This window comes from Bacillus sp. NSP9.1, from assembly GCF_000465465.2.
GTDB lineage: Bacteria > Bacillota > Bacilli > Bacillales > Bacillaceae > Bacillus > Bacillus sonorensis_A.
Window position 1 is genome coordinate 4,383,496 of record NZ_CP048273.1, and the last position, 57,671, is coordinate 4,441,166.

At 43.0% G+C, this 57,671-nt stretch carries 56 protein-coding genes, 3 pseudogenes and 1 riboswitch (2 of these 60 only partly in view); of the genes and pseudogenes, 22 read left to right on the forward strand and 37 right to left on the reverse strand.

Annotation, left to right across the window (positions count from 1 at the left end; translation table 11 throughout):
• From M654_RS22515 to M654_RS22530, 4 genes are all read left to right on the forward strand, one after another.
• Positions 1-2,151: the 3' portion of a glycoside hydrolase domain-containing protein gene (locus tag M654_RS22515; RefSeq protein WP_026585689.1), read on the forward strand. It extends 48 nt beyond the left edge of the window; only the last 2,151 of its 2,199 coding nucleotides appear in the window; the start codon falls outside the window, past its left edge; the stop codon is at positions 2,149-2,151.
• 98 nt (positions 2,152-2,249) lie between these two features.
• Positions 2,250-2,717: a hypothetical protein gene (locus tag M654_RS22520; protein ID WP_003178521.1), complete on the forward strand. Its 468-nt coding sequence runs from the start codon at positions 2,250-2,252 to the stop codon at positions 2,715-2,717.
• Between the two features lie 36 nt (positions 2,718-2,753).
• Positions 2,754-3,200: a hypothetical protein gene (locus tag M654_RS22525; protein WP_026585688.1), complete on the forward strand. Its 447-nt coding sequence runs from the start codon at positions 2,754-2,756 to the stop codon at positions 3,198-3,200.
• Positions 3,201-3,263: 63 nt separating this feature from the next.
• Positions 3,264-3,743, forward strand: a complete 480-nt coding sequence (locus tag M654_RS22530; protein ID WP_026585687.1) for a hypothetical protein — start codon at positions 3,264-3,266, stop codon at positions 3,741-3,743.
• Between the two features lie 17 nt (positions 3,744-3,760).
• On the opposite strand, the gene M654_RS22535 is transcribed toward M654_RS22530, so the two are convergent.
• Both M654_RS22535 and M654_RS22540 read right to left on the reverse strand, forming a co-directional pair.
• A complete protein-coding gene (locus M654_RS22535; protein WP_026585686.1) occupies positions 3,761-4,021 on the reverse strand; it encodes a YiaA/YiaB family inner membrane protein in 261 nt (86 codons plus the stop codon).
• Between the two features lie 149 nt (positions 4,022-4,170).
• Positions 4,171-5,805, reverse strand: coding sequence for a Na/Pi cotransporter family protein (locus tag M654_RS22540; protein WP_026585685.1), 1,635 nt, complete (start codon positions 5,803-5,805; stop codon positions 4,171-4,173).
• Between the two features lie 223 nt (positions 5,806-6,028).
• On the opposite strand from M654_RS22540, the gene M654_RS22545 reads away from it, so the two are divergent.
• On the forward strand, positions 6,029-6,535 hold the full coding sequence (locus tag M654_RS22545) for a DUF1648 domain-containing protein (RefSeq protein WP_026585684.1): 507 nt from the start codon (positions 6,029-6,031) through the stop codon (positions 6,533-6,535).
• Between the two features lie 62 nt (positions 6,536-6,597).
• Positions 6,598-6,708 (forward strand): annotated as a pseudogene (locus M654_RS24060) (DUF2798 domain-containing protein); the annotation flags it as partial.
• A gap of 85 nt (positions 6,709-6,793) precedes the next feature.
• Here the strand turns inward: M654_RS24060 and M654_RS22550 are convergent.
• The 4 genes from M654_RS22550 to M654_RS22565 all read right to left on the reverse strand — a co-directional run bounded on the left by M654_RS22550 (position 6,794) and on the right by M654_RS22565 (position 11,681).
• Positions 6,794-7,435 carry a DUF4396 domain-containing protein gene (locus M654_RS22550; protein ID WP_026585683.1) on the reverse strand — a complete coding sequence of 214 codons (642 nt, stop codon included), beginning with the start codon at positions 7,433-7,435 and terminating at the stop codon, positions 6,794-6,796.
• A gap of 102 nt (positions 7,436-7,537) precedes the next feature.
• A complete protein-coding gene (locus M654_RS22555; protein WP_026585682.1) occupies positions 7,538-10,198 on the reverse strand; it encodes an MMPL family transporter in 2,661 nt (886 codons plus the stop codon).
• Positions 10,195-10,650 carry a MarR family winged helix-turn-helix transcriptional regulator gene (locus tag M654_RS22560; protein ID WP_026585681.1) on the reverse strand — a complete coding sequence of 152 codons (456 nt, stop codon included), beginning with the start codon at positions 10,648-10,650 and terminating at the stop codon, positions 10,195-10,197. The genes M654_RS22555 and M654_RS22560 overlap by 4 nt, the downstream gene beginning before the upstream one ends.
• 155 nt (positions 10,651-10,805) lie before the next feature.
• The gene (locus tag M654_RS22565) at positions 10,806-11,681 is read right to left on the reverse strand and encodes an SDR family oxidoreductase (RefSeq protein WP_026585680.1); all 876 of its coding nucleotides are present in this window, start codon (positions 11,679-11,681) and stop codon (positions 10,806-10,808) included.
• 256 nt (positions 11,682-11,937) lie between these two features.
• Here M654_RS22565 and M654_RS22570 point away from each other — a divergent pair, with 256 nt between their 5' ends.
• On the forward strand, positions 11,938-12,675 hold the full coding sequence (locus M654_RS22570) for a sulfite exporter TauE/SafE family protein (protein ID WP_026585679.1): 738 nt from the start codon (positions 11,938-11,940) through the stop codon (positions 12,673-12,675).
• A gap of 112 nt (positions 12,676-12,787) precedes the next feature.
• A complete protein-coding gene (locus M654_RS22575; protein ID WP_026585678.1) occupies positions 12,788-13,444 on the forward strand; it encodes a GntR family transcriptional regulator in 657 nt (218 codons plus the stop codon).
• Between the two features lie 34 nt (positions 13,445-13,478).
• Here the strand turns inward: M654_RS22575 and M654_RS22580 are convergent, their stop codons facing one another.
• Positions 13,479-14,096 (reverse strand): nitroreductase family protein, encoded by a 618-nt coding sequence (locus tag M654_RS22580; protein ID WP_026585677.1) that lies wholly within the window; start codon positions 14,094-14,096, stop codon positions 13,479-13,481.
• Between the two features lie 437 nt (positions 14,097-14,533).
• On the opposite strand from M654_RS22580, the gene M654_RS22585 reads away from it, so the two are divergent.
• Complete coding sequence (locus M654_RS22585; protein ID WP_026585676.1) at positions 14,534-15,973, forward strand: pyridoxal phosphate-dependent decarboxylase family protein; 1,440 nt, start codon at positions 14,534-14,536, stop codon at positions 15,971-15,973.
• 33 nt (positions 15,974-16,006) lie between these two features.
• Positions 16,007-16,762, forward strand: a complete 756-nt coding sequence (locus M654_RS22590) for a class I SAM-dependent methyltransferase (RefSeq protein WP_026585675.1) — start codon at positions 16,007-16,009, stop codon at positions 16,760-16,762.
• Positions 16,763-16,784: 22 nt separating this feature from the next.
• On the opposite strand, the gene M654_RS24065 is transcribed toward M654_RS22590, so the two are convergent.
• From M654_RS24065 to M654_RS22625, 8 genes are all read right to left on the reverse strand, one after another.
• On the reverse strand, positions 16,785-16,940 hold the full coding sequence (locus tag M654_RS24065) for a hypothetical protein (protein WP_236251296.1): 156 nt from the start codon (positions 16,938-16,940) through the stop codon (positions 16,785-16,787).
• Between the two features lie 384 nt (positions 16,941-17,324).
• Entirely contained in the window at positions 17,325-17,972 is a 648-nt protein-coding gene (locus tag M654_RS22595) for an O-methyltransferase (protein WP_026585674.1), read from the reverse strand.
• Positions 17,959-18,258, reverse strand: a complete 300-nt coding sequence (locus tag M654_RS22600; protein WP_026585673.1) for a hypothetical protein — start codon at positions 18,256-18,258, stop codon at positions 17,959-17,961. Before M654_RS22600 ends, M654_RS22595 begins: the two co-directional genes overlap by 14 nt.
• Before the next feature lie 248 nt (positions 18,259-18,506).
• Positions 18,507-18,866, reverse strand: coding sequence for a hypothetical protein (locus tag M654_RS22605; RefSeq protein WP_026585672.1), 360 nt, complete (start codon positions 18,864-18,866; stop codon positions 18,507-18,509).
• A 71-nt stretch (positions 18,867-18,937) separates the two neighbouring features.
• Positions 18,938-19,222, reverse strand: coding sequence for an AbrB/MazE/SpoVT family DNA-binding domain-containing protein (locus tag M654_RS22610; protein WP_026585671.1), 285 nt, complete (start codon positions 19,220-19,222; stop codon positions 18,938-18,940).
• A gap of 64 nt (positions 19,223-19,286) precedes the next feature.
• Positions 19,287-19,541 (reverse strand): hypothetical protein, encoded by a 255-nt coding sequence (locus M654_RS22615; protein ID WP_026585670.1) that lies wholly within the window; start codon positions 19,539-19,541, stop codon positions 19,287-19,289.
• Positions 19,542-19,880: 339 nt separating this feature from the next.
• Positions 19,881-20,438, reverse strand: coding sequence for a class D sortase (locus M654_RS22620; RefSeq protein WP_026585669.1), 558 nt, complete (start codon positions 20,436-20,438; stop codon positions 19,881-19,883).
• A gap of 10 nt (positions 20,439-20,448) precedes the next feature.
• The gene (locus M654_RS22625) at positions 20,449-24,039 is read right to left on the reverse strand and encodes an isopeptide-forming domain-containing fimbrial protein (RefSeq protein ID WP_035427870.1); all 3,591 of its coding nucleotides are present in this window, start codon (positions 24,037-24,039) and stop codon (positions 20,449-20,451) included.
• Between the two features lie 857 nt (positions 24,040-24,896).
• Here M654_RS22625 and M654_RS22630 point away from each other — a divergent pair.
• The 3 genes from M654_RS22630 to sda all read left to right on the forward strand — a co-directional run bounded on the left by M654_RS22630 (position 24,897) and on the right by sda (position 27,777).
• Complete coding sequence (locus tag M654_RS22630) at positions 24,897-25,973, forward strand: N-acetylmuramoyl-L-alanine amidase family protein (protein ID WP_051290321.1); 1,077 nt, start codon at positions 24,897-24,899, stop codon at positions 25,971-25,973.
• Positions 25,974-26,279: 306 nt separating this feature from the next.
• Positions 26,280-27,518 carry a C40 family peptidase gene (locus M654_RS22635; RefSeq protein WP_026585667.1) on the forward strand — a complete coding sequence of 413 codons (1,239 nt, stop codon included), beginning with the start codon at positions 26,280-26,282 and terminating at the stop codon, positions 27,516-27,518.
• 28 nt (positions 27,519-27,546) lie between these two features.
• Positions 27,547-27,777, forward strand: coding sequence for a sporulation histidine kinase inhibitor Sda (sda, locus tag M654_RS22640; protein WP_026585666.1), 231 nt, complete (start codon positions 27,547-27,549; stop codon positions 27,775-27,777).
• Between the two features lie 99 nt (positions 27,778-27,876).
• Here the strand turns inward: sda and M654_RS22645 are convergent, their stop codons facing one another.
• Positions 27,877-28,749 carry an alpha/beta fold hydrolase gene (locus M654_RS22645; protein WP_026585665.1) on the reverse strand — a complete coding sequence of 291 codons (873 nt, stop codon included), beginning with the start codon at positions 28,747-28,749 and terminating at the stop codon, positions 27,877-27,879.
• 150 nt (positions 28,750-28,899) lie between these two features.
• Between M654_RS22645 and M654_RS22650 the strand changes: the two genes are divergently transcribed.
• Positions 28,900-29,619, forward strand: coding sequence for a MerR family transcriptional regulator (locus M654_RS22650; RefSeq protein ID WP_026585664.1), 720 nt, complete (start codon positions 28,900-28,902; stop codon positions 29,617-29,619).
• A gap of 39 nt (positions 29,620-29,658) precedes the next feature.
• Here M654_RS22650 and M654_RS22655 read toward each other — a convergent pair whose 3' ends face one another.
• A complete protein-coding gene (locus M654_RS22655) occupies positions 29,659-30,321 on the reverse strand; it encodes an MBL fold metallo-hydrolase (RefSeq protein WP_026585663.1) in 663 nt (220 codons plus the stop codon).
• A 97-nt stretch (positions 30,322-30,418) separates the two neighbouring features.
• Between M654_RS22655 and M654_RS22660 the strand changes: the two genes are divergently transcribed.
• Positions 30,419-30,772 carry a winged helix-turn-helix transcriptional regulator gene (locus M654_RS22660; RefSeq protein ID WP_026585662.1) on the forward strand — a complete coding sequence of 118 codons (354 nt, stop codon included), beginning with the start codon at positions 30,419-30,421 and terminating at the stop codon, positions 30,770-30,772.
• Positions 30,773-31,025: 253 nt separating this feature from the next.
• On the opposite strand, the gene M654_RS22665 is transcribed toward M654_RS22660, so the two are convergent.
• From M654_RS22665 to M654_RS22705, 9 genes and pseudogenes are all read right to left on the reverse strand, one after another.
• Complete coding sequence (locus M654_RS22665) at positions 31,026-31,568, reverse strand: cupin domain-containing protein (RefSeq protein ID WP_026585661.1); 543 nt, start codon at positions 31,566-31,568, stop codon at positions 31,026-31,028.
• A 219-nt stretch (positions 31,569-31,787) separates the two neighbouring features.
• A complete protein-coding gene (locus M654_RS22670) occupies positions 31,788-32,564 on the reverse strand; it encodes a sulfite exporter TauE/SafE family protein (protein WP_026585660.1) in 777 nt (258 codons plus the stop codon).
• Between the two features lie 61 nt (positions 32,565-32,625).
• Positions 32,626-32,853: a sulfurtransferase TusA family protein gene (locus M654_RS22675; protein WP_026585659.1), complete on the reverse strand. Its 228-nt coding sequence runs from the start codon at positions 32,851-32,853 to the stop codon at positions 32,626-32,628.
• A 25-nt stretch (positions 32,854-32,878) separates the two neighbouring features.
• Positions 32,879-34,046, reverse strand: a pseudogene (locus M654_RS22680) (MBL fold metallo-hydrolase).
• Positions 34,009-34,577: pseudogene (locus tag M654_RS22685) on the reverse strand (sulfurtransferase TusA family protein). The pseudogenes M654_RS22680 and M654_RS22685 overlap by 38 nt, the downstream one beginning before the upstream one ends.
• A gap of 68 nt (positions 34,578-34,645) precedes the next feature.
• The gene (locus M654_RS22690) at positions 34,646-35,014 is read right to left on the reverse strand and encodes a rhodanese-like domain-containing protein (RefSeq protein ID WP_026585657.1); all 369 of its coding nucleotides are present in this window, start codon (positions 35,012-35,014) and stop codon (positions 34,646-34,648) included.
• 24 nt (positions 35,015-35,038) lie between these two features.
• Entirely contained in the window at positions 35,039-35,521 is a 483-nt protein-coding gene (locus M654_RS22695; protein WP_026585656.1) for a DsrE/DsrF/DrsH-like family protein, read from the reverse strand.
• 125 nt (positions 35,522-35,646) lie between these two features.
• The gene (locus tag M654_RS22700; protein ID WP_026585655.1) at positions 35,647-35,907 is read right to left on the reverse strand and encodes a metal-sensitive transcriptional regulator; all 261 of its coding nucleotides are present in this window, start codon (positions 35,905-35,907) and stop codon (positions 35,647-35,649) included.
• Positions 35,897-36,244, reverse strand: coding sequence for a sulfurtransferase (locus tag M654_RS22705; RefSeq protein ID WP_077735869.1), 348 nt, complete (start codon positions 36,242-36,244; stop codon positions 35,897-35,899). Before M654_RS22705 ends, M654_RS22700 begins: the two co-directional genes overlap by 11 nt.
• A gap of 282 nt (positions 36,245-36,526) precedes the next feature.
• On the opposite strand from M654_RS22705, the gene M654_RS22710 reads away from it, so the two are divergent.
• Complete coding sequence (locus tag M654_RS22710; RefSeq protein WP_081692806.1) at positions 36,527-36,700, forward strand: DUF255 domain-containing protein; 174 nt, start codon at positions 36,527-36,529, stop codon at positions 36,698-36,700.
• A gap of 186 nt (positions 36,701-36,886) precedes the next feature.
• Positions 36,887-38,104: a GmrSD restriction endonuclease domain-containing protein gene (locus M654_RS22715; protein WP_026585653.1), complete on the forward strand. Its 1,218-nt coding sequence runs from the start codon at positions 36,887-36,889 to the stop codon at positions 38,102-38,104.
• Positions 38,105-38,330: 226 nt separating this feature from the next.
• Here M654_RS22715 and M654_RS22720 read toward each other — a convergent pair whose 3' ends face one another.
• A complete protein-coding gene (locus M654_RS22720) occupies positions 38,331-39,410 on the reverse strand; it encodes an AAA family ATPase (RefSeq protein ID WP_026585652.1) in 1,080 nt (359 codons plus the stop codon).
• Entirely contained in the window at positions 39,407-40,180 is a 774-nt protein-coding gene (locus M654_RS22725) for a DUF6414 family protein (protein ID WP_051290320.1), read from the reverse strand. Before M654_RS22725 ends, M654_RS22720 begins: the two co-directional genes overlap by 4 nt.
• Before the next feature lie 317 nt (positions 40,181-40,497).
• On the opposite strand from M654_RS22725, the gene M654_RS22730 reads away from it, so the two are divergent.
• Both M654_RS22730 and M654_RS22735 read left to right on the forward strand, forming a co-directional pair.
• The gene (locus M654_RS22730; protein WP_026585651.1) at positions 40,498-42,561 is read left to right on the forward strand and encodes a thioredoxin domain-containing protein; all 2,064 of its coding nucleotides are present in this window, start codon (positions 40,498-40,500) and stop codon (positions 42,559-42,561) included.
• 52 nt (positions 42,562-42,613) lie between these two features.
• The gene (locus tag M654_RS22735) at positions 42,614-42,889 is read left to right on the forward strand and encodes a hypothetical protein (RefSeq protein ID WP_026585650.1); all 276 of its coding nucleotides are present in this window, start codon (positions 42,614-42,616) and stop codon (positions 42,887-42,889) included.
• 248 nt (positions 42,890-43,137) lie between these two features.
• On the opposite strand, the gene M654_RS22745 is transcribed toward M654_RS22735, so the two are convergent.
• The 4 genes from M654_RS22745 to M654_RS22760 all read right to left on the reverse strand — a co-directional run bounded on the left by M654_RS22745 (position 43,138) and on the right by M654_RS22760 (position 46,004).
• Positions 43,138-43,329 (reverse strand): YbxH family protein, encoded by a 192-nt coding sequence (locus tag M654_RS22745; RefSeq protein ID WP_026585649.1) that lies wholly within the window; start codon positions 43,327-43,329, stop codon positions 43,138-43,140.
• 16 nt (positions 43,330-43,345) lie between these two features.
• Positions 43,346-43,594 (reverse strand): sigma-G-dependent sporulation-specific acid-soluble spore protein CsgA, encoded by a 249-nt coding sequence (locus M654_RS22750; RefSeq protein ID WP_026585648.1) that lies wholly within the window; start codon positions 43,592-43,594, stop codon positions 43,346-43,348.
• Between the two features lie 69 nt (positions 43,595-43,663).
• Complete coding sequence (locus M654_RS22755; RefSeq protein ID WP_026585647.1) at positions 43,664-44,887, reverse strand: MDR family MFS transporter; 1,224 nt, start codon at positions 44,885-44,887, stop codon at positions 43,664-43,666.
• Positions 44,871-46,004: an ATP-grasp domain-containing protein gene (locus tag M654_RS22760; RefSeq protein ID WP_236251298.1), complete on the reverse strand. Its 1,134-nt coding sequence runs from the start codon at positions 46,002-46,004 to the stop codon at positions 44,871-44,873. The genes M654_RS22755 and M654_RS22760 overlap by 17 nt, the downstream gene beginning before the upstream one ends.
• A 206-nt stretch (positions 46,005-46,210) precedes the next feature.
• Here M654_RS22760 and M654_RS22765 point away from each other — a divergent pair, with 206 nt between their 5' ends.
• Together M654_RS22765 and M654_RS22770 are read left to right on the forward strand one after the other, a co-directional pair.
• On the forward strand, positions 46,211-47,104 hold the full coding sequence (locus tag M654_RS22765; RefSeq protein ID WP_026585645.1) for a LysR family transcriptional regulator: 894 nt from the start codon (positions 46,211-46,213) through the stop codon (positions 47,102-47,104).
• A gap of 221 nt (positions 47,105-47,325) precedes the next feature.
• Positions 47,326-48,597 carry an MFS transporter gene (locus tag M654_RS22770; RefSeq protein WP_026585644.1) on the forward strand — a complete coding sequence of 424 codons (1,272 nt, stop codon included), beginning with the start codon at positions 47,326-47,328 and terminating at the stop codon, positions 48,595-48,597.
• Positions 48,598-48,713: 116 nt separating this feature from the next.
• Here M654_RS22770 and M654_RS22775 read toward each other — a convergent pair whose 3' ends face one another.
• The 3 genes from M654_RS22775 to M654_RS22785 form a co-directional block, all read right to left on the reverse strand.
• The gene (locus M654_RS22775; RefSeq protein ID WP_051290319.1) at positions 48,714-50,435 is read right to left on the reverse strand and encodes a PTS transporter subunit EIIC; all 1,722 of its coding nucleotides are present in this window, start codon (positions 50,433-50,435) and stop codon (positions 48,714-48,716) included.
• 4 nt (positions 50,436-50,439) lie between these two features.
• Positions 50,440-52,494 carry a BglG family transcription antiterminator gene (locus M654_RS22780; RefSeq protein ID WP_026585643.1) on the reverse strand — a complete coding sequence of 685 codons (2,055 nt, stop codon included), beginning with the start codon at positions 52,492-52,494 and terminating at the stop codon, positions 50,440-50,442.
• 175 nt (positions 52,495-52,669) lie between these two features.
• On the reverse strand, positions 52,670-53,665 hold the full coding sequence (locus M654_RS22785) for a zinc-dependent alcohol dehydrogenase family protein (protein ID WP_026585642.1): 996 nt from the start codon (positions 53,663-53,665) through the stop codon (positions 52,670-52,672).
• Between the two features lie 312 nt (positions 53,666-53,977).
• Positions 53,978-54,062, forward strand: a riboswitch (cyclic di-GMP riboswitch).
• 86 nt (positions 54,063-54,148) lie between these two features.
• Here M654_RS22785 and M654_RS22790 point away from each other — a divergent pair.
• Positions 54,149-55,363: a DUF5667 domain-containing protein gene (locus tag M654_RS22790; RefSeq protein WP_026585641.1), complete on the forward strand. Its 1,215-nt coding sequence runs from the start codon at positions 54,149-54,151 to the stop codon at positions 55,361-55,363.
• Positions 55,364-55,611: 248 nt separating this feature from the next.
• Here the strand turns inward: M654_RS22790 and M654_RS22800 are convergent, their stop codons facing one another.
• Positions 55,612-56,982 carry an amino acid permease gene (locus tag M654_RS22800; RefSeq protein WP_026585640.1) on the reverse strand — a complete coding sequence of 457 codons (1,371 nt, stop codon included), beginning with the start codon at positions 56,980-56,982 and terminating at the stop codon, positions 55,612-55,614.
• Positions 56,983-57,228: 246 nt separating this feature from the next.
• Positions 57,229-57,671, reverse strand: the 3' portion of a protein-coding gene (locus M654_RS22805) for a YjjG family noncanonical pyrimidine nucleotidase (protein ID WP_026585639.1). 265 nt of this gene lie beyond the right edge of the window; only the last 443 of its 708 coding nucleotides appear in the window; its start codon lies beyond the right edge, outside the window — the gene reads right to left on this strand; the stop codon is at positions 57,229-57,231.

Sequence of the window (57,671 nt, forward strand, 5' to 3'; positions counted from 1 at the left end):
AGCGGAAAACACGGTTACAACAAGGTTGAAGAGAACGGTAAACCAAGCTGGGAGACGATTTACGGTTTAACGAGAGCATTGCAGATTGAGTTAGGCATCGCAGAGCCCGCTGACAATTTCGGACCGGCGACAGAAAGTAAGTTTGTTCCGCTAAAAAAGCAGGAGAAAACTGAAAAACCGACAAACTTAAATTATATTCTGCAAGGTGCTTTTTGGGTGAAAGGAAAAGGATTTAATCCCGGCGGATTAACAGGCAACTTCTTTGAGGGTACAGAGGATGCCGTGAAAAGATTTCAGAAAGCCGCGGGCCTGGCTAAACAAGACGGTGTTGTCACAGCACAGCTCATGAAAGCACTGCTCAACATGAGCGCTTTTACATTGGTTCGAAACGGTGATACAAAAATTCGTCAAATTCAGCAAAACCTAAATCGGGATTACAATCATTATTTCGGACTCATGCCTTGTGATGGTGTTTATTCCCGAGAGACAAATAAGGCGCTGATTTATGCTTTGCAAAAAGAAGAAGGCATGAGTACAAGTGTGGCAAACGGCTTTTTTGGCCCAGGTACAACAAGCAAATGTCCGACACTCAAACCAGGTGATTCAAGAACCAAATTCGTGCTGATTCTTCAATACGCATTATATTGCAACGGCTATCCTTCGGGTGATTTTGACGGTGTTTATGATGCGGAAGTCGAATCTGCCGTCTCACGTTTTCAAAGCTTCATGTGCTTGCCTGTAACGGGAATTGCCAACATGGCGACGATCAAAGCATTATTGGCAAGCTCCGGCGATACTTCACGTGCTGCCGCGGCCTGTGACACTGCCGCGATCCTAACGGCCGCCACTGCAAAAACTTTACGAAGCAACGGATATAAAGTGGTCGGCAGATATTTGACAGGCAATGTGCGGACAAGCAGCGGGCTTCAATCAAAAGCGATGACACCTGCCGAGCTTTCAATCATCTTTAATGAAGGTTTGAGAGTGTTTCCGATTTATCAGGACGGCGGCTACGAATCCTCTTATTTCGTACCAAACCAAGGAACAACAGATGCGTATGCCGCTGTCAACGCAGCGCAAGGATTAGGCTTCCCATCCGGCACCACCATTTATTTTGCCGTTGATTTCGACGCTTATGATTATGAAGTCACAGACAAAATCATCCCGTATTTTAATGAAATCAGAGCAGTGTTTGACAAAATGCAAAGCATTCCGAATTCGCCAACATATAAGATCGGCGTGTACGGGCCTAGAAACATCTGTATCAGAACAGCCGACGCCGGATTGACGGAATACAGCTTCGTCGCCGACATGTCAACCGGCTTCAGCGGCAACCTCGGCTACACGATGCCGCAAAACTGGGCCTTTGACCAATTCTACGAATATTCAATCGGCACAGGCAGCGGCGCCATCGGTATTGATAAAGACGCTTATTCTGGCAGAGACAAGGGAACAGCTAATGTCACCCCGTCGTCAGATCCGGTCTATGACGCACGAGTAAGAATGTTGAGAAATGTTTTGGCAAATATCCCGGCACTGAGCAGTATTTCTGAACTATTTACAACAATGTTTATTTTTGATAAAACTGAGACAGTTTACGAGTCTCTATACTTAGATATTACGTTATCTACTTCACTGAGATTTAAAAAGCCAAGTGAAACATCACCGGGCACACTACAAGTTAAAAACGGAAAGGTCGGAGCATCCATTACCGAAGTATTAGGAAACTCAAAAACATCATTGAGTTCTTCACAAATTCATTCGTATGATGAGCTTTTAAAGAATATCGGCTTGTCGGTTCGTAACGGATATATCATGGTAGACGTTTCACCTTCTGTTGAATCTTTGGATCTTTCATTAACGATATTCAGCGATGAAATTCCGGTAGTCGATGGTACAAAAACTGAAATGTCGGCTACAATTACCTTTAAAATTAAGAAATTATATGTCTCACCTAACAAACCAGTTGCAGCTCCTGTAGAAGCGTTACCAATCGATTGGGGAGCAATTGGGGTTGCAGTCGGAGGATTTATGGTAGCTGCTGTGGGTGTAGCAGCTGTTGTCATAGCGGGAATTGCAGCACCTGAAATCGCTATTGGCACGGCAGTGTCCGCTGTGTTATTTGCAATATTTGGTGAAACGACTGATTAATTTGTTTATTTAATGAAAACTGCATAAATACATAATATAATGTATTTATGCAGTTTTTCCAAATCTTTAATATATAAAATATCGTGGAGGTATTCATATTGAACACAGACAAACAAGTATTCATTGAAACGCAGAAAACAGCCAAAACCCTTAAAACTTACCGCGATAAGAGCGACGAAGAGCTATTAGCCTTTCTCGCTAAACAAGATTCACTGACCTTAAATCAGCTGAAAGTCTATTACTCAGATCCTTCATTTGCGCTTCATTATTTCATCAGTGCAGCATTTTTCAGTATAATATTGGCTTCGTTCATAACTGCAATTCTTTCTGGTCAAGCAGATTCGATATTCCCTTTCATTTCCGGCATCTCCATTATAATATTAGCTGTCATATTTACGGGGTGTTTATTCTGGGTGCTTAAACAGCTTGTCATCCTGAAAAAAAAGCCGATTCAATTCATTACACACTTTTCCAAGAAAGCCGAGTTTGCACGTATCGTAAAAATGATTGATTATGTTTTACAACAAAAATACAAAAAGGCATTAAAAAATATACCGAACCAATAAAATCTCATGTTTTTTATGAATAGGAGTGACAATCCAATGAGAAACGAAAAACAATTATTTCAAAAAGCTGAACATACAGCCAAACTCCTTGAGTCTCACAAAAGTGACGAAGAGCTGCTTACATACCTTGCAAATCAAGAATCTGTTACATTAAATCAGCTAAAAATCTATTTTTCAAATCCAAGTTTTACATTAACGTATTTGATTAAAGGGATTTTTTTTAGCAGTATGACTGCTGTCATTATGGCGACCTTTTTATCTGGTCAGATCTCCTCCCTCAACCATGGTCTTTCAAGGCTATTTTCATTCTTCTTCATGTTCTATCTGATCTTCTCTTTTCTTTGGATCGTCAAGATGCTGATCTCCTCGCGAAAAGGACCGATGCAAACAATCCTGCACTTCCAAAAAAGAGCGGAATATTCCAGAATCACGGGTATGATTGATTTTATTTTAGATGAACGTTTTAAAAAAGATTTTGATTAAAAAGCAGAGAAACATTACCTCTGCTTTGGTTGGTCTATTAAACAAAAAAGAAGGACAAAAGACATGCAAACAGACAAACAATTATTCGAAGAAACAAAACAAACGGCTGAAGCTATATTGTCATCGAAAGCTGAAAACGATGAAGAGCTGATGGCATACCTCGAAAAACAAGATTTATCCACGTTAAACCGGCTGAAAGTTTATTTTTCAGGTCCAACGCTTAAAATCAGCCACGTGATCAAAGCTTCGCTTTATAGCTCCATTACCGCCGGCATTATGACTGCTATATTTTCTGGTCAAGTCGTCTCCATTTCATATGACATCGAGCATACTTTTTTTCCTTTGATATTAACCATATTACTTTTAGCCAGCTCCATCTGGGTGTTCGGCACGATCACTAAATCGCAAAGAAACAAAGACCAAAACTTTTTACACTTTAGAAAAAAATCAGACCATGCAAAAATCATCGGGATGATGAATGTCATTCTGGAAAATAAATATAAGGATATGTTAACCATAAAAAATAAAGAAGGCATCCTCTGATGCCTTCCCTCATCATATCACTCGCCACTAGACATATTCTGTCTTCTCTCCTGCTCGGCGATGATTTCATTATCTTCCGCATTGTCTCTCGTTACTTTCTGCGTCAAAATCGCACCGACCGCAACGAGAATCATCACAGCGATGTAATAGCCTTTTTCATTGAGCTGCAAGTTATCGGCGTTGTAAAGACCGATGCCGAACAAAAAGACCCCCGCAAAAAATGTGAAATATGACATGACTGTAAATGCCGTTGTGTTTCTTTTTCTGTATTTCTGCATCTTAATACCTCCTAAAGAATACAACTATTATACTTGATTTACATCTCCAGAAGAAGAATGATCTTCCTTTTCACACACAATTTAGTAAAATTGTCACACCGTGATCAAATAGGCCTATGCATATAAAAAACCGGGGATATCCCCGGTTTTTAATGCTTTTCGATTCCAAGAACAGCTTCTGCAATATTGACGGCATGGTCGCCGATTCTTTCCAGGTTGCTGGTGATATCGACGAAGATCACGCCGGCTTGTCCGCTGCATAATCCGTCGTTTAAGCGAAGAATATGCTTTTTGCGAAGCTTGCGTTCCATTTTATCAATTTGATTTTCTTTTTCGATGACACTTCTTGCAGCTTCTTCATTATTTTCGCCAAGTGCGGTGATGGACTCCTTAACGGTAGAAATCGTCAGATCAAGCATTTCCGTTAAATCGGCCATCGCTGCTTCGGAAATTTTCACCCGGTTGGATTGCTGGTACTCACCAAGCTCAACCAAGTTTTCGAAGTGGTCGCCGATTCTTTCAATGTCTCTGACGGTATCCATCAACTTATGATGTTCTTCAGATTCCTGTTCAGAAAGCGTAGTGGCTGACAGTTCGATCAAATAATCCGTAATCTTCCGGTCCAAATTGTTGATCGCATCTTCTATCTGAAATGCGTTTTGTGCATGCTTTGCCTGTTTTGTATTTAAAAATTCCTTTGTTTCCTCAAGCCCTTTTACCGCAAATTCACCCATCCGCAAGACTTCTTCTTTCGCCTGGCCGAGAGCGATAGACGGTGACTGCTGAATAAACAGCGGGTCAAGATGTGTTGCTTTATAATCGACGACCGAGTCCTTGCCTGGAATTAGCTTTGTGACAATAAAAGCCAAGACACCGACGAACGGCAGCTGAATCAGTGTGTTCGACGTGTTGAAGATCCCGTGGGCAAACGCGATCATCATCTTAGGGTCAAGCCCTAAAGAAGATTGAAGCATGAGGATCAACGCTGTGAAAGGCTTTAGCAAGATCAGGAAAATCGTTGTTCCAATCAGGTTGAACAAGACGTGAACGGCAGCCGCCCGTCTTGCAGCGACGGAAGCGCCAAGCGATGCCAATACAGCGGTAATCGTCGTTCCGATGTTGTCCCCGAACAGTACAGGCAGAGCGCCGTGAATATCAATTAATGAATCGGCAAACAACCCTTGGAGGATACCGATGGTTGCACTTGAACTTTGGACAAGAACCGTGAACAGAGTGCCGATAAGCACGCCAAGAACAGGGTTCGTACTCATGCTGACCGTTAAATCATGAAAAGCTTCAAACGTTCGAAGCGGCTTCATTCCGCTGCTCATCAATTCCAAGCCATAGAAAAGCGCACCAAATCCAAACAAAACTTGTCCGAGGTTTTGAAATTTTTTGTTCTTAAAGAAAAATAGCAAAAACGATCCAATGGCGATGATCGGCAGCGCATACGCACCGACATCAAAACCGATGATAAATGCCGTAACCGTCGTTCCGATGTTTGCCCCCATAATGACGCCGATCGCCTGGCGAAGGGTCATAAAGCCGGCGCTGACGAGACCGACAGTGATAACGGTCGTGCCGGAACTGCTTTGAATTAAAACCGTGACAATAATACCTGCCAAAACCCCCATCAGAGGGTTGCTTGTAAAACGATCTAAGATGTCTCTCAGCTTATCTCCTGCTGACTTTTGGAGCCCATCTCCCATAAACTTAATACCTAAAAGGAAAATACCGAGGCCGCCAATAAATTCAAAAAGCAATTTCTGCACATCTATTTCCAAAGTGTTACCCTCCTAATTCGACATAAATCAACAAACATGTATGATTATGATGGAGATTAAAGCTTATGTAAACGATTCATATTTAAAATTTACAATAACTTAACATTAGCCCTTTTGGATTTACATTCTCTTAACATTACCCACTTCCGAATAAAAATACGATGTGGATTGATCAGAACTTTTGGTTGAGTAAACCGTATATCAAAACAAAGGGGGACACGATATGCCACATTCAACCGACGGTTCAAACATCAAAATTCCGAAAACGAAAAGCGAACGGATTTGCGATGGAATTGGCTATCTCTTTTACATTGGATCGATTATTTTTTTGATCGCCGTTTGGGGAACGCTTCCCGAACAAGTGCCCGTACATTACAATGCTCTCGGTGACATCGATCGCTGGGGATCGAAGTGGGAGCTCCTTATTTTACCCGGAATCGGATTCTTTATCCTTCTGTTCATGCAATTGCTTGAAAAATTCCCTGAGATGCACAACTACCCCAAACGCCTGAACGAAAAAAACGCCGGACAGTTTTATTTGCTCAGCCGAAAGCTGGTCAATCGAATCAAAAACGCCTGTTTCATCATTTTTTCCCTCATCTTATTTGAATCGGCATCGATTGCTTTGCGCTGGGGAAGCGGATTTGGCGGATGGTTTCTTCCGGTGATCATACTCGGCATCGTCATACTTATCGCAATAAGCGTCATTCAGCAAAAAAAGATCAAATAATGTTCGCTACTATTCGTTCACAAACTTATGAGACACGATCGCGATTTGGTACAACAGCACCGGCCTATATGGCAATCGTTCTGAAAAACTTTGTCCTGGCTTATCCGCTGCAGCTATTCATTATGGGCCTCTTAGTCAGAAGTCTCTTCACTAGGTTTTTTCAAAGCAAGCTCAGGCGGCGCCTCATTAAAAAAAGACACGAGCGGCCCCGAAGGAACACCACCGCAAAAAGGCGGGCTTTCATGCCCGCTCCCTTTTTTACATCACATGCTTAATCCCTTTTTTCACAAGGTACCAATTGGCTGGATAGCTGGTGAAAAAACCGATGATCATGGCGATTTGCATCATCAGCCAAAAAACAGGGCTGTCCGGTTTCGGACTTTCCGCAAAGAATACAAAGTGCACAAGCGCCATCCAGCCAAACATCCCAATCTCAAACGCGATTAATGACCATGTATCCGCTTTAAGGGCGGCTGATAAACGGCTTTTCCCATGGGCGCCCATGCCGTAGTATTGAAAGACGATCCCAAGAATAAACGCCAGAATAAATTCGACTGCAAACTCTGCAAACAGCATGCTCCCCAAAACAGTCCAGCCAAGGAGATAAACAAGAGGAGCGCCGATCAAGTCTCCTAATGAACAGCCGCTCGTGCAATGCGTCGTTGATATGAAAACGCTTTGCCAAAACGGTTTATGATCATTTCCCGCTTGTTCAGTTTGTCTTCCCAATGAATCGTACGCCCAAAAACCGATAATCGGAAAATATAAACCAGTCACCGGCCAGACAACATTCATGATCGGCAAATGCTGCGGTCGCCTGATGACATCTATTGTGATCACGGCTGCCTGAACAAGGCCTATGGCGATTCCTATATAAGAAAACATCTCTAGAACGGCCATATATGATCCCCCCACACTTCAACCTTCTGAGAAAACCATACCCGGAAGGCTTCCATTTAAAACACAAAAAAAGTGATGGACATGATCCACCACTCTTTTTTCTTATTCAATTGTCTTTTTCCTGCCGAACGGCCACCAGTTCCCTTCTCCAAATGTCACAATCAGCGCCGGAATCAACAACGGAAGGATGATGAGTCCGTAAAGCAGAAGACCGACAATCACAACGGTAGCCACTTGCATGAGCGTATTGACCCCTGACGGCATCATCGCCGCGAATGTGCCGGCCAAGATGATCGCTGCTGTTATAATGACAGAGCCCATCTTGCCCATTGACTTGACGATGCCTTGATGGATGCCGAGGTGCACCTCTTCTTTGAACCGATCGAGAAGGAAGATCGAATAATCGATTCCTAAAGCAATCAGAATCACAAAGCTAAAGAACGGCACAGCCCAGCTGACTCCGTCATTTCCCAGAAGATCAACAAACATGAACTCCGTGATCGACATCGACGTATAATACGTGATAAATAGAGATGCAATCATATAGATCGGCATAATCATAGAGCGGAACAAAATGGTCAATACTAAAAACAGCCCAATGATCATAATGACCATCGTCCGGGACAGGTCCGTTGTGGAGATGTCTTTTAAATCCGCGTTCTGGCTCGATACCCCGCCGTATACAATATCCGCATCATCAAAAGGTGTGCCGTCAGCCGCTTCATTCACGACTTTTTTAATCTGATTGACGGTCGCAATCGCCTGTTCTGAATAAGGATTGATGTCTAGGACGACGCTTAATTGAACACCTTTGCCATCTGAAAACGAGTAGTTGTTAATCGATTTTTTAAAATCTTTGTTTTTCATCACTTGTTCGGGAAGGAATATGCCTGTGTCCTTCACCGCAGAGCTTTTGCTCATGTTCTCCAGCATGTCAGCGGATGCCGTCACACCATCGGTGATTTTCACAAGACCGTCGTTTGCGCTCTTCACACCGTCCGCCAGCTGGCCGAGACTACCTGTTAAAGCGCCGGCTTGCTTTTGCTGTGACGAGAGCTCGCGGTCGGCTTGCTCAAGCCCGTTTTGAATCTGTCCCAGCTGTCCGCTGATGGCCGTCAGCTGCGGCACCGCTTGTGAGACATCGCCTGTTTGGGCCATCTGCCCGCTGACGAGCTGAAGCTGGCTGTTGATTTTCCCCAATCCATCCGCCGTATCAGCAAGCGAGCCGCCGGATGATCCATTTGCTGATGAACCGCCCGTTTGCCCCGCGATTTTTCTCAGCCCATCTTCCACAGTTGTTAGACCGCTTTGAACATCAGCAAGTCCTTTTGTTGTTTGATCCAGGCCGTCTGATACGGCTTTCAGCTGGTGATCAATACTTAAATCTTCTATTTCTGTTCCAGTCGGCTGTGTGATGGTCATGACCGAATCAACATGGTCGACTTTCTCGATCGCTTTGCTGATGTTTCTGAGATAGGGGATCGTTTCCGCCGTCGTCAGCTTGTCATCCCCTTTGATGACGACATTGACAGGAAAAGCTCTCCCTTCGCCAAGACCTTCTTTAATCGCCTCCAAGCCTTTAACCGATCGATAGCTGCTGCTGATCTCTGAAGTCGAGTCAAAGGAGATTTGATCATCATGCGTCAGCATAAACGGCACGGTTATGATGGCTGTGATCACGAGAAACAGGAATGGCCGCGCCACCGAATGCCTTCCAAGAAAAGCCCACAATCGATTATCATGATGAGAAAGAACCTTTTTGGACGGCCAAAATAATTTATCGCCAAGTGTTGCCATAAACAATGGCAAGAGCGTATACAAGATGATCATCAAGACGCCGACTCCGACGGCGACGCCTACAGCGGATTGGAAGACGGCAAACTTGGCAAATCCCAAAACGGCAAATCCGATCAATACGGCAAAACCGCTGATAAACAATGTTTTCCCCGCCGTACGGTAAGCGATCAGCGTCGATTCGACCTTGTCATGTCCGTTGGCCAGCTCTTCGCGGAAACGCGTCAAAAGCAGGATGCAATAATCCGTCCCAATCCCGAACAAGATGGCGACGAGAAACGTTTGCGTAAAGGTCGAAATCGGAAAGCCAACATTGTCGACTAAAATCGCTAATAAGGATTGGCTGATCAAATAGGAAAAACCGACAACAATAATCGGAACGAAAGGCGTGACCACTGAACGGAAAACGACCAGAAGCAAGCCGATAATCAAAATGACCGTGATGACTTCCGTTTTCTTCAGCCCTTCTTCTGAACTGTGGGCAAAATCCTGATTGATAAGGGACGCTCCCGTAATATAGGCGGTCATATCATCGGGAACCATTTGATACATACGATCCGCCATTTTTTCCACCTGTTGATCAGACCCCGTCACCGTTACAGGAATGAGGACCGTTTTCCGATCCTTTGACATCAATTGATCGCGGATCTGCTTGTCGCCTGACAGAGGAGATGTGACACCTTCCACTCCATCAATCTTTTGAATTTGGTCTATGAATTCCTGCATATTCTCTTTTTCATTTTTCTTTAAGGCATGATCCAGCGCAAAGACAACACTGACCGTGTTGTTGTTTTCCCCGGCGCTTTTGAGAATATCCTTCGCCCTCTCGGAGATGGAATCAGCCGGAAGCTGAGCCTGCCCCTTTTCATTGGCGAGCTCGGTCAAGTTTGGCGAAAATATGCTCAATATGACCGTCAACGCTAAAACAACCGCCGCGATGATCCACTTACTTTTGACGATAAATCTCATGGCGTGTGGTCTCCTTTAAATTTATTCTTTAAAATTTTGAATATTTCAATAAAAGCGTCCAAATGTTCCTCATCTGTATCATCAATCAGTTTTCTTAATGATTGAAAAACGGCTGAATTTAATTCTTCCATCATTTTTTCGCCTTTTTCCGTTATGTTGATCAGCTTGGATCGTTTGTCACGATTGACTTGCGAATCATCCCATTCGACAAACCCTTTTTCCAGCATTTTCTTCAATCTGTTGGATATAGCGCTTTTATGTACGTTTTGGATGAGCGCCAAACTTCCAGGTGAACAAGGTCCTTTGATTTTCAGAATCGTCAGCAGGTCAGCCTGTTCCCTGGAGATGTGCTGAAAGACATCGTCATTGATTTCACGCTGTACAAACTCCGTGCCTTCAAACAATACCTCTGCAAACAGATCGATCGCTTGACACAACTTTTTTTCATCCAACATTTTCACCTCTGTATTGGTTTATACCTCTAAACTTTATTCATAATGAATATAGTTTATACCTGTAAACTATATGATGTCAACTGGATGTTTAGACATAAAAAAAGAGCCTGAAGTTTTACAGGCTCTCTTATTGTTGCGGAGGACAACGCCGCTTATAACTTTGTCTCAGACATTCCAGCAACGATTTGCGCAAGCGCTTCTTTTATCGGAGTCAACGGGCGGCCAAGGACGTTTTCGAAGTCATCGCTCTCGACTGCAAGTGTGCCTTCGCGAATCCCTTTTTGGATGTCGACAAGCATCGGAACAAGGAAATCGGGTAAACCGGCGTTTTTCATCACTTCGGCATACCCGGCGTCGTCAACGTGTTGAAGCGGCACTTCTTTGCCCAATACTTCGGACAGGACGGACACCAGTTCATCTTGCGTCAATAAGCGGCCGGAAAGCTCATAGACCGTGTTTTCGTGTCCGTCTCCCGCAAGCACTGCTGCCGCTGCGTCTGCATAATCCTGCTGCAGCGCCCAGCCCACTTTGCCATTGCCGGCCGATGTTACCCAAGGTGCACCTGCCAGAACGCCTTGGATGCTTGAGATTTCGTTTTCCAAATACCAGTTATTGCGCAGAAAGGAATAAGGGATTCCCGTTTTTAAAATGGCCTCTTCTGTCGCCTTATGCGTCGGCGCCAGGAAGTTTTCGCTTTCTCGCGCATTCGCGATGCCCGTATAAGCGATGAATTGAACCCCGGCGCGCTCTGCGGCAGCTACCGCATTGCCGTGCTGCCGAATTCTTGTTTCATTATCGCCATCCGCAGAAATCATCAGCAAACGGTCGACACCTTTAAACGCGGCATCCAATGTTTCCGGCTGATCAAAATCTCCATGGCGCACATCCACCCCGCGCGCTTTTAAGCTTTCCGCTTTTTCCGGATTGCGGACGCTGACCGCCAGCTGATCCACCGGTACAGTTTCCAGCAGTTTTTCCGCAATTTTTGATCCTAATTTTCCAGTTGCCCCCGTTACTAGCATTTTCATTTCAAATTCCTCCTGAATGTTTTAATCTCTATCTGTAACAAAATTTGTTACACTTTATGTAACTATCATAATTACAAATAGGCTGCTTTGTCAACAGGAATGTCCTTTAACTTGGAAGTAGACGACATATGCCCTCTCGGCCGTCTTGTCAATATGGAAATAATAGAGTAAGATGTTGTTATTGATTTTAGTCGACTGTATACCGTCGACCATTAGATTGCACGAAATCAGGTATTCATAAAGGAGAAGAAGGAACATGTTGATTGTGCTCGTTATGTTTTTATTAGGTCTTGTGCTTGGCTTTGTCGGAGCCGGCGGAGCCGGATTCGTTATCGCACTGTTAACGATGCTGTTTCACATTCCGATTCATACAGCATTGGGAACGTCTCTGGCCGGCATGGCTTTTACAAGTTTATCAGGCACGTACAGCCACTTTCGCGAAGGAAATATCAAGCTGAAAATCGGCTTAACCGTCGGCTGTTTTGCTGCAGCCGGATCCTTTGGAGGGGCTAAGCTGACTTCTCTTATACCTTCAAGTTCATTGCATTATATGACCGCAGGAATGTTATTTTTATCAGCCATCCTGATTTTAATCAGATTGTTCTTTTTGAAAGCAAAAGAAGCTACCCAGGAAACGAACCTTGCCTTTTGGATCAAGACCAGTTTATTGGGAATCATGGCCGGCATTCTGTCCGGAACGTTCGGAATCGGCTCTGCGCCTTTTATTCAAATCGGGTTGATGATGATGCTGAACCTGTCGATTCGCCATTCCGTAGGAACGACGATGCTCGTCATTATTCCGCTCTCGTTAGGCGGAGGGGCCGGCTATATTTCAGAGGGATTCGTCGATTATATTCTATTGCTCAAAATCTTGGCCGGTACGATGTGCGGTGCATATGTCGGGGCTAAATTCACCAATGTCCTGCCGAAAGCCGTCTTGAAATCAGGTTTATTTTTAACTCCTGCCGTTTCAGGGTTCATTCTCTTGTTTTAATTCAGTGCCCGGCTTGCAGCCGGGCATTTTGTTTATCCTGCACTTGCAGTGGTTATAGTGGGAGATAACGAAGGAACCTGTGGTAAAATACGAAATGAGAACGAATACGAGGATGAGAAGCGTGATTGAAAAACCAAAACCGTTTTATGAACAATCCTACCACGCGATTAAGCAAATGATTTTTGAAGGGAAATTAAAACCCGGTGAACGAATCGCCGAAGCGAAGTTAGCCAAAGAGCTCGGCGTCAGTAAAAGCCCTTTAAGAGAAGCGATCAGGGTTCTGGAAAAAGAGGGGCTCATCGTCATCGACTCAAGAGTGAAAGTCTATCAGCCGACAATAAAGGACGTTGAAGAAATCTATTTTTGCCGGATGGCGCTTGAATCATTCGCTGCGGGATTGACGACAAGAATTGCAACGGCAGAGGAACTGAAAACGATTGAAGATATTTTGCAAAAAACGGAAGAAGCCATCCTTCAATCCAAGGATCAAAACACAATTATCGAATTAAATGATACATTTCACGACTTAATTATCCAATATACACAAAACAATCTATTGCGGAAACAGCTCAACGATTTGGAAGGGTTAATTTATTATTTCCGCATTTTGAATTTTCAAGGAGAAAAACGGGCTGAAGCCATTTTGGAGCAGCATCGCGAAATTTTTCACCATATGAAACAAAGAGACGATGAGCAGGCATCAAAAGCGATGATCCGCCACCTTCAGCTTGATCTTGACCACTTAGTCGAAGTGCTGTCTCATCAATAAAAAGGGCGGCCTTTCTTACGGCCGCCCCCTATTTTTAATAGAAAGAAACAAATTCATTAACCGGCTTGCGATATCCTCTCAAGCGTCGGCTGCTTTCTTTTTCTTTGCCGATCGTTATCATGAGGACGATTTCATGTGTATCCGGGATCTCTAGCAACTCGCGGACCTGATCGCTGTCAAATCCGATCATCGGACACGTGTCCCATCCCCGGTTCTTGGCGGCGAGCATAAACATCATCGCAGAAAGAGAAGCATTGCGAATCGCCTCTTCCTTCATGAATTGCTCCCCTCGCGACTCGTAAAAATCGGTATTGTTTTCGATCATTTCCTGCAGCTCAAAGTCCTTAATAATTCCTAGATCCCTCATGCCTTCGTTGATTTTTTCCGTTTGCCGGTAGGCGTAGCGGTCTCCCGTCACTAAAATCACAGCAGAGGCTGAATGCACTTTATATTGGCCATTCGCAGCTTCCCTGACTTTTTCTTTTAAATCCTTATCCAATACCACTTTATACTCTGCATGCTGCAAATTGAACGCCGAAGGCGCTAGCTTGATATCCTCAAAGATAGGCTCCAAATCTTTCACCGTGATTTGAACATCTTCCAGAAAATTATTTGCAGAGTGGCGCGTTTCGATAAGCTCGTTAAATTCCATTCTCAAAAACTCCATTCATCTATCCTTTTGCATAAATTTCCTTACTTATATGATCGGCGATAAGCTCCCGATTGTTTAGAGACGCTCTCGAAAATGGAGGAATGAATCAAAGAGAACGCGTTACAATCGGAAACCGCCGGGTAGTGTCGGGCTTCTGTTGATAGACATGTACAAATGCCTTGTGACCGGCGCCATTGCAGCTTCTGTCATCACGCTTTCGTTCAGCATGAAGGTAAAACTGAGAGGGGTAACTTACCTTAACTATCACATTATGTAATATCATAATGCGCTTAAACGAACTCAGAAATAACTTTGTATGATAACTTGTTCATTTTATTTGTTCTTCGACCCTCGTATTACTCATCAATCAACCATGATACGCCAAAATCAAAATGCTATAATTGAGAAAAAATGTGAAAGAAAGCAGCGTGTGAACTATGCAGCCATCCTTTTTACCCAGTAGCGCTTTTATTGATCCAAATGGCCAGAATATTAAGGAAATCTCAATTCTTGTTGATCAAATCGTCAAATTCGTCATTGAGCACGCAAGAAGCGCTGGGAATCACCGCACTTTGCCTTCCCCGGAACCATCGCATTACGGCAATATACCCGAGACTGGGGTCGAATTAGAAGAGCTTTTAAAAAAGTTGCAGGCGATTGTAAAAAGCTCCATGAATCCTCTAAGCCCGAATTATATGGGTCATATGGATTCCATTCCGACTCTAATGTCTTGTCTGGGCGAATTCGTCAGCACTTCAGTGAACAACAATATGCTGAGCCTGGAAATGTCGCCTGTCTTTTCAAAAATGGAAGTACAGCTTATGGGCACCATCGCCCGTATGTTTGGATACGATGATAACTCAGGGGGCGTGATGACAAGCGGCGGGAGCCTCGCGAATCTTCAAGCGCTTGCAGCAGCGCGCAATCATCAATTAAAGGTAAAGGAATCGGGATTATTCGATCTTTCCGAACAGCCGGTCATCTTTGCTTCAGACGTCAGCCATACTTCCTTGCATAAAGCAGCGATGTTGTTGGGCCTCGGTACCTCCAGCATTATCCCAGTGAAAAGCAACAGCGATTCGAAAATGGATCTTGACGATTTAAAAAAGAAAATCAGTCAGGCAAAAAATGAAGGCAAGTTGCCATTTGCGATTGCAGCCACGGCCGGAACGACGGTCACAGGAAGCATCGACCCCATTCGATCGATCGCTGACATCGCAAAGGAAAACAGATTGTGGCTGCATGTAGACGCAGCGTACGGGGGAGCACTCATTTTTTCAGAAGCTTACCGCTACAAGCTAAACGGTATCGAAATGGCCGATTCCATCACATTCAATCCGCAAAAATGGATGTACATTGCAAAGACCTGTGCAATGGTTCTATTCAAGAATCGCGGCGTTTTGGAAACCGATTTTCGCATTTCCGCCCCATATATGAACGAAACCGACTTTACAAACCTGGGTGAAATAAGCGTTCAAGGCACCCGGCATGCGGATATCCTAAAATTATATTTATCGCTTCAACACATCGGATTAAAAGGATACAGGGAGCTGTTGCATGGAAGCCTTGCATTAAAAGATGAGTTTATCAATCAAGTGAAACAGCGCCATTATCTCGAACTGTCCGGCGAGCCGGATACAAACGTTGTCTGCTTTAGAGGCATCCCGCAGGGCCTTGATGAAGCTCAAAGGGATAACTGGAATCTCGAATTGCAGCAGTTTTTGTTGAATGAAGAAAACGTCTTTTTTTCATTGCCTGCATTTAGGGGAAACCGCTGGCTCCGGGCCGTTTTGTTAAATCCTTTTATCTCAAATACCCTTATTCAAAGGGTATTTGAAAAAATTGATGAGTTTTATGCTCAGGGGATATCGCGTTAAATGAATAAACAGACTTTGAAAAGGAGGAGAAATATGACAAGGAAAGTTGGCACAGAGGAAGCCATTCAAAGATGGAACCGATTTGCCGATGCGTATGCCGCCAATCATACCGAACAAGGAGACATTCACAAAGAAGTTTTTTTAAACCCGGCTTTATTTTCCTTAATGGGAAACGTCAAAAACAAAAACGTGCTTGATGCCGGCTGTGGTGAAGGGTATTTAAGCAGAATGCTGGCCAAAGCGGGGGCTCGCGTAACGGCAGTGGACTACTCGCCGAGAATGATAGAAATCGCCAAAGAAAGAACGCCGAACGGCCTGCCGATTCGTTATCAACAGGGAAACCTCGAGAATTTGTATGACTTGGAGGATCAAAGCTTTGATTTGATCGTGTCCAACATGGTGATTCAAGACCTCGCCGATTATGAAAAAGCCTTTCAAGAAATGCATCGCTTACTCGCAGACAGGGGCTGTTTTATTTTTTCGATTTTACATCCGTGTTTTATCACCCCGGAAAGCGGCTGGGAGAAAACAATCGACGGCCATAAGCTCCACTGGAATGTTGACCGATACTTTTATGAAGGTGCGTACGAACAAAGGCTGGGTGATCAAGAAAAAATACTATTCTTCCATCGAACCCTGACAAGCTATATCAATACTTTGATTCACACAGGTTTTCATGTAGAAAGCATCGTCGAACCAAAGCCGGCAAAAGAGATGCTCGAAAAATACCCTTCATTTGCAGAGGATTTGAGGTGCCCTGATTTTATTGTTTTTCAATTAACAAACTAAAAAGCAGGTGGCTTTGCCTGCTTCATTTTTCCTTTGCTAACTTTATAAACAAGAAAAATATTACGATCACGATGCCATAATTTAAAGGATTACTAAAAATACTCATATTTAAAGCGATTTGCAAAAGAATCCACAAAACAAAAATAACAGTTATAGAAGGTAATATTAATTTATTCAGATGACATCACCTTTACCAAATTAAAATAACGGGGAACCTACATCTTCCCCTCGTTAGCTGTTCTTTTTACAAGAAGCCGCAGCACCGGTCAAGCCTCCGCCGACACCACCAATCATAAATTAACATAAAAAATAAGTCGCATCCGTGGGATTTCCAAATAAAAATATAAAAATGAATCCATCTTATTATCAATTGGTTACAAACCATTTTATAAGGAACTTTATTGCGGCCTAAAAAACTAATAGGATAAGCTTAGCTTAACTAACCAGTGCAGCTTATGTTGTGTTGTTCTTTTCGGATTAGATGTAGAAACAGTTCGCACCTAAGCAAAAAATCTCTAAAAATAAAAAAGTACTAGTCACGAATCAGCAACTAGCAAGTGGATTAACATTTTGATTGCTTCACTCTTGAGATGGTTATCCCATCGCCGATCGGCATCAAGAGGGATTCCAATTGAGGATGATTGGCGACGGTTTTATTGAAGACCTTCATCACGTCCGTATGCCGTCTCGGTTCAGCATCCTGATCTGCCACACTTCCGCCGGCAAGCACATTGTCGGCAATGATTAAAGCACCCGGCTCCGCCAGTTTTATGCAATACGCCAGGTAATGTTCATAGTTGCCTTTGTCGGCATCGATAAAGAAAAAATCAAACCGCTTCTGATCGCCGGCCAGCTTTTCCAAGCTTTCTAGCGCAGGTCCTGTCATATAGGAAACCTGATCGCCAAAGCCGGCTTTTGAGAGGCTGTTGTAGGCTAATTTTGCATAATTCTCCTTTAATTCAAGGGAAGTTAATCTTCCTTTGGAGCCGAAGCCTCTTGCAAGACAAATCCCGCTATAGCCTCCGAGAGCCCCTATTTCCAAAACATTTTGCGCCCCTGAAATCGATACAAGCATCGTCAAGAGCTTACCGGAGGAAGGAGAGACCGATATCGGGGGCATTCCGTTTTCTCTGATCGATGAAATGACTTCCTCTAACAGGGCATCTTGCTTAGAAAACACTGAATCGATATAACGGTTAATTTGTTTCATTCTTCTCCTCCCTCTCTAAAGACTCTTTCCTTTCCGTTTCGCTTTCATCGATTTCAAACAACCGGGTAAATTCGTTAATGATCATATCAATGGCTTTTAATTCACCGACTAATATTTGCTGAATCGACTGAAATTCTGGTTCTTCCAGCTGCTGCTTAATGGTGGCGCGCTTCAGATGCAACGTCTCTAAAAAAGTAATCGCTCTCCCCCGGCGAAAAGTTTTTGGTCCGCCTTTATGACGCTCACCGCGGTGATATCCGTCTTTTTTAAAGTCTTTATGTCTCATCGTAAGGCTCCTTTCATTCGTTATGTTTTGAATTGTATACAAACGTATACATTATGTCAATACAAAAGAATCCTTTGCAAAAACATGATTGATGATAAGTGACTATGCTTGCTCCCCCACCTCGTGTGATTCGTCTGAAAAAGATTAGAGAGCTGTACAATAACAAAAAATCGCCCCTAAAATTGAATGGGCGATCTTCGCTTATCTCCATATTTACTCTTGTTTTTACTATTTGTTTGATCTATGTTTTATTGTTTTGAGACCTTTGAAAATTCCAATTTATCCACTTCTTTATGTTTTTTGAGAATATGTTCAATGGCGTCTGTAGCCGCCTGTAAAGCTTCTGTTTTGGATTCATACCACATTCGCCCGAATCCAATTTGTTCTAATTCAGCAGCGCCAGCGGACAATTGGTTTGAAAGATGGAAAGGAAGGCCAGGCCAAAACTGCTCATTTCTTTTAATTTGAAAAGAAAAAGACGCATTTTCCCCGGGGACATTCGCGATTTCAATTTCAGCAGCGGGAACTCCCCGAAAACGAAATCTGTATGTTTCCACCTTGCAAACAACACTGCCCACATGATCATGCTTGAGCGGGTAATCCGACATTACAAAGATACATCCCCCTTTTGCTTCACACGTTGATCTATTTTTGCAATTGCAGCTCTTAAACATCAGCTTTAGATTTCTTTTTGTAATCGGAGAGCCAACAGATCTTGTAGTAAAATTCTCGCTCCTTCAGGACTTAAGACAATTCCTCCTGATAGTGTTTTATTTAGATCTGTTACCTCACCGGTTACAAAGCAGGCTCTGCCTTCCAAATATTTACGAAATATAATTTTTTCACCTTCAATAAAAATCTCTATTGGATCCCTTTCGTTAATCTTCAATATCTTTCTTATTTTTTTCGGCAAGACCACTCTTCCTAAATCATCCATTTTTCTGATAAATGCTGCATTTTCCAAAAAACACCCTCCTTATCTTTCTGTTCATTTCTTGTTGTCAAACTGTCCTCAGGTAGAATGATTTTTAGTGAAATTCCGAAGGCAGTAGCACTTTGGCTGCATATAAATTCATTTTTCCACAGTTCGTACATACGATCGCAATTGAAGGAATGGCTTCAGCCCCAACGCTCAAAACAGAGGAATCATCTTGTAAATCCAACCTTGCAAAGGGCTCTATCATTACCATTTCATCATGCTTGCAATTTTCGCATGGTTTCAACAGCCCCCTTTTTTGAATAATGTCCATAATTTTATTTTTTAAGCCTTCAGAAAATTCCATATATTCACCTCATAAAAAGCTAATGAATGAAAGAACGACTTGAAAAATTTGTCATGGAAAGAGTTTTATATGATAGTTGGCATTTTTATAACCAAAATCCATTTCATTAGTAGCAATTTGTATATTTATAACTTTTAATTAATTTTTATTTATTAAACAACAATTGATGATAACTGTCAATAAAATGAGACATCCATTTTTACCATTTAAATCATATCCATGCTTGCAGATGACCCTATAGAAAAAGACAGCAAGTGGTATGTCCAATAGTAAGTCATAAAATCTCACAATGTTTGCTTTAGATTCAAATAAGTCGCAGGGATTCCCTGCGACTTATCATCATACTCTTTTTCCGTAAATAATGTATCGTTTCGGCGCATTGCCGATATACGAAAAGGGATAACAAGTCGTAAGAACGAGCTCCTCTTTATCATGTTGCAATGTAATGATGGAGGTATCATTTTTATCAACAATTTTTGTTTTTTCGATCTGATATATGAAACTTCCATATGACAACAAAACTTTTAATTGGTCGCCCTTTCTTAGTTCTCCTGTTCGGCGAAACACGGTATCCCGGTGCCCTGATAAAACGATTTGTCCGTTTTCATTTGGATAGTAGCTGCCTTTATAAAGTCCGACACCTTTTGCCAAATCATCTGCATCAGTTCCCTCCACAATCGGAAGCTCCGCATTTATTTTAGGAATCTCCAGAATACCGACTGCTTCTCCGAACTTAGGCTTGAACGACGCTTGTTCTGATTGAGGATGCCCAATCGCAAGCTTAGCTTCTTCCAAAGTGACTTCCGTCTTTTTGCTGGTATCTAAGACTTGCCAGATTGCATAACCTATAAGAACAAGTCCGGCTGCAATGAACAGTATTGGAATGTACTTTTTCACTGCAGGAATCTTAGACATTTTTCTTTCTGCGCATATACCAAAGGACCGCTCCTAATAACAACAAACCTAAACCAACCACAAGCAGATTATACATATTCGTTGCCGTATCCGGAAGCTCATGTCCTCCAGCTGAATCCTGAGGATCTGAAGGATTTGGCTTTTCAGGATGGTTTGGTTGATTAGGTTCGCTTGGCTTTCCAGGATCCTTCGGTTCAACCGTGATGTTCTTTTCTGGCTGATCAGGCTTGTCGACATTGCCGCCTTTTACGACAGCTACGTTTTTAATCGTTTTGCCGGAATAGCCGGAATTGATTTTCGCTTGGAATGTCACGGTATGCCATTCGGAATCCGTCACATCGCCAAACTGACCGGATACTTTTCCGTCAGTAACGTCGCCTTTGTCTTTATCTTTGGCTTCGCTCACCGACTTGCCGTCCACTTTCAGCGTGCCTGATACGTATTCCAGTCCTTCTGGCAGTTCATCGGAAATGACGAGGTTTTCGACTTGGCTGTCCGCTGTCGTGTTACGGGTTTTGATCGTGTAGACCACCGTATCTCCAGCTTCATACTGATCCTTGCCTGTCTTCATGTTCTTCGCTGTTTTCTCTGACTTTAAGCCAGGTTCTCTCGGATCGACGACGATTTCATTGTGCGGATCCGGCGGATTTGTGTTGTCCCCGGTAATCGTTCCGGTGTTTTTAATCGTCTTGCCCGCTTGACCTGACTTCACTTTCGCTTCAAATGTCACGGTGTGCCATTCGGTGTCTGTCACATCCCCAATTTGGCCGGATACTTTACCGTCAGTAAAGTCGCCTTTGTCTTCATCTTGAGCGTCGCTTACTGACTTGCCGTCCACTTTCAGCGTGCCTGATACGTATTCCAGTCCTTCTGGAAGCGCATCGGCAATCACAAGATTTTCAATCAAGCTGTCTTCCACTTTGTTTCGCGTCTGGATCGTATACAGAAGCGTGTCTCCTACTTGAGGATTGTCCTTATCTGTATTTCCTTCCGCTTTTTCCTGGATGCTTGATGTTTTCTTCGACTCTGTATCCGGGTCTTTCGGATCAACGACGATTTCATTGTGCGGATCCGGCGGATTTGTGTTGTCCCCGGTAATCGTTCCGGTGTTTTTAATCGTCTTGCCCGCTTGACCTGACTTCACTTTCGCTTCAAATGTCACGGTATGCCATTCAGTGTCGGTCACATCGCCAATTTGGCCGGATACTTTACCATCGGTAAAGTCGCCTTTATCTTCATCCTTGGCTTCGCTTACTGACTTGCCGTCCACTTTCAGCGTGCCTGGCACATATTCCAGTCCTTCAGGCAGCTCATCGGCAATCACGAGATTTTCAATCAAGCTGTCTTCCACTTTGTTTCGCGTCTGGATTGTATACAGAAGCGTGTCTCCTACTTGAGGATTGTCCTTATCTGTATTTCCATCCGCTTTTTCCTGGATGCTTGATGTTTTCTTCGACTCTGTATCCGGGTCTTTCGGATCAACGACGATTTCATTATGCGGATCCGGCGGATTTGTGTTGTCCCCGGTAATCGTTCCGGTGTTTTTAATCGTCTTGCCCGCTTGACCTGACTTCACTTTCGCTTCAAATGTCACGGTGTGCCATTCGGTGTCCGTCACATCCCCAATTTGGCCGGATACTTTACCATCGGTAAAGTCGCCTTTATCTTCATCCTTGGCGTCGCTTACTGACTTGCCGTCCACTTTCAGCGTGCCTGGGACGTATTCCAGTCCTTCTGGAAGCGCATCGGCAATCACAAGATTCGTCACCTTACTGTCTTCGATTGTGTTTCGCGCCTGAATCGTATACAGAAGCGTGTCTCCCACCTCTGGATGGTCCGCGTCTGTGTTGCCATCTGCTTTTTGTTGGATCGTTGACGTTTTTTTCGACTCTACAACCGGATTGCGCGGGTACACAACGATTTCATTGTTCGGATCTGGCGGATCCGTGTTATCCCCGGTAATCGTTCCGGTATTTTTAATGGTGTTCCCGGCCTGGCCTGGCTGTACTTTCACTTCAAATGTCACGGTGTGCCATTCAGTGTCCGTCACATCGCCAATTTGACCGGATACTTTCCCGTCGGTAAAGTCGCCCTTGTCATCGCCTTCCGCGTCGCTTACCGCCGTGCCGTCCACTTTCAGCGTGCCTGGCACGTATTCCAATCCTTCAGGTAGCGTGTCTGAAATTGCGAGATTCGTCACCTTACTGTCTTCGATTGTGTTTCGCGCCTGAATCGTATACAGAAGTGTGTCTCCCACTTCCGGATGGTCCGCGTCTGTGTTGCCATCCGCTTTTTGTTGGATCGTTGACGTTTTTTTCGACTCTACAACCGGATTGCGCGGGTACACAACGATTTCATTGTTCGGATCTGGCGGATCCGTGTTATCCCCGGTAATCGTTCCGGTATTTTTAATGGTGTTCCCGGCCTGGCCTGGCTGTACTTTCACTTCAAATGTCACGGTGTGCCATTCGGTGTCTGTCACATCGCCAATTTGACCGGTTACTTTGCCGTCGGTAAAGTCGCCCTTGTCATCGCCTTGAGCGTCGCTTACCGCCGTGCCGTCCACTTTCAGCGTGCCTGGCACGTATGCCAATCCTTCAGGAAGCGTGTCAGAGATTGCGAGATTGGCAATCAGACTGTCTGTGACAGTATTTCGTGTCTGGATCGTATACAGAAGCGTATCTCCCACTTCCGGATGATCTGCGTCTGTGTTGCCATCCGCTTTTTGTTGGATCGTTGACGCTTTCTTTGATTCAACCACAGGAGGATTTGGCTCGAATATGGGTGTGGATCGAGATGCTAAATCAAAAGCTTGTTTATCTCCAACTGTGCCGAGATAAGTAGTGCCGAGAGTCTCTGGATCAAGTATAAATAATGTAGTAGCCACACCCATACCAGAACTCAGTAACATCTGGCCGTTAGGCAAGAAGCTGAGTCCTCTTGCTCCACCTTCTAATGGTTTACCATCCGAATTTGTTATTGGAATAACACGTAAAACTTCTCCAGTCTCAGGATTCATTTGGGCAATAGTGGTGGCTGCGTTTGGAGCGAACCACATATACCCATTACTATCAACGAGAAGATCCCCTCCCAATGTATTAGCCGAATCAGCAGGATTATAACCACTTACTACTGTCTTGGTAAAACCCCCGGTAGTTAAATCATACGCGTTCAAGTAGTAGTTACTGCCCTCTAAGGTCGTATAGTAATATTTCCCATTCAAAATAATACCGTTTCCGCCAGCTGTCCCCTCCAGTTTTGTTACAAACTGAGCTGCTCCGGTAGGACTAATTTTATAAAGGTTTGAAAGATCATCATGTGCATAAAGAGCATTCTCACTATCAGATACAGCTAACCCATTTAGCAAATTTACTGAAATACCAGTAATAGGAACACTTGCTTTGATAGTAGTTGGTTTAGTTCCATCTAGTTGATACAGTTCCAGAGTTTGTCCCCAAGTGGTGACACCACCAATAGCATACGAATCTGTATCATTAATCGTTACTGTCCCTGCTGCTTGAACAGAATTAGGCAAAACAGTCAGCAAGTTCCCCATCATCAATAAAGCAATCATAAACAGCATGAAACTTTTTCTAATCTGCTTCTTGTTGCGTCTGCTCAATAAGTACCTGTTCACAACGTTCTCCTCCTTTCAACAAAGATAGCTAGGATGAATTGCTAGATATTGCGGCAAAATTCTGTGTTAAATCCTGTAACCCGATCTAGAAAAATCCTCCTTTCTTTGTGAAAAAATATTACCAATAACCCATAAAGATGCTCAATGTGATTAAATACTCATTTTTCAAAAACCGCGGAGACAAAAAATCAGCGAAAAGAAGCGGGCAAAATATAGGTTTTTACCAGTCTTGCAATGTCCGCTCCTTTTATGTTTTCTTGATTTATCGTGTCCGCCGAGTTGCTGAAGTCTCTTTAGCCTGATCCAGATATTTTATAATAGACTAGGCTTATAGAGTGTTTGAACATGATCATTCATTAACAGCTCGTCCAATCAAGGAACGATCATAAAAGCTGAGCTAATTTACCAATATCACAAAAATCTATATCCTTATTTTGCAAGTAAAATTCCTGTTTATGAGAATATTTGTTTGACTTTATAAAATAAAAAATAATCCTTAGGACTCAATATCGGCCACTTCCTTCCGGAAAAACCAATTCAATTTATCATTCCTGGCAAATTTACAGATGTGGAAAAACGCATTCCTTACAGCAGCCTATTCAAGCGGATAAAAGGACACAAACTATAAACACACGTCAACACGGAAACAGCTGGCTTTATTGGAGGATATCGCTGCTTCTTTTCATTTTCTTCATAACTCCCTCCCTCATTTGTAAATTTACCCCTATTTCCTTCTCGGGAAAAGTTGTTGAAACAAAAAAACAACTCTATAATCTTGTCCAAGAAGGAGGTGAAAGCGAATCGTGAAAAGATTGTTGGTATTTATTGCAGCGATTGCTCTCCTTTCAGGGATATCAGAGAGTGCGGAAGCAAGCGGTCAGGTGTACACAGTCGGAACCTCGTCATTAAATGTAAGAAAGGCGCCTCACATCAATGCAGCGGTTATCGGTTCCTTACCGCGCGGTTCAGCGGTTCAGGTTGAACAGAAAAAATACGGATGGGCTAAAATCCTTTATCATGGTCGTACCGGTTGGGTCGCGACAACATATTTATATGAATCATCCGCCAATGGGGCATCTGCAAAATCCTACAGCGGGCAGATCTCTGTCTCCGGCAGCTATGTGCGTATCCGGACCGGACCCGGAACCGGCTATAAAGTGATCAGAATCACAAATCAAGGCGACACTTATCAGGTGCTTGATCGACAAGGACAATGGGTACATATACAAATTGATAGTACTCAGACAGGTTGGATTGCAGGATGGCTGGTGTCGGATTCGAATCAAGCGATATCTCGAACCTCGGTTCCTAAAGCAGCTGCTACGCAAACTTCTCATAGTTTAAGAGGAAAAAATATTGTGATTGATGCGGGTCATGGCGGGATCGATCCGGGAGCGACGGGATATCATGGCTCCCATGAAAAAAATCATACACTGGCAACCGCGTTGCATCTTGCCTCCCTTCTAAAAGAAAAAGGAGCCAACGTCATTTTAACGCGTTCTTCCGATCGTTATTTGAGTCTAAACAGACGCGTTGCGATCAGCAGTTCCTATCATACGGATGCTTTTATTTCGATACACTACAACTCGTCTGCTGCCCGATTAAGCCGCGGAGTTGAAACGTATTATTACGATGGAGGCACTGATAAATCGTTAGCTGAAAAGATTGTACAAAACGTATCCAACCAAACTGGATTTCAAAATAATGGGGTTCGATTCGGTGATTTTTATGTCTTGAGGGAAAACCCGAAACTGGCGGTGTTAGTGGAGCTTGGATATCTCTCAAACCCTAGTGAGGAATCGGCTATACAGTCAGAAACCTATCAAGATAGAGCAGCCAATGGGATTATGCAAGGGTTATCTGATTACTTTAGCTCTTAAAACATAAGCGAACGTATCCATTTGTTTGAATTTTCTAAATTACATTGAAGATCGGAGGGCTTTACGGGAAACATCATGCAATCAATGATGAAGTCAGGAATATACGCAAACCCTCAAAAAAAGCGGTGGGAATATTGGATTGTGGAAGAAAACAGCCCTCCAATTCTTGTGTCATGGTTAAGCTGGGGTGCTTCCCAAACCGTTTATAAAAACTGGGCATCTGCTTTGCAGCAATAAACTAGTCAAAATCTCCGAATATGAAAATAGACTTGAAGCTGATTAAGATTGGCAGGAGGCTAAAAGGTTATGAAAAAAAAGATAGCGGCAGGCTTGGCAGCCTCTGCGGCAGTTGGAACATCATTGGCAGTATCGCCGGCGGAAGCCCAGACCATCAAGGTAAAGAACGGGGATTCGCTGTGGAAGCTTTCAGTTGAATATAACACAAGCGTCTCTGCTCTGAAATCAGCCAATAATCTGTCATCATCAATCATTTATGCGGGACAAACCTTGGAGATTTCAAGCGGAAAGTCGGAAAACAGGAAAAAGCCAAGCCCGGTTTCGGAAAAGACCACATACACGGTCAAACCGGGCGATTCCCTCTGGTTGATTGCGAGTGACTACAATACGACCGTTGCGGAGCTCAAGAAGTTAAACGGTTTAAGCCGTGATATCATTTATCCTGGCCAAAAGCTTGTCGTGAATGGAAGCAAAAAATCGGCAAGATCTAGCGCGAAAACCAAATCGGCTGATTCAAATACTGTAAAAAGCTCAAGCAATACCTATAAGGTCAAACTGGGCGATTCGTTATGGAAAATTGCCAACCGTTTAAATGTGACCGTTGCCGAGATTAAAACGCTGAACAACTTGAAGTCGGATACGATTTATCCAAATCAAGTCCTAATAGTAAAAGAGACTTTTAAAGTCAGAAGCAATACGCCAACTTCAACATCCGGCAAAACGAATTCAAGCAGCAGCGCGACTTACACCGTGAAGGACGGGGATTCGTTATGGAAGATTGCAAACTTGATGAATGTGACCGTTCAAAGCATAAAAGAAGAAAATCATTTAAAGACCGATGTATTACAAATCGGACAAAAGCTGAAAATGTCCGAAGCGCCAACATCGACCTCGTCAGGGCGCAGTGCCTCATTTAAGAAGTCGAATTCTTCAGCCGTATTGGCGGGATCAAAGGTGGAACGGATGATTGCCGAAGCTGAAAAACATCTTGGCGTCCCTTACAGATGGGGAGGCAACAATCCTTCAGGCTTTGACTGCAGCGGCTTCATTTATTATGCGCTGAACAAAGTCACATCTGTCTCAAGGCTGAGCGCAGCGGGATACTGGAATATCATGGACCCGGTCAGCAAGCCCGCAAGAGGAGATTTCGTCTTCTTTTCAACATATAAACCGGGCCCTTCACATGTAGGCATTTATCTAGAAAACGGAAAGTTCATCAATGCGAACGACTCGGGAGTCAGCATCAGTGATATGAACAATTCCTATTGGAAAAAGCGTTATCTCGGCGCGAAACGCTATTCTTTCTAAAGCCCTAACCGTTTTGGGTTGGGTTTTTTTGTTTGCAGTATATTCATTGAGAAAGGAGCATAAAAAAGCAATCATTATGAAAACATTAGCTGACAAAGACCTTGTAAATGCTTATCGATCAGCCAAAAAATTGTCAGATGCTGATCCTCATTTTCTTACGCTGCTGGAAACAGAACTGAAAAGACGTTCGATTAGCATAGATTCAATAAAAGAACAAGAAAAAAGCGCTATGGCTAATCAGAAGAAATCACCCCGCTGACTCGTTTCTGTGGGGTTGGGCATCAATCGTGTCTTGAATTAGCGCTTTAACATACTGCTCCTCGTTTATTGAACTATCCTAAATGCCACTGATGTCACATCACCTCCCCCCATTTGAATTTTTAACCAACCAAGTTTTGATGAATGGCAGCACCGTTTCAGGCTGCATCGTTTTCGTGTGATCCATATCCTCTCCTTTTAAGATTTCCACATCCCACCCTAGGGATTCTAGCTCTTGTTTATTTTGTTGGATGATACCGGCAATATCGACGGTGACATTGCCGAAGTTTTCTCCATACACAATCGTGTCTTTCTCACCGGCGAACGTCAGTCTTGGAATCGTGAGCAGATGCTGAATTGCTCGATCATCAAATGACGCTAAATGCTTATACATTGTGAAAAACTGTTTCGTTTGATTTTCATCAATCTTGACCTGTACATGATCCCAATCGACTTGTTCGGGGCTTTGTTGCTCATTAGATCCAGGAGAATTTTTATGAGACAACACCTGTTCGTATGTTTTAGCGGTCACCGCCAACATTTCTTGATACGGACCATCGATAGGCGGAAAACCGCCCATGATCAAGCTTTCTAATCGGTTTGTCCGAATCGCTAGCTGCAATCCTACTAAAGCTAACCATGAGTATCCGTAATAGTGAAACTTTTTAACGTTCATTTTATCAGCAATGGCCAGCAAATCTTTGACGATGTTTTCAGGCGTAAGATTCTCCGGGTTCGGATGCTGAAGGCGGTGGCCTTCATAGTCAAAATACAACACTTGAAATGTATCGCAGAGGCCCTCTACAAAGTGTTTTCCTAATTCAGGGTCTACTCCCCACTGCTTTAAAAGTTCAGCTTCTTGACCGTATACGGTCTCTTTGGCTGTCGGCAGCATGACAGTTTTGCCGCCGGGATTTCCAACTAAACCAACCTTGATGTCTGATTCATCGATCAGTTTTATGAATTTCTCCATTCATCTCACTCCCAACTCGTTATACTACAACCATATAACATTCATGCAATCTTTCGGTTTTGTGCTTTTTTCCCCTTAATATGATAGGATTTCATTTAAAATATGTTGCCGTAGCACTTGAAGGTTTTACTTTAAATAAGGAGTGAAGGGATGGAAACATATACACCCAAACAAATGGCCAAAAAACTCAATGTAAGCACAACCACCTTGAGAAGATATGAAGAACAGCAGCTGATTCCGAATGTACCGAGAACGAAAAGAAAACACCGTGTTTATACACCGATCCATGTTCAAGCCTTTACGGCAATTAGAGCATTGCTAAAAGGCTATGACATCCCAGTTGTTTATCAAGCCATGCGTATGATAAAGAACGGACATTTTGAAAAAGCCCTTTGGTTAGTAAACGAACAGCAATTCCATATACAGGTGGAAAAGCAAAGAGTCGAAGAAATACTCACCATGATTCAAAAAGCTGATGTTACAACATATCAACATATAAAATTAAAAGAATATATGAGTATCGGAGAAGCCGCAAAAATTGCAGGTGTCAACACTTCGGCTATTCGTCATTGGGAATATGAAGGGCTGGTTCGCTCGGAAAGAAACCAAGACAATGGTTATAGAATGTTTACGCAATCTGAATTGCGGAAGATTTTAGTTATCAGCAGCTTGAGGAAGACGATTTATTATATTGAAAACATGAAGCAGCTTTTGGATGAATTAGACAATCAAAGCTACGGCCAAATCGAACGTTCCTTTCAATTGGCACTGGAAAATCTGAATCACAAGCTGCTGCTTCAATTTATCGGAATCACGGAGTTGACAACATACATGAACTTTTATAAGAAATCGTCACCTGAAAAACACTGATATGATAAAAAGCAGGCTTTTGAACCTGCTCTTTTTCCTTTAGTCTCTATACCTTAAAACATATCTTTTATACAATTCATCATTGTAGAGAATATCTTGTCCGTGTGAAGAACTGATGAGAGCCGGCTTTATTTCATCCATCACAGCTCCGCTGTCTATGTTCTCATTCATGTCAACGCTGAATTTTCTGATGGGCGGATGTAAATCTTCTTGACTTGTAATGAAAAGGTCTCCTGCTAAAAGGATGTTGTCGATTTCATGATGATAGACAACATGCCCTGGAGAATGCCCGGGCGTTAAATAAAATTGGATGGGCAAGTGATCAAGCGCTTGCTCTGTCAGCGGTCGGACAATATTGGCCACCCCTGTTTTTTCCACTGTATGTTTATTCGGATAAGGCGCCTCTCCATTGATATACATCAATTCTTTTTGATGTGCATAAATCGGAATATTAAACTGCTCTAACCACTTTGACGCACCTCCAATATGATCTCTGTGGCCATGGGTAAGCAAAATCGCTTTTGGCGTTCCAATAGCTAATGCAGCCTGCATTTGAGCATCTGCTAACTTTTCTGTTCCTGTATCGATGATATAAACATCATCACCATCTTGAATGAACCAAATATTAATGGGAAAGTGAACAGGCTCATCAAGCACAAATCCGCATTTAAATACATGTTCTGATATTTGCATCATGTTCAAGTAAGGCCACTTCCTTTGCATTTTGATATCATTAATGTAATACAAATGAATGGATCATGTAATGACGCACATTTTTGTGACTTAAGGGGTGGATGATATGGGAAACCGTTTAAATGGTTTTGGAGTCTGCAGTACAGAAGGCAAAAAGGCTTGTCCCGTGGAGCTGACTTTACATATGATAGGCGGGAAATGGAAAGGGATTATCATCGACATCCTGTCTGATCAACCGGTCAGGTTTAATGAACTGAAACGATTAATACCGGGCATCACACAAAGGATGTTGACATTACAGCTGAGGGAACTCGAAGCTGATGGGATTGTAGAGAGAAAAGTGGAGAATACTCTACCTAGGAAAGTGGAATATTCTTTAACAGAACAAGGTGAGAAGCTTTATCCGATTATTGCAGCCATGAGAATGTGGGGAAATCAATATTTGAGTAAAAATAGTTGAAGTTCGAATGATACAACTTGGCAATAAGGTAAAATCCTGTTATTTTTCAACATGTCCACGCTCCCTTTGACTTATATTCGTGAAGTGAAATATAGACAAAAACACAACATCAAAAGGTTTTGCCAAACTGGCAAAACCTGAACAATTTGATTACACAAGCTGATGCTTTTTCAGGAGAATCCCCTTTCCCTGCAAGAACTCATAGTACTTTGACTAATCCCGCCAAACACTACTTTATTTTCATTGCCATCATCTATAGCCTTCTTCCTTCTTCCGCAACCGCTGCAGCCGCTTTGGTTGCATGAATGGTACCAAATGGATGGTTAGGAGGAGCATAAATCGAGTATAGCTTTAACGGTATGTTGCCAGTATTGATGAGATTATGCCATGTTCCGGCTGGTATTACGATGGCAGAATCATCGTAGACGTTTCTTTTAAAGGGTAAATGATCACTGCTCTTGCCCATCTGAACAATCCCCCGGCCTTGTTCTATCCGTAAGAACTGATCAACGTTTGGATGCATTTCCAAACCGATATCTTCGCCTACATTTAGACTCATTAAAGTAACTTGTAAATTTGTTCCCGTCCATAAAGCCGTACGAAAAGTGTTATTTTGCTTCGTTGCTTCATTAATATTAATGACAAACGATTTTGACCCATAGTCCGTTAACAAAAGTCTTCCATGACCATTCGACGAGCGACAATCATCAAACTGGTTTACATTGTACGGAAATCTTCCATCGTCATAGTTTGCTCCATTCACGTAATATGGATACAGATAAGGTGCATAATACACTTTTTCATCCCCCACAGTTTTAAACATGTCATGAAATTATCCTATGCAACGGTTAAAGGAATGTACTCAGATTTATATTGACCTGTTCAAACCATCGTTTTAAAAAAGAAGAGAACTGTCCTAAATGCCAAGACAATAATCAAAATTGGCCCAAATCAACACGAGCAAAAAGAAGCCCATCCAGCACTGGGATCGGCCTTCCTTTTCCCATAACGTAATTTATAAAAAGTCCAGCCAAATTTTAACGACTGTTGCTGAAATGAAAAGAGCCAACATCCATTGCAGGAATTTTGCATTTAATTTCTGCCCCGCTTTTGCCCCTATAGGGGAAGCAATTAAACTAGCGATCATAAGAACCAGAGCAGGTAAAAAAAGCACCTGACCTGTGATTACTTTTCCAACCGCTGCGCCAATTGATGAAAGAAAGGTAATCGCAAGCGAGGAAGCAATGGTGATTCTTACAGGAAGGTTTAACACGGACAACATAACGGGAACAAGGATAAAGGCGCCTCCAGCTCCTAAAATACCTGATACTCCCCCAATGATGAAGGCTAAGGAAGAAGCCAGCCATTTATTAAATGTGACTTCTTCTCCTTCTCTATGTTCTCGTCCTTTTTTAGGCATCAAAATTAAGATAACAGCTATAAGGCCTAAGATTCCGTATATGAAATGAATTCCTTTTTCAGGTATGAGATAAGAAAAGTAACTCCCCATGATACTTCCTATCAGGATACTGCTTCCCATATAAACAATTAATGCTTGATGTAAAGCTCCACTCTTGCGATAAGCCAAAACACCGCCGATAGCGGCAAAGAAAACTTGGATAGCTCCAATCCCTGACACTTCATGGGCGGTTAGTGACATGACTCCCACTAAAGGGGGAATGTACAATAACATTGGATAGTTCACAACAGATCCTCCTATACCAACCATTCCGGAGATAAAGGAACCCATAAATCCTATGATGAAAAGTGTGATCACAAAGGCCATATCCATTCGGATTCCCTCCTTTTCAAAGGAAAAGGGCATCTTTTCATTCGATACCCTTTCACATTGATTAGCCTTTTTGAATCCAGAATTTCAGGACCCCGCCTTCTTCTACATGTTCTAAAAGGTGATGGCCGCCTGATTGAGACCAAGCCGCCAGGTCATTTTTGATTCCTTTATCTGTTGCATGCACCTCTAAAATTTGCCCCGATTCTAATTCATTCATCGCTTTCTTTGTTCTGACGATTGGCATTGGACATGCCAGCCCTTTTGCATCTAATAATTGATCTGATTTCAAGTTCATCTCTCCTCTGTTTAGGTCTTTATCGAATCGCACAACGGTTTGGTCCGATTTCCATTTCACGCTGTTTTTCTTCATCCGAGTTGATTTTTCCCATGTTCGTTTCGCGAATCTCTTGATATGCATTTGGCTGCGGCGGCAGATTGTCTGTCACTAAGTGTCTAAATTCTGTTTCATCCTCGATATTCAAACCGTGATTCTCCGCAAACAATGCCCCTAGTTTTTTACCAACGCTTCCATCCTCATTTAACTCGTCAATGATCATAAAGTGTGCCGGCAGCACGATGAACTCATTTGATAACGCTTTGTAACGGCTGTAAAGTGTTTCTCTTAAATCACCTACCCAATCTTCTGCCATACCGGCTAAATCCGGCCTGCCGATCGAGTCAATAAACAGGATGTCGCCTGAAAGGAGATACTGATTATCGACAATGAAAGAAGTGGAGCCAATGGTATGGCCGGGAGAATAAATCGGCTGAATCGCAATTGTTGTATCCCCAATGGCGACATCATTTCCTTCTTCCAGCGGCTGATAGTCGAATACCGCTTCTTCGGCGTCTTTCGGCGGTAACCAGTAAGTTGCTTTTGTTTTTTCGGCAATCGCTCTGCCGCCAGAAATATGGTCTGCGTGAAGGTGTGTATCAAACACATGTGTAATCGTCACACCCTTCTCCTTCGCAAAATTTAAAAAGACCTCCGCCATACGTGTAGCATCGATAATCGCGGCTTCCCCATCAGATAAAACCATGTATGATAGACAGCCTTTACCGATTCGAACAAATTGATAAATCTCTCCGCCGTCTTTTAAATCGCCGACTTTTACCGGTTCTAAATGCTCGCTCCACGCCTTCATACCGCCTTTAAGATACGATACAGAAAGACCGGCTTCTGAAAGCATCTCGGACACCATCACGGATGAGCCTTCTTTGGCGCAGACGACAAGTACTTCTTTATTCGAAGGAATGATATCCAAGATATCTTCCACGCCATCTAAAAGGTCGAAATAAGGAATATTCAAATGCTCAACATGATGCCCTTCAATCTTCCAATCGCTAAAATCATTTTCATTACGCACATCAAGGATGAATAACGGTTCTTTATTCAAGATTTTTTGTGTCACTTCTTTTGCGGTAAGTGCCTGTACGGTCATGTTTAAATACCTCCTTTTTCTGTTTTACCTGTCCAGTCACGCATACCTGGGACAACGTTGATTAACTTTTTAAAGCCTTGTTTTTTCATCGTTTGTGCTGCCATTTCACTTCTTCTTCCCGAATGGCAAATGATATACATTTCATCATCTTTGTTTAACTCATGAGAGCGCTGTTCCACTTCACCAAGAGGAATATGCGCTGCACCGGGGATATGAGCTTCTTCATACTCCTCCGCCTCCCGAACATCTAAGATGTTAAGAGGCTCAGCACTTTCGACTTTCTGTTTGAAAGCTTCTAATGAAATCTCCGGAACCGAAGATCCGCTTTTGACGGACGCTCTCCTCCTTTACGAAGAAAGTGACGAAGGACGTCTCCCTCTGTTTCAGTACCTAGATACTCATGACCTGAGCTTCTCGCCCATGCTTTTAGATCGGCGGTAAAGCCTTTATCCGTTGCTTGAATTTCTAATACGTCACCAGCCTCTAAATCCTTCATTTTCTTCTTCGTTTTGACGATAGGCATTGGACAGGCTAGGCCTGTGGCATTTAATACAACATTTGCTTGGATCATTTTATTTCCTCCTCATACTTTTATAGGGGCGGGGGTATATGACCGGTCAAAAAAATATCTTTTTCCGTCTAATGCCATGCATTCATACCGCCTTTTATATTTGTGACATGTTTAAACCCTTGTTTCTTCAATACCTTACTCGCCTTCATGCTTCTCATGCCGCTTTGACAAATAACCAATACTTCCCGATCTTTCGAAAGTTGACTAGTTTGTTGAGGCAATATGGACAAGGGAATATTTTGAAATCCTTTAATATGCCTTGTACGAAACTCACCAGGTGTTCGAACATCTACAAACTGCTTCCCTTTATTTTTCAGCTCTGATTTTAATTCTGTCGTTGTGATTTGTTTCACACCTTTTACTGGTGAAAAATTCCGAATCACGATCCATAGTAAAAACAAAATAAGCAAGGTATAGATGATGACTCCGCTATCCATCGGATTGAATCCACCCCTCTTCAATTAAATAAATAAGTTGACATGACCGTCTTCAGCGTCTGCTAAATATGCAGCTACACCTGCGTATTCGATATCATCTAATAATTCTTTTTCCTGCAAACCAAGCAGATCCATTGTCATCGTACAAGCTACGAGCTTTACATCCTGTTCTTGAGCCATCTCAATTAACTGGGGCAATGTCAGTGCGTTATGCTTTTTCATAACATTTTTCATCATTTTAGGACCCATACCTGCAAAGTTCATTTTAGATAAACCCATCTTATCAGCACCGCGAGGCATCATTTTCCCAAACATGTTTTCAAGAAATCCTTTTTTCACAGGAACCAGCTCTTCTTGACGTAAAGCGTTCAATCCCCAAAACGTATGGAAGATGGTCACTTCATGATCATAGGCGGCCGCTCCATTTGCAATAATATAAGCAGCCATCGCTTTATCATAATCCCCGCTAAATAAAACAATTGTTGTGCGTTTTGTTTGTTCTGTCATGCTTCTCCTCCTATCTCTAATTACCCTACAGGGTATATTTGATTCAAAAAATATATGCATATACCGGTACGGGTATTTTATAACGCTTATAAAAATCCGTCAACCATATAGGCTGATGAATTTTTTTATCGACTCTTTACCAATAACTCAACAGCCTCTTTGACTAAGTTTTCTGTATCCTCTCCTTTTGTCAGGCTTTCACGAACACAGTGTTCAAGGTTGGTGCTGACAATCACACCCAACGCACGGTCGATGGCATTTCGTGATGCTGCCAATTGGGTCACAACATCTCGACAATCTTTTTCTTGTTCCATCATCGTCAACACACCTTTAATTTGTCCTTCTATCCGGCGCAGACGGTTTTTAATCTGTTGATTATACTCCATATCGCAGAAATCCTTTCTTTGATTGATTTATACATTTGCATTTTGCCACCTCATAACTATGCACATGAATACCTTTGCGTTTTAAAAAACGCACTCCTAAATTTAATTCTACCCTATCCCCAGCAATTATGTGTATCTTATCTTGTGGAATATCTAAATAATAACGTTTTAAATACGCATAGGGAATGTGTAAAAGTGCAGCATCAGAGTAGTTGGATGTATCATGATAATGACGAATATCCAAGATCGTCATGTCCAAGCTCTTTAATTCATCCCTGTTGATACAAGCAATTCCTTTAACAGGATCATAACGTCTATACGCATCAAAGATGATCATGAACGGGAGCGGGATCAGCAAATAACTCATTTAACACACCACCTTATGAACGAATTTTTGTTCACGAACATGATATACCCTAATGGGTATTGTGGTCAAGTGTGAAGGTTTTTCCTTTTGAATAGATACAAGAACAGATTGATCGGTGAGAAGTCGCCATACCTGCTTTAGCCCATTTAACTGGTACTGATTTTTTAAAAGGTTCCTGCGAGTTCATTTATGCATTCATGGTATTTTTTTATCCAAGTGTGGTAAATTAAAACAAAGAAAGAAGGTGACCCCATGCCAACGAACAGACTGATCGATGAGAAGTCCCCATACCTGCTCCAACACGCCCACAACCCCGTTGACTGGTATCCTTGGGGAGAAGAAGCATTTGAAAAAGCGAAGCGCGAGAACAAGCCTGTTCTTGTGAGCATCGGCTATTCGACTTTTCACTGGTATCACGTTCGTTAAGCTACCCGAATTAAAATGGTAAAAATAATTCACCGCCCCTTAGCTGCTCAATTAAAAAGTATTAAAAAACGAAAATCCAAGTAATATTTGATCTAGCTGCCACCTTTCTAATTGACAAATTAATCAATATAAGGATATCATTTCATCATAGGATAGACTTTATAAAAAATAGAAAGTTGGGATTTAATGGACCAGATACTTAAAGAACTCATGGAACACGCGAATTTTGATCCAAGTAAAGAACGCAAAGATTTGACGATCCAAAATCTTTGTATAGAAATTGCAAAGGGCAATATTGTACTTCCTATTTTTCAAACTTACATTCGTTGGACAAAAGAGAAAGCAGTAAGCCTCTTTAATTATCAACTTAGTGGAAAAGCAGCTGTTGCACCAATATCAATTAATTTAATTGATGATCCTAGTCAAGTTATTGAACAAATTAGTTTTTTGGACAGAAGACTATTAGACACTGAAAATTTGGTGGGAAAATTATCGGTAGCAGACGGACAGCAACGTTTATCAGCTAATTACAAAGCATATACCAATGATCCTGACTTCCAAAATATTGTTTTGGATCTTCACAAAGGGAAGTTCAGAACTATTGATATTGCTTCATCCCCTGAAAATTATCAAATTCCTGTAGGGATTCTTTATAATAAAGATCACAGCGTATATTTAGATTATGTGAATAATACAAATTATTTAAAAAAAGATAATATAAAAGACGTATTATCAACTATTCGTAAAAAGCACCAAACATATTATTATGTTGTGAATTTCGCCAAAAACATGTCAAAAAAAGAACAAATGAATTGGTTTAATGTCCTCAACCTGGCAGGAAGTCAGGTTACTGCTTCAATGGTTTATTTAACCGATCTATTGGTTAAAGGTATAGACTTTTACAAAGATTATGCAAATCCATTTGCTGATAAACTATACGCCTATGGTTTTGAAGACCTTTTCCCTCGAAAATCAGCAGAAATCTCTATTCCATTAGCTGCTTTGAACCCTGCATTTTATATAGTAACATCTAAAAAGCGCACGAGTAACTCTAGCCCCATACCCTCAGATGTAAAACCTAAATTAATAGGTAAAGCTTCTGTTGAAGACATCAAAAAAATGATTCATATCACATTAGAATCATTAAGAAATACTCTTGAATTTGTTACAACTACAAATGGAGTTAAAACTCCTGATAGAATTGACATTATCACTTATTTAATTGGACTGTTTATAAATAACGATATATCACAAATGAATAATAACCAGAAAGATTTTCTGACTAAATGGATTAACAATATAAACTTTGTCAATAATTCTAATAAAGAACGTCGCGAAAAATACAATAGCCTACTACAGAATTATGAGAGTTTATCAAATGAGCAGCTACCGGCACTTTCTTAATTAGATTTCTCATTTTTAAATATATTTTTCAATATTTATGATATATAACTCAATAAAAAAGTTCTCTTCAAATATCCATGAGAGCTTTAAAGGTTTAAATGTTTTTGCAGGGAAACAGTTATTGTGAGCCGACAACAACAAAGTCGGCTCTTATATTCCTATCATAGTAGTGTGGATGAAGAAATATGAGTTAAATTCCTATAATAATTATTGATTCAGATTCGCTCTATAGCGGAAATGATAATAACCTTTTCATAAACTTGTTTATTTCCCTTGCGTTATGTAACTGATTTAAAACTGGAGTCATTTTTTCAAGGATCTCTTCTTTCTCTAAAAATTCTCTATCTTCTTCGTTGAACCTTTTTAATTCACTCTCGTAAGACCTCTGCATAATCTTCTTTTTTGCTACAGCTGATAAAGGACGATATTTAACAAAGTTATCAAACCTTGAATAAATCGCACTCCCCAGGCTCTCTTCTATTTCCCTTGTGTTTTGATAATTAGAAGTGCAAAGAATAATAGCATTGTCCAGCTTTACATCATAGTACTTATCTACAAATCTACCTTCATCAAACAATTGATAAAACGCACTGTAAAATATAGGGTTAGCTTTATCAAATTCATCAAGCAAGATTAAGTTTGCTTCTCTGTCAATTAAATCTTTAGCAAAAGAATTAGTCCTGTCTCCGAACAAATAGGAACTGAAGGTGTCATTATGAAACATTGAGAGTTGTATTCTGAACAAATCTGTTTTGTTTCCATACAAAATTTTATTCATTAACTTAGCCGTTTCAGTTTTTCCCACACCTGCCGGACCGTACAACATTAAAACCACAGGCTTTTGATTTCCTACATTTATTAATGGATAAAGAGTTTGTAATATCTCATTTTTTGCCGTTTCTTGTCCAAATACTTCACTATTAAAATTGTATTTAATACTTGCTAGGGTTTCGCGAGTCATTTTTTTGTATTCGAATTCTTTAGTGCTTAGAGAAATTTTTAGTTTTGAATTTTTCAATTGGTCAACAATCCGTTTAGGAGGATTATGAATATATACTTCTTCAAACCCGTAAAAGCTTTTATATTCAAAAATATTATTTATAAATCCTTCTATAAAATGATCTTTTACCCCTGAATATTCATCTGAATACACAATAAGAGAATGAAAAGCCTCAAATTCTTTAAGTCTTATACCTTGATGTAAGAGGTCTATTTCTTTAACGATCCAAGAAAGCGTATTGGTTTTTTCTTCTGGAATTATCTTTTCAAATTCTTCAACAGGTCCATAAAAAATTGTCATGTTCATTTGTTATCACCTGAAATCCCCGCTAAAAAAACATCGTATATTTTTAAAACCTCTAGATCATTACTCGTTCGACCATAATAAGTACCCTCAACAGAAGGGTTATTCCCTTTCTTTTCCTCTTGGGCAAACTCATTCTCTAATTTAAGATCTTCTTCTCTACATTCTCCAACTTCTATTCCGTAATATATTAATTTCATTTTTGTTAAATCAGTTAAACTATAACTATTTCTAAAAGCATTAATATTAAAACGAAGGATTGCACTATGTTCATCTTTAGTTGCTTTTAATTCATAATATCCTTTCCCTCCTTTTAATATTTCATCAAAATCCATATAGTTAAAATCTTTAAGTTCTTTAGTAAATGTAGAATCCTCTTTAAGCATTTTAATAAAAGGTGTATACATCTTAACAAATGTAAACGATTCTGGAATTGGATTTACTTTATACCCTTTGAAAACTTCTATCCCTTTATTAATTTCTGGATCACTTGAAAAATCAACGAAATCTGACAAGATTGTATTAGAAATGGTTGTTTTATATAAAGAATTTTTGGATTTTGAAAACTCAGCATTTCCACTCATTGAAAAGCTTGCTTTTAAGAAAGAAAAAAAACTACTTCCCGCCTTTAACTCACCTTTAGCAGATCCATTAACATCATAACGTAATTTTCCTTGTTTTTCGTCTTCAATTACAATATTACCTCCAAAATGTATTTGCAAGAAATCAGTGGCAGAGCCTTCGTCAAAATAAATAACTTTTTTAATTTTCATGAAGTATTCCCCCCTGTATTATTGACCATTATAAATCGCAAACTTATGTAATCATGCATTACTATTGTGTCACTTATAATAAAAATTCCTTTCTTATTAAATTTTAACATTATAGGTCTAATAACCCTAGAAAAATATTAGATCACTCTCAGTCCTTTTATGAGGCTTTTTCTTTGAACTGGAATAATGTTTCAAAACAACTCATTTGAAATGAAATACCTATGATAACTTATTGTTTTTAAGAGAGGAATTTTTGAAAAATAACTGTGGTAAGCTAAGAATACTTTTTCCATCAAAAAAAGAGAAGAGGTAATCCTATGTCACCAAAAAACATCCCTAACAGACTCATAAACGAAAAGTCACCGTATCTCCTTCAACATGCTTATAATCCTGTTGATTGGTACCCATGGTGTAAAGGCGCTTTCGAAAAAGCGAAAAAAGAAAACAAACCCGTATTGGTAAGTATTGGATACAGTTGCTGCCATTGGTGCCACGTCATGGCCCACGAAAGCTTCGAAGACGAAGAAGTCGCGAAGCTCTTGAATGAGAAGTTTATCTCCATTAAAGTCGATCGCGAGGAGCGGCCTGATGTCGATTCGATTTATATGACGATCTGCCAGATGATGACGGGGCAGGGCGGCTGGCCGTTGAATGTTTTTTTGACGCCTGAGCAGAAGCCGTTTTATGCCGGTACATATTTTCCGAAGACAAGCCGTTTTAACCGACCGGGGTTTGTCGAAGTATTGAAGCAGCTTTCTGATACGTTTGCGAAAAACCGCGATCATGTGGAAGACATCGCCGAAAAGGCGGCCAACAATTTAAGAATCAAAGCGAAAAGCGAAGGCGGCGAGTCTCTTGGCGAGGATATTCTCATGCGCACGTATCAACAGATGATCAACAGCTTTGATGCGGCGTTCGGCGGCTTTGGCAGCGCGCCGAAGTTTCCGATTCCCCATATGCTGTCCTTTCTGCTTCGCTACCACCAATACAGCGGGGAAGAAAACGCCTTGTACAGCGTCACGAAAACGCTTGACAGCATGGCGGACGGAGGCATCTACGACCATATCGGCTACGGGTTCGCCCGCTATTCGACCGACAACGAATGGCTCGTCCCCCACTTTGAAAAAATGCTCTATGACAATGCATTGTTGCTCATCGCCTATACAGAGGCCTATCAATTGACGAAAAACGAACGGTACCGCCGGATTTCCGAAGAGATCATCACCTTTGTCCAAAGGGAAATGACCGATGACAAAGGCGCTTTTTATTCAGCGCTTGATGCCGACACGGAAGGTGTAGAAGGCAAGTATTATGTATGGTCAAAAGACGAAATCCTGGAAGCGCTCGGAGACGACCTCGGCCGCTTGTACTGCGCCGTCTACAACATCACACCCGAAGGCAACTTTGAGGGGCACAATATTCCGAACTTGATTTATACGAGATGGGCAGATGTGAAGGCCGAGTTCTCCATAACAGATGCAGCGCTTCAAGAAAAGCTTGAAGAAGCGCGAAACAAACTGTTTGAAAAACGGCAGACCCGGACATACCCGCATGTTGACGATAAAGTGCTGACATCCTGGAACGCCTTGATGATCGCCGGCCTCGCCAAAGCGGCGAAGGTGTACGAGATGCCGGAATACCTTGATATGGCGCGGACCGCCGCTTCTTTTATCGAAGGCGAGCTGATCAAAGACGCACGGGTGATGGTGCGCTATCGCGACGGTGAAGTTAAACATAAAGGTTTCATCGACGACTACGCGTTTTTGCTGTGGGCATATCTCGAATTGTATGAAGCATCATTCGATTTGAATGAATTGCGGAAGGCAAAAGAACTGGCCGAAGACATGACCGGGCTGTTTTGGGATGAAGAGCATGGCGGCTTTTATTTCACCGGAAGCGACGCCGAAGCGTTAATCGTCCGGGATAAAGAAGTATACGACGGCGCCCTCCCTTCCGGAAACGGCGTCGCGGCCGTACAGCTGCTGCGGCTCGGACGGCTGACGGGCGATTTGTCACTAATCGACCAGGTTACGAAAATGTTTTCTGCATTTTATGGTGACATCTCATCCTACCCGAGCGGCCATACAAACTTTCTCCAAAGCCTGTTAAGCCATGTGATGCCGCAAAAAGAAATTGTCGTGCTTGGAAAACAAGATGACCCTGCCCGGCAAAAAATCATCACGGCGTTGCAGCAGGCCTTTCAGCCGAACTACGCCATCCTGGCCGCGGAATCGCCGGATGATTTTAAAGGCGTTGCCGAATTCGCGGCAGAATACAAAGCTGTCGACAGCCAAACAACGGTTTATATTTGCGAAAACTTCGCCTGCCAGCAGCCGACGACTGATATAGACGAAGCGCTGAACCGGCTCCTTTCCGTTTAAGAGGCGGTGATCATGGGAATAGCATTTAAAAACCAGAAAGGGGTTTGGATGCATGAAGCAAAAAAACGTCATGTCACGTCTCGCAGTTCCAACCGTTATCACCGGAGTCGCCGTGTATATGTTGAAGGATCAGGCCAACCGCCAAAAGCTCAAAGCGTACATCGAAAACGCAAAAGAAAAAATCCCTTATTTCTCGGGTAAACAAGAAAAAACCTCATTCCCGGTCGAGAAAGCAGGAAACCCGTCTCCGCAGGATATTGAGGACAATAAGATGGTTTCGGAAGGATCGATGTATCCGGTCCATTATTATGATCAAAAGAAAAAATAAGCATAAAAGGACTGCCGTATCACCACGGCAGTCCTTTTAGATTGTTGACAAAATCCTTAAACGGTTTAAAGTTTTAGGATTTTGTCTTCCCTTCAGCGTGATTGAAAACCCTTGCAGTCTAGGAAGGCCGAGCATCGGAGCGGAGCGAATGTTGTAATTCGTGAGCACCGAAGCGCAGGCCTGACAACGGATGCGAGGGTTTGTCGACACGCTGAAAGGACTGCCGTATCCCGACGGCAGTCCTTTTGCTATATCTTATTCTCATAACAATAATGATTCACCAGCTCTTCGATCAAATCATGCTCCGGAAATTCCCCGCGAAAATCAAACGGAATCTCCTCGACAAACTCCCCGCGCCGGTACACGTGAATCGCTCCGTTTTGCCTTGTGACACTGTACTCCGGTTCAAATGTATAGCCGTTCCTTTCGATCGCTCCCATCTATTCGGCCCGCCTTTCAAAACAGCAGTTCATACACTTCATTTAGTTCTTGCGTCCGTTTGTGATCCTGTTCATTCAGCGCATATGTGATCTCATGTTCGAGCACTTTATTCAGAAAAGCCATTTCGCGCTCATCCAAGTGTCTGACGAATTCTTCCTCATTCGCGTATTGCTGGGAGGCGATTTTTCTGTAAATGCTCTGTCCTGTGTCATGCTCAAGATGATTGGACAGCGATTCCCAGAGGTAGCCTAATGTGGTATCCATGATTCAATCTCCTTTTTTCCTTTAGGTTGGGTGAATTCGTGATGATTCATGCATGAGCGGCGCAAATTTTCAATAAGAAAAAGGCGATACACCATGATGCTGTGCAGATAAAAACTTTCTCCTTCCCATATGGTAAGCGCCTAAAGCCAAGAAGACCGAAAACGCGGCAATGAGAAAGATGACCTTTCCTCCGTACAAGCCAAGAATCATCCCACCCAGCCACGGCCCTAAAAACTCGCCGATGTTGTACACATTTTGCATGCCGTAGTAAGCGCCCTTCATATGATCTGGAGCCAGCTCATCCAAAAGGACATTCATTGAAGGGAAACATAAAATTTCGCCGATTGTCAGGACAAACATCGAAAACATGAAAAAAATCAAGCCATTTGCGACAGAAAATCCGATATACCCCAAAATGCAAAAAACGGTTCCTATTGATATCGTGGTTAAGGATTTGTACTTTTCAAACAAACGGGTGAGCGGAACTTGTAAAAGGATGACGGTAACCGCGTTTAAGGTGATTAAAGCCGAAAAGATGTTAACCCCGTTTGCAATGTCGTGATTCAAATACTGCAGCAAAGTGCTTTCCATTTGCGAGTAGCTGAACAACAAAAGGATGCCACCGGCTATGTAAAAGCGAAGTGCCTTGTCCTGCTTTAACGTTTTCACAACGGAACTTGCCCGAACTGGCTTCGGAGCGGTTTTTGTCTCTTCCACCGTGATGTGCCGCATCATTACGCTCAAAAATGCAGCATAGCCAAAATAGACAAGACCTGTGATGATAAACGGAGCTCCTGTTTTGGCAAAACCGAAATAAGTTCCCAATAAAGGGCCGACTGCGGCTCCGATATTGATGGCCAAATACCGCAAAGAGAAGATGCGGAATCTCATTTCCCGTTCCGATAACTCGGCCATCAAAGCCTTAGATACAGGTTCAAAACACGAATGGCACAGCCCGCTTAACATGTTTAACAATAAAAACCACATGAAATCATGGACAAGCCCGAAAAAAATAAACACAAAGCTCCAGATGAAAATCGCTGAAAGCATCACCTTTTTTCTGCCGACTCTATCTGAAAGCGCTCCTCCGACTACCCCTCCTACAGTGCTTGAAAAATAGCCTAAACCGATCACAAGCCCGATGGCTGCAAAATCAGCTCCCGTTTTCATATGCAGATAGAGCGCCAAAAACGGCGTTGTCATCGACTTAGCCGCCTTCGTGACAAGCGTGCCTATCAGCAAAAACCGGATCAGCGGATGAAGGCGGCTGAATGCTTTAAATTGTGTAAACATCAGAAGCTTTTCCCCATACGGTATGATCTTGAAACCACATTGCAAGCCGGTCAATGCTGCCGCTCAATTCAGCTTCTGTGCGCCCGGTAACCAGGCAGCTTGCAATCGCATCTACACTGGAGGATGAGCCGTGAAACCTGTCCCCGGGTTGAGCGGAAATGTGTTGTTTTGCTAACCAGCCGGCTGACGGAGCAGCCTTAATTTCTTTCAGCACGCCGTCTTTTGGAGGAATCAACAGCCAGCCGCTTAAATGACGCGGACCGTTGTTCATCTCGGGAATATGAAAGTCCAGGCCGCATTGCGCTTTGACACACACTTCATTGATATCAAAGCCGAAAGTTTGCGCAGTTGCTTCACGCACCATAGCGCCGCCTGTCCTGCTGGCCACTTCGCAGAACACCAACTCATCGTCCGGTGTGTGAAATACTTCAGCATGAAATGTTGTCGTCTCGGGAACAGGCAGGGCATCAAGCACTTTTTGAACAAAATCAATCAACCGGCGGGTGAGCGGATTTTTCCGTTCAAGCTGGAGGCTGCCTAAAAACTGTTGCTCTTGAAACGCCAGACACCCGTTGATATAACGGGACGGCCAGCTCAGGATAGTCTCTCCTCCTAAAATGAGGCCGTCTATATGATACATATCTCCTTCGATAAACACCTCAACCTCCAGATGATCGGGAAGACCTTTCGCAAGAAAATCCCACATGTCCTGCCGGTTCCTCAAAACGGTTGTATCAACAGATCCTGAGCCGTAGACAGGCTTTACGATCACAGGAAAACCGAAAGTTTGAACAAACATAGATAAGTCGGCGGCCGAGTCGATTTTCTTAAAATCAGGAACCCTTACACCCGCTTTTTTAACATGCTCTTTCATCAACACTTTGTTGCGGAACAGCCGGGCGCTTTCATAAGACTGCCCTTTTATCCCCAAAAGCGATCTCAGCTTCCCCGCTCTCAACATATCAAATTCCGATGAGGCAATAATCGTTTTAAAGTGATACGTTTCATTCAGCTCCAAAGCGCGCATTTCGATACACCCATTCACCGGATAATCGTCAAACGCTTCGATCACATCATAATTTCGGCATTCATTCACACGGTCTGCTGAAGTCAGCATCACCACCGGTCCGTCTAGTTCCTCCAGCCATACATCATACGGAGATTTGCCATAAGCGGTTTTATTCAGAATAAGCGTACTGATAACAGGTTCTCCTTTCTTGTAAAAGACGTTTTTCAATTTTATAATAATGAAAGTATTTAGATAACTCTAATATATCTTTATTAGATATTCATAAATCTTATTTATGATTAGAGGTGTGAAACATGAATCTTCATGCACTGCGGCTGTTCTATACGGTCGCTGAAACAGGCAGTGTCACCCAAGCCGCCAAACAGTTAAACATCAGCCAACCGGCCGTTACTTCTCAAATTAAGAATTTAGAACGCGATATCGATTGTACCTTACTCGTTCCTAAAGGCAGAGGCATCTTGTTGACACAGTCCGGCGCAGAGCTTGCAAAACAGGCAAAGCGGCTGTTTTCACTTGAAAAAGAAATTGAATCATATGTCAAACAGTTAAAAGAGGGTTCAATGGGAAAGCTGCGCATTGCCGCCACCTTTCTCCCCGCCAATTTTTTGCTGCCAAGATGGATCAGCCAATTTAAACAGCTATTTCCCAAGACAGAAGTGGAAATTACGACCACGAATTTTCAAAAGGCTTGTGAACAGCTGATCAACTATGAAGCGGACATAGGCCTGATCGGCGGAACAACGGAATTCGGCCCCTTCATAAAAGGAACGCTGCTTTTGGAAGATGACATGCTGTTTGTCGTCAATAAAGACCACAAGCTTGCATCACAGCACACAACATTGGAAGAAGTTGTGAAAGAACCGTTTGTCTTTCGGGAAGAAGGCAGTTTTTCCCGGGAGAAATTGATTTCGTTATGTACATTGCATCATGTAGACAAACCAAAAATAGGTGTACAAATCAACGGATTGAACGAAACGATCAGAACGGTTATGGAAGGGTATGGCGTGATGTTCGCCTCCGCTCTTGAAGTGAACGAATATATGGACCGCGGGGATATTGCAACGGTTCATGTCGAGAAAATCAACTTGAAAAATCCGATTTCATTATGCATGAGAAGAGAAGATTACCTTTCTGCTTCTGCCATTAACTTTATGCAAATGATGAAAACCGCTCCGTATACACCTTAATCGGCAGGTTTTTGGCATATGCCTGCAATCAGTCGACATGGGTTTTAAAGCGAAACCAATTGTTCGTACCAAGCAATTGGTTTTTTTGTGCTCGCTTGATTTTGTCACAAGTTTCTTCGCCAAAACTGCCGGAAGTATGGGCACGGCTTTATGTGCAAACACGTTACAATATTAGCAATGAAAGCGCAAACAATATGAGGTGATGGAGAGGAATGAATGCAATGAAACCACAGAATGTTTTAGATAAAATCGGCATTCCAAGTAAAATCGGCTGGGGATACTTGGGGATCCTAATTTTTATGATGGGAGATGGCATCGAGATCGGCTGGCTTAGCCCTTATTTGGTTGATCGTGGTCTGACAGTTCAGCTTTCAGCGACTTTATTTACGGCTTATGGAGTAACGATCGCGATTTCTTCCTGGTTTTCCGGTGTGCTGGTCGAGGCGCTTGGTGCGAAAAAAACAATGTTGACAGGGCTTTTGCTTTATATTCTCGGAACAATAGGCTTTGTCGGGTTCGGGATGCCTGACCTGTCGTTTTCTACCATGCTTGTGACATATGCCGTACGCGGCTTCGGCTATCCGCTGTTTGCCTATTCGTTTCTCGTTTGGATCGCCTACCGCAGCCCGAAAGAAAAACTCAGCACGGCCGCAGGGTGGTTTTGGTTTTTCTTTACAGGCGGACTAAATGTGCTTGGGGCATATTACTCGAGTTGGGCCATCATATATATGGGGCATTTAAACACAATGTGGAGCTCGCTGTTTTGGGTGACGCTTGGGGCATTTTTTGCCCTCGTCTTAAACCGTGACAAGCTTGAACGAAAAAAAGATACAACAGCGAAACAAAAAGTAAAAGAGCTTTTCAAAGGTGTGACGATTGTTAAACGGGAGCCTAAAGTGCTGCTCGGCGGCATCGTGAGAACCATTAACACAACCTCGCAGTTTGCCTTTCCGGTTTTTTTGCCGCTCCATATGGCGGATTTCGGTATTTCCACAACAACATGGCTGCAGATTTGGGGCGCTATTTTCACAAGTAATATTTTGTTCAATGTTTGCTTTGGCGTCATCGGCGACAAGCTGGGATGGCGGAATACCGTTATTTGGTTCGGCGGCGTATCGGCAGCCATTTCTACGTTGCTGTTATATTATTCACCGGAATGGACGAATGGCAATATCGTCATGATTACGATAGCCGGAATGCTTTGGGGGGCTTCTTTGGCCGGTTATGTCCCGCTGTCCGCACTTGTTCCTTCACTTGTTCAAGAAGAAAAAGGTGCCGCGATTTCCATCTTGAATCTTGGCGCCGGCCTGCCTGTTTTTGTAGGGCCTGCACTTGTAGGGCTGCTCATCGGAACGATCGGCTCGGCCGGGGTCATTTGGGTGCTGGCCATCCTTTATGTTATCAGCTCGATTTTGACTGTTTTTATCACCCTGCCGGAGTCTGAACAGCCGACACGGCAGCAGATAGACTGTATAAGAGAAACAAAGGCCTAGCCTGTGCGGGGGACGGCGCCGTCAGGACACTGGTCACTACTTATTGATATTTACAAATGAAACAGACGCTGGGATGCTATACAAAACGAAAAACAGCGTCTGTCAGATTGTCCGTATCATGTTTTAGAAAAACTTTGCAGGAAAAAAGGCCGAAACGCCTTCAGGATCTCCTGCTTGTCGTCGGTATGCCGCAATCGGCTGCTGATGCTTTCATCTGACAACACCGCCTTGATTTCATTCGCCGCACGAAGCTGTTGAGGGCTGCTCCCAGAAAGTCCGATCAGCAGATAAACCGGCGCGCCTTTAAAATAAACCCCTTCGGGAAACTGGATGATCACAAGTCCCGCCGTCTTGCCGGAACTGCGGAAAACAGCCGCTCCATTTCTGAGAACGGGATATTTTTCCAGCGTTCCGTCCGTACGATTTATGAAGCCGAGGGTCTGCATGCATTCACCCAGCATCATGATCGCTTCCGTTTTTGTTTCGGCTGTTTGCTTCAGCAGGATCAGCCGTTCATCACGATTTGGCGCAAGATATGAAAGGACCTTGTCATATTCTCTTTCATCAGCCAATGACAAAAGGCCGATATACGGAACATTAGGATTGTATTTTTTCACTTCCGGCTTTAGTTCCTGTTGTCCGATGATAACATCCGCATCTTGGGGGATTTGATGGATGGCGGCATAGCCAATCTGCAAATTCGGATATTTACGGGTTGTAAGCTTTTTTAAAATAGCGGCGCCCATCGCGCTTGAAGCAAGTCCGCCATCACATGTCACAATCAGCTTCCGGGGGTGACGTGCAGGAACCGGCTCATCATCGTCGGATGACATCGGCTCATCATGATGTCTTGAAGGGGACAAAATCAGTATAGATAACATCAATGAGACTGCACAGGAAACGGCCATGCCAGCAGCTACAGACAGTATATCCCCTTTTGGTGATAACAATAAGATAAGCAGCGCGCTTGCCGGGGAAGCGGTGGAAGCCAGTCCCGCGTTGAATAAAGAAAACACAGCGGTGCCCGCCGCGCCGCCTGCGATTAACGGCAGAAAGAGCAAGGGGCGCTTTAAAATGTATGGAAAATAAACCTCATGGATGCCGCCGATGGCATGAATCCCAATGGCTGTTTTTAACGCCAGACACTCTTCCTTTTTAAGACGGAAAAGACAGGCGATGAGCACGCCTAATCCCGGTCCCGGGTTAGCTTCAAGCAGAAAGAAAATGGATTTGCCCAGCTCTTTCGTCTGCTGGATGCCGAGCGGCCCAAGAAGGCCGTGATTCATCACATTGTTTAAAAAAAGCACCTTTCCCGGTTCAATCAAAAGAGCGGCTGCCGGAAGCCATATAGAATTTGCCACAGTCAGCACCAAGTGATAAAAATGTGTCATCGCGGTATTTAAAAACGGACCGGCAGCGTAAAAACAGAAAAGCAAAAACCCGGTCGACAAAAACGCACCCGTCACGTGGCTGACCAGCAGTTCCGTTCCAATCGGAAATCTGTTCTGTGTACATCTTTCGCAATACTTGTACAGCCAGCCAAACAACGGACCAAAAAGCATAGCGGCGAGAATCATCGAAAGATCACTGGACAAAATGATCCCGAGCGTGGCTGCCGCTGCCGCAATGCCGCCTCTTTGCCCTGCCGCCATTCTGCCTCCGGTGAATGCAAAAATGAGCGGGATGACAAAAAGATACAGGCTGTCGATGACAGGGGCGAATCGGGGAAGCGGCAGCCACCCGTGTTCGCCAAACATTATATTGACGACTCCCGCTGTGATCACAAGAATCATGTTTTGATAGACGACGGCGCTGTACATTCTGAATATCTTTTTCACGCTGTTACTTCTCCCCAATATGCTGAAGTCTTGTTTTGTATGCTTTGACGAGTGTGTGTTTGATTTGCTGTTTCACCTCTTCTTCACTTCCTTTTAAAAACACCTCGATATGCTGTTCATCAATAAACGATTGGCTGATTTCGCCCAATGCCGCAAAATGCTCGGCCGGTGCATCCGCCGGACCGGCCATCACCAAAATAGCGTCTGCTTCTTTCCCATTCCAAAAAAGCGGCCGATCGGAGCGGATCAGTTGCACAAATAAACTCCAAACTCCCGTTGATCGAGTATGAAGCACAGCCAATTTATTCACGATAAATCCGCCTTTTCCCTCCCGTTTCTGTAAATCCTCGACAAAAACAGAGCTGTTTTCCAGAGGCAAATCGGAAACATCAAGGTGGCGCTTGATCTCAAATTGGACTTTAGGCGGAATGCTGATCGAACTGACGGAAAAATGCCGGAAAATCTGCAGCATCCCCTCTCCAAATGCCGCCGTTTGCAGATATTTCATCTCCTTATTCACATCGATCGGGCTGTTGACGTTTGTTTTATCATGACGGCAATTGGCGATGCGGTTTTGTAAAAGGCCGATTTCCTTATCGGTTAAGAGAGGCGAAACGACGACCGTCTTTTCCTTCATCTGGTCGAGACGAATGGTCGAGATAATCAAATCAATGGTATCATGATCATTCAGCCACTCTGCCAGCTGGTGAGAAGCGACGATATCAACAATCACAAGATTTCTGATTTCTTTTTTCAATTTAGCGGATATAAAGCGGGAAGTGCCAAAACCGCTTGCGCAGACCACAATCGCCCTGCATTCCGATTGTTTCGTCTGCCTGTCGTAATAAGAGGCGCCGATATGCAATGTTAAAAACGCGATTTCCGCATCGGGAACGGGTGTGCCGATTTCCGCGGCGATGACCTTGGCGCCTTGTTCACAGGCGTTATAGACGGGCTTGTATTTTTCTTGAATTTGCCGCAGCAGCGGATTATGAATCGCCAGTCCTCCTATGATGCGTGTCAAGGCAGACCGCAAGTGGTTTTTCAGTCCTTCGAGCAAAGAGGAATTCATTAACGGTTCTTGGAGCGCTTCCTCTGTTTTCAAAATAAAAAGCTGTGTGAGATAGGCCGCAAACGCGTCATCGATCTTAACGGTTTGCTGCTCTTTTTCCAAGCCTGCCAAATGATGTTTAACATGGTTGATGTCGTCTGGTGACAGTTGAATATCAAAGGTAGCTTCGATGCGCTTCAGCACATGAGAGGTCAGCGGGTAACCCACCGGAAGTGTTCGATTGTGTTCGATCTGGCGTCCCGAACAGCGGGTAATCGCAAGTGCCAGGTGAATGCTTAAATGAAGCATGTCTCTCTCGTCGAGCCGGACGCCTTCTTGTGAGAGTACACCTGTGATGACACGATGCACTCTATGAAGCAGCTCAATGTCGATCAGCCGCTGATAGCGATCAGGCAACAGCTGTTTTACACACGTTTTCGCATGATCCATTTTATGAAACAGCTCAATCCACGCTTCGGGAAGCATTTGTTCAAGCAGCACAGCCGCAATCGCTTGTCGTATGTCCATGTCTTCTCCCTGTATGTACACCCCGATGCCCGGTTTACGATGAAGCTGAATTTGAAAAGAAGCGAACCATGCTTTTAATTTTTCGAGATCATGGCTGATCGTTGATTCTGACACATGGTATTGGCGGCTGAAAACAAACAGCTTCGCAGGCTCATCCAGCTTTAACAAATCACAAATTAACCCCTGCTTTCGTTCTTCCGGAGAATAGTCCTTCATCTCAAAGAAAAAATCAAGATCAGATGCCAGACGTTCTTTCTTCGCTTTTTCTCCTTTCAGAACCATTCCCATGCCAAATGTTTTGGAGATATGAAGCTGATAGTGTTTCAAAATGTTTTTGATGGCGTTCATTTCCCGCTGAACCGTACGGACACTAATATTCAGGTCTTCGGCGATTTCTTTTAACGGGACAGGATTGCTTACATGGAGCAGACGATGGATGATCTGTTTTTGCCGTGAATTCATAACAATTTGTTGCTCCATTGTGACCGCTCCTTTCTTAAGCGCGTTTCAACGTTCGTAAATTCCATATTTATCCACCATCACATGAAGATCATGTAAACGTCAATATATCCATCTTGATCCAGCACCTATGTCAATTCCTCATCCACATCATTAAGAAAAATAATCCCCTGTTCATGACCAGGGGAATGGAGCTTCACATCTTAATCTGAACTTTAAACAAATCAGAGCTTCTCGGTCCTCTTAAAAAGCCGACCGCTTTTTCCAACGTAAGCTTTTGCGAGATCAAATGCTCCACCTCAATCCGCTTTTCTTTCACCCAATGGAACGCTGGTAAAAATGTATAATTAATGGCCATCGATCCTAAAATCGTCCAGTCATTGTTGTACAGCTTAAAGGGATCAAGGCGTACCGACTCATTTTGCGCCGTCACACCGAACTGCAGATATGTCGCTGTTTTCCCCATAAACTGAAAGGCATTTTCGATCACGGCAGGAATTCCAGTGGCATCAACCACGACATCAAATCCGGTCGGAAATTCCTCAGGTCTAAGATCTTCGCTCAGCACACCTTTTGTCGCGCCCCACTTCAGCGCCATGTCGAGTTTCTCTTGAGAGATGTCGACAACCACAAGTTCTGAAGCACCCGCCATTTTTAACGACTGAATCAACTGCTGCCCCATCGCCCCTGCGCCAAACAGAATAACCCGGTCACCAACTTGGAGATTGAGCCGATTCATCCCATGTACAACACAAGCCATCGGCTCAATAAAGGCACCTTCCTCAAAGCTCATTGTATCAGGGAGCTTCACGACATTTCGGCTCGGCACTTTTACATACTCGGCCATGCTTCCATCTGTTGTATTCCCAAGGGCTCCCCAATTGCTGCATTGGTTGCCGCGGTTTGTTAAACAATAATCACACTCACCGCAAAACAAAGACGGATCAGCTGTCACACGATCACCAATTTTTACATTAGTCACGTCCTGGCCTGTTTCATATACCGTTCCGGAAAATTCATGCCCAGGAATAATCGGATAAGGTGACAGAAACTCACCTTTGAAAATATGAATATCGGTTCCGCATATTCCGATGTTTTCAACTTTAATTACAACATCTTTCGGACCCGGTGATGGATATGGCACCTCTTTTACCACCGCTTGAAACGGTGCTTCAACTACAAGTGCTTTCATCTTGGCAGACCTCCCGATATTTAAATGTTTCCGCTTTCAATACGATTGTAGCATGTTCAGCTTTTGCAAACGGCCGTCAGTTGACCGTAATTTGTCACCGGGTTATGTGACAGAATTGAAGAAACTCGATTGATCAAAATCCCTCTCTGGCTGCCCGCGTCTTCACTGATTTTCTATCATACAAAAGAAGGTAAATAATTCTATTAAACAGAAAATTACAAATATATAAATAATTAATCCTATTCCTCCATCTTTTTTTAATGTATACTCATTTTGATAAAGTTGAACGATTTAACCAAATGAACCGTTCTCTTTTGAAAAAGGCAAATCTATTGAAAAATAGAGGCGCAAAGTCACAGACCTACGGTGTATTCACTACGGTGGCTGGGCTGCCAAATGAAGAATCGGGTCAACACTCCGTTTTTACAGAGTGGATTCAGCGATTCTTCCTTTACAAAAACTTTGTTTTGGAGGGATTTTTTTATGTCGTTATTCAAAAAAGGCCGCATGATTGTTTCGACCGGTTTTGCCGCCGCACTTCTCGCTTTTGTATTTGGAACCGGACAAGCTTTTGCAGAAGAGCAGGACAACCAATCTGACGGACAAGAAGAAGAAACCGTTCAACAAGACACAAATGAAAATGAGGCCGAAGAAACGAAAAACACAGATGAAGCGGATACCGAACAATCAACATCTGTAAATGATGAGGACATACCTTCACTTCTGCCTGATGATTTCTTCTATTTCTCAAAAAGACTCATGGAAAATGTCCAGCTGGCCCTGGCCTTTGATGAAGTGAAAGAGGCTGAATTGCTGGCGTTTTTCGCTGAAGAACGCATCAAAGAAGCAGAGGCGCTGCTTGCGGAAGGTCAGGAAGAATTAGCCCGTGACATTCTTGAAGAGGCCGTTGAGCTTCAAGAGGAAGCACTGGAAAAATACGAGCAATCCGAACCAATGGATGATGGTGACAAACAAGAAGATACATCTGACCAGCTTGAAGAACAATTTTCTTCTAACATCCTCGCGCTGCAAAACGTGTTAAATCAAATCAACAACCCGGAAGCAAAAAAAGCGTTGCAAAAAAATATCGTCAAAGCACAAGAGAAGTTAGAAAAGAAACTCAACAAAAAATTAGCGAAAATCGAGCAAAAGGCTGAGGAAAAACGCGCCGAACTTGAAGAAAAACTGGCGTCCGGTGAAATGGATGAAAAAGAGTACAATGAGGAACTTCTTGAATTGAATAAAGAGCTGGCAGAAGAACAAGCCGATGCTGCTGAAGAAATCAACGAAGAAACGGCAGAAGCGGTTAAAGACGAAAAAGAGGAGTCTGACAGTAAAACAGATGAAGAGGATAAAGAAGACTCCGACAATAAAACAGATGATGAAGATAAAAAAGATGCGCGTACGAATGCAGAAGTAAAACAACGGGAAGCGTTGAAAAAACAAGAAGAAAAGCAGCGGGAAGAAGCTAAGAAAAAAGAAGAACAAGCTAGAAAAGCTCAAGAGAAACAGCGCGAAGAAGCGCAAAAACGCGCTGAAAAGCAGCTGGAGGAAGCCAAGAAAAAAGAAGAACAAGCTAGAAAAGCTCAAGAGAAACAACGCGAAGAAGCAGAAAAACGCGCTGAAAAACAGCGGGAAGAAGCCAAGAAAAGAGAAGAAAAGGCACTTAAGGAAAAAGAAAAAGAAGACGAAGAGTAATATCTTAAACAATGGGTCACACAATACGTGTGACCCTCAGCGTGTCGACAAACCCTCGCATTCGTTGTCAGGCCTGCGCGTCGGTGCTCACGAATTGCAACATTCGCTCCGCTACGATGCTCGACCTTCCTAGACTGCAAGGGTTTTCAATCACGCTGAAAGAAGGATGACAAAATCCCAAAACTAAAAGCCGTTTTGGGATTTTGTCAACAATCTGGAAGGACCCGAAAACATATCGGGTCCTTTTTTCATTTTTGCACATCTGTCGAGGAACGCTTTCCGATCCTAAACACATAGTAGCTGACAGCCACAACCGCCAGAAAAATGATTCCGACAATCAAAGACACCCGCGTGTCATCGTTAAACCACATGCCGACCAACACCATCAATAAGAAGGCGATCGTCACATAGTTTGTCACAGGAGCGAAAGGCATTTTGAACGGATGACTGTCGAGTTCCGCTCCTTTCGCCTTTCTGAATCCAATATGGCTGAGCAGAATGACAAACCACGGGATCATCCCCGGGAGAACACTCGCACTGTATACGTACACAAAGATCTTAGGCGGTGCAATATAATTTAACACGACACCGACGGCCAGGCCGATCAAAACGGCAATCGTACCGTACAACGGCACGCCATTTCGGGAAATCTTCGTAAAGAACTTCGGCGCCTGCCCGTTTACACCCAATGTGTAAAGCATGCGGCCCGCGCTGAAAATCCCGCTGTTGCAGCCTGACATAGCCGCCGTAATCACGACAAAGTTAATGATTCCGGCTGCCGCGGTAATGCCGATTTTCGCGAATGTTGATACAAACGGGCTTCCGATCGAATTGAGTTCATCCCAAGGGTACACCGTAACAATCACAAAGATGGCACCAATGTAAAAAATCAAAATCCGCCAGATGATGCTTTGAATCGCATTCTTTAGCGTGTTTTGCGGATCTTTTGCTTCGCCGGCAGTAATGCCGATCAGCTCCACTCCCTGATAAGCCGCGATCACAAGAGACAACGCAAAGAAAAAGCCTGAGAAGCCGCCTGCAAAGAAACCGCCGTGCGACCAGAGATTGGACAAACCGATCGCTTGTCCGTCATTGCCGAAACCGAAGAAAATAATCCCCAGTCCGGCGATAATCATGAGGATGATCGTGACAATTTTAATCATGGCAAACCAAAATTCAAATTCGCCGAATGACTTCACGGAAATCAGATTGGCTCCTCCAAGAATCGCCATCGCGATGATGCCCGGTATCCAGGCAGGCAGATCCGGAAACCAGTACTGCATGTATTCACCGACGGCGATAATCTCGCTCATCCCGACAATGACCCACTGAAACCAGTTGCTCCATGCGGTCATATACCCTGCAAGCGGATGTATATATTGATGGCCGAATGTCGCAAATGAGCCTGTGCTGGGCTCGACATACAACATTTCTCCCATTGCACGCATAATAAAAAAGATAAAAATCCCGCAGATTGCATAAGCAAGCAGGACGGACGGGCCTGTCCACTGAATCGTGCTGGCTGATCCCATAAATAAACCAACACCGATTGTGCCGCCTAAAGCGATCATCTGAATATGACGCGCTCCCAGGCCCCGCTTCAGTTCTTCCTTCGCCACTTCATTTCCTCCTCTTTACGGCCAAATATCTGGAACTCCGCATTATTATGTTATAAAAATCTGAAAATTATCATTTAATCGTTTTATTTCCAAATTACTTATTTTATCATAATAAATTTCCCCAGTGAATACAATTGTTTTTTTCAGAAGAACACTTTTTTGATATATTGACTGTTTAAAAATATATTATTTTAATATGAATAATATTGAGATCATTCCAGACAAAAAACGCCTGCTGAACAATGCTCAAACAGGCGTCTTCCTCTCAACATTTAAAATCTGTTCCAGCTCATCGAGATGCTGGATTTGATACGTCGGAACAATGTCTGGATCACTCGCTTTTCTGCCTGGATTAAACCAGCATGTATCAAGCCCCGCCAGCCGTCCCCCTTTGATATCGGCCGTCAAAGAATCGCCGATGATCAGCCCCTGCTCTGGGGAAAAATCAGGGATCCGCGCAAACACATAGTCAAAGAATTCCTTCATCGGCTTCTGAAAGCCGGTGTCCTCCGAAACGAAAATATCCTGAAAACTTGGGTACAGCCCTGAATCACGCAGGCGCTTATACTGTGTTTTGGAAACGCCGTTGGTGACAATGTACAGATCATAATCCCGGCGCAGGCGCTCGATCAAGTCAAAAGCTCCGTCTATCAGCTGATGCCCTTCCTCCAGGAAACCGCGATATTTTT

Excerpts from the sequence above, each read along its gene's own strand:
- M654_RS22725 (WP_051290320.1), bottom strand. The coding sequence starts at position 40,180 with ATGAAAATTAAAAAAGTTATTTATTTTGACGAAGGCTCTGCCACTGAT.
- M654_RS22590 (WP_026585675.1), top strand. The coding sequence starts at position 16,007 with ATGACAAGGAAAGTTGGCACAGAGGAAGCCATTCAAAGATGGAACCGA.
- M654_RS22570 (WP_026585679.1), top strand. The coding sequence starts at position 11,938 with ATGTTGATTGTGCTCGTTATGTTTTTATTAGGTCTTGTGCTTGGCTTT.
- M654_RS22605 (WP_026585672.1), bottom strand. The coding sequence starts at position 18,866 with ATGTCGGATTACCCGCTCAAGCATGATCATGTGGGCAGTGTTGTTTGC.
- M654_RS22735 (WP_026585650.1), top strand. The coding sequence starts at position 42,614 with ATGAAGCAAAAAAACGTCATGTCACGTCTCGCAGTTCCAACCGTTATC.
- M654_RS22660 (WP_026585662.1), top strand. The coding sequence starts at position 30,419 with ATGGGAAACCGTTTAAATGGTTTTGGAGTCTGCAGTACAGAAGGCAAA.
- M654_RS22595 (WP_026585674.1), bottom strand. The coding sequence starts at position 17,972 with ATGAAACAAATTAACCGTTATATCGATTCAGTGTTTTCTAAGCAAGAT.
- M654_RS22700 (WP_026585655.1), bottom strand. The coding sequence starts at position 35,907 with ATGGAGTATAATCAACAGATTAAAAACCGTCTGCGCCGGATAGAAGGA.
- M654_RS22690 (WP_026585657.1), bottom strand. The coding sequence starts at position 35,014 with ATGGATAGCGGAGTCATCATCTATACCTTGCTTATTTTGTTTTTACTA.
- M654_RS22760 (WP_236251298.1), bottom strand. The coding sequence starts at position 46,004 with ATGCTGACTTCAGCAGACCGTGTGAATGAATGCCGAAATTATGATGTG.
- M654_RS22545 (WP_026585684.1), top strand. The coding sequence starts at position 6,029 with ATGCCACATTCAACCGACGGTTCAAACATCAAAATTCCGAAAACGAAA.
- M654_RS22530 (WP_026585687.1), top strand. The coding sequence starts at position 3,264 with ATGCAAACAGACAAACAATTATTCGAAGAAACAAAACAAACGGCTGAA.
- M654_RS22710 (WP_081692806.1), top strand. The coding sequence starts at position 36,527 with ATGCCAACGAACAGACTGATCGATGAGAAGTCCCCATACCTGCTCCAA.
- M654_RS22645 (WP_026585665.1), bottom strand. The coding sequence starts at position 28,749 with ATGGAGAAATTCATAAAACTGATCGATGAATCAGACATCAAGGTTGGT.
- M654_RS22600 (WP_026585673.1), bottom strand. The coding sequence starts at position 18,258 with ATGAGACATAAAGACTTTAAAAAAGACGGATATCACCGCGGTGAGCGT.
- M654_RS22750 (WP_026585648.1), bottom strand. The coding sequence starts at position 43,594 with ATGGATACCACATTAGGCTACCTCTGGGAATCGCTGTCCAATCATCTT.
- M654_RS22525 (WP_026585688.1), top strand. The coding sequence starts at position 2,754 with ATGAGAAACGAAAAACAATTATTTCAAAAAGCTGAACATACAGCCAAA.
- M654_RS22670 (WP_026585660.1), bottom strand. The coding sequence starts at position 32,564 with ATGGATATGGCCTTTGTGATCACACTTTTCATCATAGGATTTATGGGT.
- M654_RS22550 (WP_026585683.1), bottom strand. The coding sequence starts at position 7,435 with ATGGCCGTTCTAGAGATGTTTTCTTATATAGGAATCGCCATAGGCCTT.
- M654_RS22585 (WP_026585676.1), top strand. The coding sequence starts at position 14,534 with ATGCAGCCATCCTTTTTACCCAGTAGCGCTTTTATTGATCCAAATGGC.
- M654_RS22745 (WP_026585649.1), bottom strand. The coding sequence starts at position 43,329 with ATGGGAGCGATCGAAAGGAACGGCTATACATTTGAACCGGAGTACAGT.
- M654_RS22615 (WP_026585670.1), bottom strand. The coding sequence starts at position 19,541 with ATGGAATTTTCTGAAGGCTTAAAAAATAAAATTATGGACATTATTCAA.
- M654_RS22765 (WP_026585645.1), top strand. The coding sequence starts at position 46,211 with ATGAATCTTCATGCACTGCGGCTGTTCTATACGGTCGCTGAAACAGGC.
- M654_RS22565 (WP_026585680.1), bottom strand. The coding sequence starts at position 11,681 with ATGAAAATGCTAGTAACGGGGGCAACTGGAAAATTAGGATCAAAAATT.
- M654_RS22755 (WP_026585647.1), bottom strand. The coding sequence starts at position 44,887 with ATGTTTACACAATTTAAAGCATTCAGCCGCCTTCATCCGCTGATCCGG.
- M654_RS22580 (WP_026585677.1), bottom strand. The coding sequence starts at position 14,096 with ATGGAATTTAACGAGCTTATCGAAACGCGCCACTCTGCAAATAATTTT.
- M654_RS22695 (WP_026585656.1), bottom strand. The coding sequence starts at position 35,521 with ATGACAGAACAAACAAAACGCACAACAATTGTTTTATTTAGCGGGGAT.
- M654_RS22650 (WP_026585664.1), top strand. The coding sequence starts at position 28,900 with ATGGAAACATATACACCCAAACAAATGGCCAAAAAACTCAATGTAAGC.
- M654_RS22790 (WP_026585641.1), top strand. The coding sequence starts at position 54,149 with ATGTCGTTATTCAAAAAAGGCCGCATGATTGTTTCGACCGGTTTTGCC.
- M654_RS22705 (WP_077735869.1), bottom strand. The coding sequence starts at position 36,244 with ATGATCATCTTTGATGCGTATAGACGTTATGATCCTGTTAAAGGAATT.
- M654_RS22770 (WP_026585644.1), top strand. The coding sequence starts at position 47,326 with ATGAAACCACAGAATGTTTTAGATAAAATCGGCATTCCAAGTAAAATC.
- M654_RS22780 (WP_026585643.1), bottom strand. The coding sequence starts at position 52,494 with ATGGAGCAACAAATTGTTATGAATTCACGGCAAAAACAGATCATCCAT.
- M654_RS22730 (WP_026585651.1), top strand. The coding sequence starts at position 40,498 with ATGTCACCAAAAAACATCCCTAACAGACTCATAAACGAAAAGTCACCG.
- M654_RS22635 (WP_026585667.1), top strand. The coding sequence starts at position 26,280 with ATGAAAAAAAAGATAGCGGCAGGCTTGGCAGCCTCTGCGGCAGTTGGA.
- M654_RS22555 (WP_026585682.1), bottom strand. The coding sequence starts at position 10,198 with ATGAGATTTATCGTCAAAAGTAAGTGGATCATCGCGGCGGTTGTTTTA.
- M654_RS22715 (WP_026585653.1), top strand. The coding sequence starts at position 36,887 with ATGGACCAGATACTTAAAGAACTCATGGAACACGCGAATTTTGATCCA.
- M654_RS22535 (WP_026585686.1), bottom strand. The coding sequence starts at position 4,021 with ATGCAGAAATACAGAAAAAGAAACACAACGGCATTTACAGTCATGTCA.
- M654_RS22785 (WP_026585642.1), bottom strand. The coding sequence starts at position 53,665 with ATGAAAGCACTTGTAGTTGAAGCACCGTTTCAAGCGGTGGTAAAAGAG.
- M654_RS22575 (WP_026585678.1), top strand. The coding sequence starts at position 12,788 with ATGAGAAGCGTGATTGAAAAACCAAAACCGTTTTATGAACAATCCTAC.
- M654_RS22625 (WP_035427870.1), bottom strand. The coding sequence starts at position 24,039 with ATGCTGTTTATGATTGCTTTATTGATGATGGGGAACTTGCTGACTGTT.
- M654_RS22720 (WP_026585652.1), bottom strand. The coding sequence starts at position 39,410 with ATGAACATGACAATTTTTTATGGACCTGTTGAAGAATTTGAAAAGATA.